This is a genomic window from Psychrilyobacter atlanticus DSM 19335 (assembly GCF_000426625.1).
Lineage (GTDB): Bacteria > Fusobacteriota > Fusobacteriia > Fusobacteriales > Fusobacteriaceae > Psychrilyobacter > Psychrilyobacter atlanticus.
Map to the genome: position 1 here is coordinate 460,397 of NZ_KE384548.1, position 57,671 is coordinate 518,067.

Sequence of the window (57,671 nt, forward strand, 5' to 3'; positions counted from 1 at the left end):
GCTTAGTTTTAGTTTTATTATATTCTTCAATTAACTCACTTTTTTCCATTTGATTTATATCACTTTTTTTCTTATAATTTTCAAGCTTTTTTAGCTTGATCAACTTATTTTCTTCATGAATTTTTAAAGATTTTTTCTCCCATTTGTTTAATGTGTCTTCTGCCTTTTGTAATATTTTTCCCGGGATATCAATAGGATCTCTTAATAACAAATTGGCTTTATCAATATCTCCTTCTGCAAGTGCTTGATTCATTTGTTTTTCTAAACTTAAATGACTAACTCTTTCATCTAAACCTGCTTTTTCCAAATAACTATTTGTTATGTCAGCAAAGAGTTTTCTGTCTTTAAGTAACTTCTCTTTTTTCTGCCAAGTTCTATCTTTTTTAGCACCTCCTTTTTCTGGACTTTTAGTGTTTGCACGTTTAAAAAAAATCTCTTTTTCTCTTTCTATACCATCAAATTTCCTTTCGCAAAACATCAAATGGACATGAACATTTCCCTCTCCTCGATTATTAGTTTTATTATGAATGGCGTAGGTATATGGATAATCTTTTCCTATTATTTTTTTTACAAATTCATCAACAATTTGCTTATTTTCTTCTAGAGCTAATTCATTAGGAAGTGAAATTTCATATTCTTTATATGGTCTTCTATTTACTTCATAAACATCCGCTGCATCCCAAAATTCTTTAGGATCTTTTTCTCCAAAACTAGGCATGTTTCCAGACTCTTTATATACTAATTCCTCCTTCTTTGTTCCCTTGGAATATTTCCCTTCTCTCAAAATATATTCGGCATGAGGTAATCCATGGCCAACTGATCCATTTTTAGCTTTTAATCTATAGATTGCCATGTGATTACCTCCTTAAATCTTTAAAAATTTATAAAAAAAAGTCTGTTAAAGAAAGCAATAATAATTGCTTTTTCTAACAGACTTTGAGCTCTTGCTCACTAACCTATTTTAAATTTTAGAAAATAAAATTTTGAGTTAATTTTTAACTCACAACTTTATTTTTTTATAACTTTTACACTATAAGTATATCTTTATTTTTGGCAAATGTCAAAAATAAAAATCCAGGCGAATGCCTTCTTCTGCAACGCAGAAGTTTCCATATTGACAGGGGTCAAGGGAGCTCCCTTGCACGGCATAACTTTAGTTATGCGTATGCGTGCACTCCTTAAAATCAGACTTTAGAAAAGTTTGATTTGCCCTTTGGAGTGATTTGAAAAAGATAGTCAGAATTGACTACCTTTTTGCCTTTGACTTTTGTTTTCTGTTGAGGCTTGCTTTATAAAAAATTATAAAAAAAGACAGTATATAACTGTCTTTTAAATTATTATTTTAATTCTAATTCTAATTTTTTAAATGTTGCCAATTTTGGTATTAAGAAATCAGAAGAACCCCAATGTATTGAGCAATTTAATTCTAAATCATTTTCTAATTTAATTTAATTTTTTAATTATATCATAAATCCTAAAAAATAATAATTCCAAGAGTGAGTTTTAATTTTATTTTGATCTGCTATAATTAGTTTTAATTTTCTAATGATTACGATTTTAATATTAGCGGAATCATAAAGAAAAAAAGAAATTATCTGAAAAAGATAATGATTTTAAATGAGTTACAAAATATACAAATTTTTAACTCAAATTATTTTACGGAGGAATATTATTAAGATGAAAAGAAAAATGGTAGCAGAATTTATTGGAACGTTTTGGTTAGTGTTAGGGGGATGCGGAAGTGCAGTTTTAGCTGCAAATATCCCTGGAGTAGGAATCGGATTTGCAGGAGTAGCATTAGCATTTGGTTTAACAGTGGTTACTATGGCATTTGCACTAGGACATATTTCAGGATGTCATCTCAATCCAGCAGTATCTATTGGTTTATGTGTAGGAGGGAGATTTGAAAAAAAAGAACTTATGCCTTATATTATATCTCAAGTTTTAGGTGGGATTGCAGGGGCTGGAATACTATATATTATTGCTAACGGTTTTACTGGATTTGATGCAACTCTGAGTGGATTCGCTTCAAATGGATTTGGAACTCATTCTCCTCTTGGATTTAATATGATGGCAGGTTTTGTAACAGAGGTTGTTATGACAATGATGTTTTTAATTATTATAATGGGATCTACAGACGAAAGAGCACCAAAAGGATTTGCACCTATTGCAATTGGATTAGGGTTGACTCTTATTCATTTAATTAGTATCCCTGTAACTAATACTTCTGTAAATCCTGCTAGGAGTACAGCAGTAGCTATTTATCAAGGTGGCTGGGCATTAAAACAATTATGGCTATTTTGGTTAGCACCAGTTATAGGAGCAATATTAGGAGCTTATATATATAGATATATAGGCGCTAAAAAAGATTAATAAAGGTGAATTTCTAGAATTATTTTATCAAAATATAAAGGTATGAAGATTGATGATTTGAGAAGAAGAAACCTAATCATTAAAAGATCTTAAAAATATCTATTTTTAGAGAGTGGCCTATAAAATATAGGCCACTCTTTTATTAATTTTAGGTTGGTTAATAATATCAAATTATAGTTTAAAAAATCTTAGGATTAGATCTGTTATTAAAAATAAATTAATAATCTGAGTTATAAAAAGGGGAATGAAATGAATAAAATACTATTAGGCATATTAATAACTGGAATTTTTTCAGCTTGCTCAAATTCAGAATTGAAAGCAACAGTTTTTACTCAAGGAGAAGAGTATAAATTATTAGAAAATGAAACAGAAGAATTAAAGATACAAATAGAAGAATTAAAAATAAGAACTGAAAAATTGATGAAATTCACAGATGAATAAAAATAGGAGGGATTAGATATGAAAAAAGGATTATTAGTAATTTTAATAGCCATATTAGGTGTAACAGCTACAGCAAATGATACTATACAAAATGTAATAAAGGTAAAACGAAAAGTAAGAAAAGTCAAAAATTATAAAGTGTTGGACACCAAAAAAACAAAAAAATTGAAACGAAAAGTGAAAAAAACAAAAAATAAAGTGGATGATTTAAAAGATCTTGATTTATCATTATCAGACAAAAATTTAAATACAGTCGATAACTTACTAGATGCTATGGAGAAGAAAAAAGATAAGGAAGATTAAAATAAAAAAAGGAGAGTCGAGTGTGAAGAAGAAGTTATTTTTATTCATAGTAATGTTGAACTTTATATCGTGTGCTAGGATGTCACCAGAGGAAAGGTATCAAAGTTTAATAGTTAGTAAAGAAAGTGGGAAATTGAAAGTAGTTGAAGAACATTTGGTTTACAAAAGATCTAAGAAAAATTATGTAGGTAGATATGTTGTCAATTATGATAATGGTAAGGTTAAAAGTAATGCTTATTATTTGGAGGGGAAAAAAGAAGGAAAAGAAGAAGAATTTTATGAAAATGGAAAAATGAAAAGTGAAAGAGATTTCATAAATGGAGAAAAGGAAGGGGAAGAGATTACCTACTTTTTAAACGGTGATATAAAGAGTAAAACAAATTATACTGCAAATAATAAAAATGGTAAAGAAATAATATTTAGCAAGGGCAAGGAGTCTTATATTATTACAAATTATCTATTAGGTAAAAAGAAAGGAAGTGAAAAGGAGTATAAAAAAGGGGTTCTGATAAGAGAAACAGAATTTATAAACTCTCTAAAAAATGGTAAAGAAATTTTTTACAAAAATGGAAATAAAATAGAAAAAAGAAATTATAAATCTGGAAAGTTACTTTCATATGAAAAGGTAGAATATTTAAATGATAATAAGAAAATAAGTTATTTTAAGGGGAATCAACTGGTAACTATAGAAATATATGAAAAATCCAGATTGATAAAAAAAATTCCATATAAATATAATATTAAAAACGGAAAAGGATATGAATTTAAAGGGAGCTATCCCTATGAAATCATATACTCAAATGGAGATATTTTAGAGAAAAAAGAGTTATTAAAAGAAGCTAATTACAATGAAAACATAAAGTTTTCTGGGGCACTTCCGGAAAGAAAATATGTTCTTATAACAAGTAATAAGGCTATCCCAAAGAAAGACGCATACAAAACTAGTGAACGTTTAAAAGAAAAGGTATTCTGGGGAGAGAAATATACCTATCTTGGTGAGACAAAAAAATTTTATAAAATTAGTTGTTATGGGAAAACTGCTTATATAACTAAAAAATACTCTATTTTAAGAAGATTTGATTTTAATAAGATGGTTAGTAAATTAAAAGAATTAAACAAATTTATAGAGACTTCACCTAAAAAATCTGACATAAGGATTATTAACCATTATATCAATCCTACATCAAAGAAAAATGACCAAGGAGAAAGGGATAGTTATGGAAGTAGAGGTGAACAGGCAGCAATAGCTTATTATATAGAAAATAAGGTAGAAAAATTTCGTTATATACATGATAGACAATACATTTTAATTACCGGAAAAGATGAAGAAAAAGGGACAATTTCTTTTAAACTTCCAGGAGATAATAAGGTTTATAAAACGCTAAAAAACGAGGTAACAAAAAAAAATTATGGGGATCCGATAAAGAAAGCAATAATCATAGATAAGAAAAACCAAAATCAGGGAGTCTTTGAAAAGGTAGATGGCATCTGGGAACTGGTTTCATATTCCTATATAAACTCTGGTAGAGATAATGGAGAGGACAGTTATAAAACCCCTTCAGGAGAGTATTCTATAGCCTATGGAGTTCCTTTTATTCTATTTCTTTCAAAAGAGGATGATGGCAATGACATCAAAGCAAATTTTGGTATACGATTTAGTGGAGGAGGGTATATTCATACTATTCCATATGCAAAGAAACAAGACAGCGAATTAAAAGTGGAATTAAAAACTATAATTGCAGAAGGAGAAAAAAAACTAGGAATATACCCTACAACACATAAGTGTGTTAGGAATCCACAAGATCATGGGAAGTTTCTTTATGAGTGGCTGGGAGCTAAAAAAATCAGAAATGGGAGGTATAGGATACCTGAAGAAAATAGTATAGTAATATCGTATTAATTTTGATTGTTACAGCAACTTACGGTGTTACAATACACTTACTAATATACCTTATTCTAGTTATAATTCTAGATATTCATTCTAAAAGGACTTTTCGATTTAATACATCGATTAGTCCTTTTCTTATCATGTTTAAATAAAAGAAATGATTGACGAATATATATGCGAACGCTATCCTATAAAAAACTTATAGCAGTTTTAAAAAATGGAAATTCATAATCCAAAAAAATGAAAATAAGCTCCCGTGAGAGTCTGTGTTATTTGAGACTACTATTTCAAAAGGACCTACCAAACTATCCCATCCAAGGCCTAATCCTACTCCAGAAGTAAAAATATTATTAGAAAGTGGTCTATAAAATATAGATCACTTTTTTATTAAATCTGATAGATTAATTAGTAATATTAAATTCATAGTTTAAAAAATCTGAGAATAGATATATTATTAAAATAAATTAATAATATGATTTGAAGGGAATAATGATAAAAAAAATTAATTGAAAGGAGAAAACTATGGACGATAAAGAAAGATTTTTATTTTATAATTTATTAACAAACGAAGAAAAAGAACTTTTAAAAATAAAAAATTATAAAAAAGGAGATACTTTAACCTATTTTGAAAAGATGCATAAATTTTATTTTATTTTAGATGGCGAAGTTAGGCTTTTTAAAAATCTGGATAAAATGCTATTAGTATCTGTTTCAGTATTATCGGAGGGATACTTAGTTGGAATTTTAAGGTTTCTAACAGAAGTTGGAATAACTGACGAGACAATAGTCTTAACAGACACTTTAAAAGTGATTGAGATTGACCTTGACATAATTAAAAGATTAAAAAATGAAAGTTTTGAATTCAATAATTATTTAATTGATTTAATTCTAAAACGTGGGCTAGAGACTATAGAATCTTTAAGAATAAAGACTTTTTCTGGGATAAAAGGATTAATTGCATATAATTTAATAAAGCATTCGAGAGGTGATTACTTATATATCGAACGTTATGATGAAATTATTAAATATTTAAATATTAGTCATAACGGTTTTTACAGTACGTTAAATAAGCTTGTTAAAGACAAATTAATAGAAAAATCAAAAAATAGTATAAAAATTTTAGATGCTCAAAAACTTAAAGGACTTTATTCAGACTTTTTAAATTAATAATAAAAATTTAATAATAAGAATGTAGATTAGTGTATTGTTAGGGATTGCCTAAAAAAGTCTCTAAGATCTGTAAGTAAAATATAAAAAAGCTTTCAAAATATTATATTCTGAAAGCTTTTTTATTTAATTAATTATGAGGTTTCTGAAAACTGAAAAGAATACCTCTATTCTGTGATGTTCTATTTTTCTTACACCCTCTACAAATTTTATTATAAGGGACTCCACAAGAGTCTATCTCTGTTTCAAATACTCTCTTACATTTTAAACATTTTGTTTTTTTCTTTATTTTATTTTCCATAAATATCTCCCTTCATAAATTATCAAAATATACACTAAATGATCTTTATTTGTATATTTATAGATTATAATAAAATTTATTTCAAATATAACGACTTGTAGTGATTGATTTTTTTCTTAAAATATGCAACGTAATTTTTATTAATTAGAAACTTGAAATTCTTAATTATACCATAAAATTGAAAAAAAATAAATTTCAATGGTTAGTTTTAATTTTTTATTAGTCTGTTATAATTGTTTTCTAATAGAAAATTAATTTATTTTAATTTTTCTAATGGGTACAATTTTAATGTTAAAACAATTATAAGGAGGGAAAATGAAAAAAATATCAATTTTATTAGCAGCTTTAGTTATTACTGGAGTTTCTTATGGGGCACAACTAGAACTAAAAGGTGGATTTGAACCTTGGAGAGAAGGAAATAATTCATCTTCAAGTTTTGATCAAGGTGGGAGTTTAGGAGCAGAACTATTATTTAATGCAGAAAATAGCCCATTTGATTATGGTATAGGAATGGAGTGGAAATCTGAATTTTCTGGAGGAGAAAATAATGTGTTAGCTGAAACAAAAAGTAATGCATTTCCTGTATATTTAACTGGTAAATACGGAATAGGAGAAGATTTATTTTATTTAGTAGGTAGAGCTGGATGGGCTATGTATGATACTTCTGAATCTATTGATGGGTTTTATGGAGCTGTAGGAGTTGGAAAACAATTTGCTCACATTACTGTAGAAGCACTTTATGAATCTATGGATTTAAGTGGAAGTTCTCATATGTATTCAGGTGATAGAGCTAACCTGGCATCAATCAAATTTGGTTATAAATTCGGTGAAAATAAGAGAGATGTAATCTCAAGAGAAAAAGAAGAGGCATTAAAAGCAGAGTATGAAAAACAACAAGCTGAGGAAGCTGCTAAAATAGCTGCAGAAAATAAAGCAAAGGAAGAAGCGGCTGCTTTAGAGACTGAAAATATTGCTAAAGAAAATGAAAGAACCGAAATCCTAAAAAAATATAATAACGTGATTGTTGCTGATGGTTATTCTATGGATAAAAACGAACCTATGAATGTGAATCAAGAATTTTTAGAAAATATCGCTAGTGATTTATCCGAAGAGTCTGGGACTCTTACAGTTAGGGCTTATACAGATAATACAGGATCAGAAGCAGCTAATTTAAGAATTTCTAAAAAAAGAGCAGACAAAGCTGCTGAAGCAATAAGAGAAGGAATCAATAATGAAAATATTGAAGTTATATCAGAAGGATTAGGAGAAACTAATTTTTTAACTGATAACTCTACTCTTGATAAAAGAAAAACTAATAGAAGAATAGAAGTTAATTTTATAGCTAAATAATATAGGAGGAATAATGAAAAAAATAATATTAATAGCTTTATCTATTTTAACATTAGTAAGTTGTAATTTAGATAAAGAAAAAAAATCAAGTATAAATATAACTGCAACTTACCGTGAAAGGATAGCGTTATTACCTGGAGCTAAAGTTATAGCAATACTAGAAGATGTTTCTAAAGCAGATGCACCTAGTATTGAAGTAGTAAAACAAGAGATACCGGCAGGGAATTTGCCTTATAAACTAACAATAGATTTTCCTAAAAAAGACATTATTGAGACACATAGATACAATGTAAGAGTTAAGATTATGAAAGACGAAAAGTTACTTTTTACATCAACAGATTCATATGATCCTTTTAAAGAAGATGAAAAGGTAATTATATTGAAAAAAATGAAGTAAAAATTTAAATTAAACCCATGGATGAAGATGCTAAATAAAAGTACCCATTCCATGGGTTTTTTATAAAAAAAACAAAATTATAACACATATATCATTAAAAAACAATCACTACAGGTAGAGATGTAAAATAGAAAATTTATTATAATTTAAAAGAAATCATATTATTAAAATTATATTATTATAGGGAGAGAATTAGTGCTTATGCCAAAAAATTATAACGAATTAAAAAAAAGAGGATTAAAAGGGACAGTGGCTATTGGTATTGTTGTAGCTACATTATTATTAATGCATTCATGTTTTTCTGATAAGGAAATAGAGAAAAAGGAAGGATTAACTAACATTGGAGATAAAAAAATAGAAAAATCAACTAATACTGATGAGAAAGAAGAACTAGTTTCTTCTAAGGAAGATGCAAATTCGAATATTAAAGACGGAGTTATTAAAGCTAGTAATTCTAAATCAGGGTCTTCAGTAACGGAAGAAGATTATTTTAAGCCAAACAAATTAAAGGAAAAAACACTTATAAAAACTCAAAATCAAAAAACAGAAGATACTCAAAAATTTAAAGTAAAAAAGAAAATAGAAACTAAAGGGGATTCAAGTGAGACTACTTCAAAAGAGAGTGTTAACAGTTTTGATGATACTAATCAAGGTAATGAGAGTTTAATAAAAGGGGAAAAAAAGCTAAAAGAAGAAGAGAATAAAGAAGAACATAGTTTATTAGTCTTTGGAAGCTTAGGTTTTGAGAAAATTAATCATAGCAGCAGTAAAGATACAGGATCTACAGATCCGATAGATCCAGATAAACCAGATAAACCAGATAAACCAGACAGACCAAACAGACCAGATATAGACGATTTATTACCAATAACACCAGAAGTACCAGTAACAGAAGTAATAATTTGGGAAAATGGGAATGAGATATATGGTAATAAATATACTTTGAAAAATAACTTAGAAATGATAGATAATATAGATGGGTTAAAAACAACCGGAGGAACTATTATTAATGAGGCTACAATTAATTCAAATGCTTTTGTTGGGGAAAATTATGCTATGAGAGCTGAAGATCATGCAGATGGTCGTCAAGGTATAGCAATTAATAAAGGGAATATCACAGGTGGTAGCAAGGGAATGATTGCTATAAATGGTGGAGAAATTATAAATGATGGAACAATTGACCTTACTTTTGATTCTAATGGAGGTATGGTTGCAGATGGTGCTGGGAGTTCAGCTATAAATAATGGAACTGTAAAGGGAACAATGGCATCACATCGATTTGCTTCTATGATAAATGAAGGGACTGCAGATACAATGAGAGCATTTTCTAATTCTACTGCTATAAATAATGGTGAGACAGGGCGTATGGATGCCTCATTTGAAGCTACTATGACAAATTATAACAAAGCTTCAGATATGTGGGCTTATAACGCTACTATCATTAATGAGGTTGGAGGAGTAATTAGTACTTCTGACTCTCTTATTTCTGACTCTCATGGAATGTATGCTAGAGAAGGTTCAACTGCTATAAATAAAGGTGAAATAAGAGTTGCACTATCTCCAGGGAAATATGGAATGTATGCTACAGGTGGCTCAACAATAATTAATGAAAAAGGTGGAACAATAATTAATGCAGCAGACGGTGGAATGAGAGCCAATGGTGCAGGTAGTATAGCTACAAATAAAGGCGAAATTCAAAGTGGTAATAGAGGAAGTGGAATGGGAGCCAATAGTGTTGCCGTTGCTATAAATGAAGAAACAGGAGTTATCACTGGTAGCGACAACCATAATGGAATGTATGCAGATGGAGCAAGGTCTTTAGTAAGAAATAAAGGAACTATTTCTAATAGTGGAACAACTAATATGTTATCTTACAGAGGTGGTCAGGCCATCAATGAAGAAACAGGAATCCTTTCAAATAGTAAAGAAGCAGGTATGGAAGCTGATGGAGGTAACGGTTCAACAGCAATTAATAAAGGAACTATAAAAGATTCTCAAATGAATGGAATGCGTGGTCATACTGGAACTCATGTAGAAAACACTTCAACTGGTAAGATCATTAATTCTAAAGAAACTGGAATATATGCAGCTGGAGTAGGATCAACTGGAATTAATTTCGGTATCATATCAGATTCAGGTATTAGGGGAATGTATACAGATAGTAAGGGAACTATAATAAATGAAAAAGGTGGAGAAATAATTAATTCTAAAAGTTCAGGGATGCATGTATATGGAGAAGGAGCATCTGGAATTAATAAGGGGACAATATCGGGTTCAGGAAGTAGTGGTATGTATGCAGATGGTGAAGGTGTAGTAATAAATGATACAAATGGAGAGATCAATAAATCTAAAGGATCAGGTATCCATATAAGTGGATTAAATTCAGTAGGAACTAATGATGGTAAGATATTAGATTCAGAGATTAGTGGGATGTTTGTAGAAAATAAAGGTACTATAATAAATACTGTAAATGGAAAGATTACTAACTCAAAGGGATCAGGTATGCATGTTGATGGACCAAAGTCACTAGGAACTAATAGTGGTAGTATATTAGGTTCAGGAATTAGTGGAATGTATGCAGAAAATGGAAGTACAGTAATAAATGAAAAAGATGGAAAGATCATTGGTTCAAAAGGATCAGGTATCCATGTAAGTGGTTTCGGTTCAACAGGGATTAATAGTGGTGAAATATTGGATTCCGAGATTAGTGGAATGCATGCCGAAAATCATGGCAGTATAGTAAACACTGTTGATGGAAAAATAATTAATTCTAAAGGTTCCGGAATGTATGTAAGTGGAACGGGAGCATCTGGAATTAATAGTGGTACAATATCGGGTTCAGAAGATTGGGGTATGTATACTGAAGGAAAAGATTCATCAGGAATAAATGATGGAGAAATAACAAGTGAAAAACAAGGAATGTATACAAGTGAAGGAACTATAACTAATAATGACTTAATAACGATAAATAGAAATGGTGTAGGAATGGAAATAGATGGTGGATCTGCTGTTAATAAAGGAACTATAACATCTATTAGTGGATCTAACATAGGTATTAGGGTTTATAATAATGGAACCGCTGTAAATGAAGGAACGATCTCTACTGATGGTGACTATGGAATGCATATAGTTAGAGGAACAGGAATAAATGAAAAAGGTGCAACAACCTCTAATACTGGTGACCATGGAATGTATATAGCTGATGCAGGAATAGGGACCAACAAAGGAACGATCTCTAATACTGGTAACAATGGAATGACTATATCTGGAGCAGGAAGTACAGGGATAAATGAAAAAGGTGCAACAATCTCTAATACTGGTGCCTATGGAATGAATATATCTGGAATAGGAATAGGGACCAACAAAGGAGCTATCTCTAATACTGGTAACTATGGAATGAATGTAGTTGAAGCAGGAAGTACAGGGATAAATGAAGTAGGTGCAACAATCTCTAATACTGGTAACTATGGAATGAATATATCTAGAGGAATAGGGACCAACAAAGGAACGATCTCTAACGATGGTGACGATGGAATGAGGATATATGCAACAAGTATAGGAATAAATGAAAAAGATGCAACAATCTCTAACAATGGTGACGATGGAATGAATATAATTTATGGAGGAACAGGGACCAACAAAGGAACGATCTCTAACGATGGTGACTATGGAATGTATATAGCTGAAGTAGGAAGTACAGGAATAAATGAAGTAGGTGCAACAATCTCTAATACTCGTGACTATGGAATGCTTATAGAGAAAGCAGGAGTAGGGATCAACAAAGGAACAATCTCTAATACCGGCAACAATGGAATGACTATATCTGGAAGTACAGGGATAAATGAAGAAGGTGCAATAATCTCTAATACTGGTGACTATGGAATGAAAATATCTGGAGGAACAGGAACCAACAAAGGAGCTATCTCTAACGATGGTGATTATGGAATCTATATAACTGGATCAGGTAGTACAGGAATAAATGAAGTAGGTGCAACAATCTCTAATGTTGGTGACTATGGAATAGAGATAACTTCTGGAGGAACAGGAACCAACAAAGGAATAATCTCTAACGATGGTGACTATGGAATGCATATAGTTAGAGCAACAGGAATAAATGAAGAAGGTGCAACAATCTCTAATACTGGTAGCTATAGGATGCACATAGAGAGAGGGGGAACAGGAATAAATAACGGGGATTTAGACGATGGATCTGATAACTATATTGTAATGCGAGCATCTAGTAGCGATAGTTTTGGTAAGAATACTGGAACTATTGATATAAATTATTCTAATAGTATTGCAATGAACGGAGTGTTAGGAGGTTCACTTTTAAACGAGGGAACAATTAACATAAATGGAGATAATGGTGTTGGAATGTATATTAATGGAGGTGGAACAGCTACAAATGAATCAGGAGGTATTATTAACCTAAATTCTACTAATGGAATTGGTATTTATGCTACCGGAAAAGGATCAAAAGTTGTAAATAATGGTGAGATTAATCTTTCAGGTAACTCAACAGATGGAGATAAAACCGATGATAAAGGGAACAGAAATATAGTTTTAGAAGATGGAGCAACGTTCCTTAATAGTGGAGTATTTAGATCCGATGGAAATATAAATTTTGATGAAATGGGTGACGGTAAATTTATTATGAGTAGTGGTGGAACAGTAGAAGCCGATAAAATAGAAGGAGATATCTATGCAAGTGGAGCATTAGCCATGGGCGGATATGATGATGTCTACAGTACATATAAGATGCTGGAAACTAATGAATTAGATGGAAACATAATTTCTAATTCGGCAATGTTTGATGCTCACTTTACTGATAATGCTGATGATAATGGTTTTTATGATGTTGTATTGGATAGGAAAGATTTTAATACAATTGTTAGTAACGAAGAAATAGGGGAAATATTAGAAGATAATTATGAAGATAATGGAAATGAATTAAAAGAAGATTACTATGATGCTCTAAAGCTAGTATCAACAGAAAAAGGTTTAGATAAAGCAGTCGAAGATAGTTATGGAATGTCTTACTACCCAACATTAGCTAAACAAACTTTTGAAATAGTAAATGATAGTAACCAGGTAATCGTTGATAATGTTATTAACAATGAAAGAGTAAGAAGGGTTGGAGAAACTATAGCTATAGCAGGAGTAAATACTACAAGATTAGAAAATGATTCCCATGATAATGCTTCAGGGTATGATACTGATTTGTACAGTGTTTATTTAGGAGCAGAAAAACAAATAAATAAAAACACACGTATCGGTGGAATTCTTACCATAGGTAAAGGAGATACAGATTTAAATGATATAAAAGGATCTAGAGAAGATTATTATTACCAAGGTAATGTATATTTTACTTATGAAAATGAAGATAGATTAAAATTTACATCAATGATATTTGGTGGGATGACTGATACATCTCTAGATAGAACCTTAGCATTTGGAAGTTTGTATGAAACAATGGAAGATGATATCAATAACTATTATGTAGGATTAAATAATGAATTAAGTAAAAAATATTATTTTGGTCAAAATTATATAAAACCTAAATTTGAGCTTAACTTTACATATATGATGCAAGATGATATTTCAGAATCAGGGGACCAAGGATTAGAGATTGATGGTGTAAATTCTGTATCTGTGGAGACAGGCTTAGGATTAGCATTAGGAAGAGATTTTTATATGGATAATGGAAGTAAGTTCAACATTGAAGGAAGTGTTACAGGATATGCTGAATTAGCAGACCCATATAAAGATTTAGATTCGACTTTTAATACTTTAAGTACAGATAAAGTTAAGATAGACGGATATAATAATGACGATTTTTATGGCGACATCATGATTGGTGGAAGTTATGAAACCAAAAATTCATTAAAATTATATACAAAAATAGGATATAGAATAGGTAATGATTCAGATGGACCTATAGGGAATATTGGATTTAATTATTTATTTTAAAAATTATTGATTAGAAGGAAATTCTGATAATTTCCTTCTAATTTTCTGTTTAGGAGACTTTAGATATGAAAAAAGAAAAGAATTATGGGAAAATACGGTCTAAAAAATATAAAAAAAATTCTATTATCGGAATATGGGATCTTTTAAAAGCTATTATTATCAGTTTTGCTCTAATAGTTGTTCTATTGATAATAAAAGATTATTAATACTGTAAGAAAGATATTTATAAAAAATAGTTTGTTTTAGGATGTTATTTTATACAGATAGAGACTTCAAATATAAGGAAGTATAACTATGGATCAATTATTTTATATAATAATGAAGAATCAAATGTACCTTATAGAAACTCAAACTCCTACTCATATAAAATTTTCTACAGTAGGAAAACCAAAATTATTTATAAGTAAGAAAAAGGCTGAAAAATAACGTGAAAAAACAGGTGGAATTATTGTTAAAATTAAAACAACAAACAATGGTATTAGTTAGGAGGAATATTATGGAAAAGAACCTTAAAAAGAAAGTAACTTGTTTAAAATGTAAGAAAAAATTTGAATCAGAGATAGATTTTTTAGGAATACCATATTATAAAATTTGTCCTTCATGTAAAAAAAATACTGGAAATTATGGGCGAGGAATAAGTAGCTATTCGTAAAATATCAATAGTGAAGTGTTAATAAAAAAGGAGAAATTATGAATATAAAATATAAAGTAGTTTTAATCTCTGGACTTTTATTTATTATGGGTTGTAAATCTGTAGAGAATAAAGTTATAGAGGGGGCAATTTACAGTAAGGATAAAAAAGTTTATAGTGTTTTTGATAATAAACCTGTAAATGGAGTATTAGAAAAGGAAGGATACTATGGGAAGAGAGAATATTCTACTTATAAAAAAGGAACTCTTTATAATTTAAAAAAAATAAGTAAAGAAAATGAGCTTCTTTATGAGGTATCTTTTGATGGAATGGGACTTTTTAATGGAAAAACATTTGAGGAGAAAGGGAAGAGCAGTGAGTACTCCCATGGAGTTTTAGACGGAGAAGTTATCTATGAAGATTATAGAGGTAATAAGATTATAGAAAGATATGCTGATGGTGTTCTAAACGGGGTACAAGAAAAAAAAGAAGGTAAAAAATTATTTTTTAATCAAGGTTTGAGAACTACAAAAGATATAGAATCACCAACTAAAAAGCAATCAAAAGTTATTGTATGGGGAGAGATCCCTAAAGAAAACTTTACTGGAGAATTATACGGAAAGCCTAAAACAGGTATTATAAATAATAATTATGCAGCTATGCAAATAGAAAATTATAAGAATGGGGTTTTACTATCTAGGAAGTACTATGATAAACAAGGAAAAAAGATGTATGAATTTCACTTTGTGGATGGAAATATAAAAAAAATAATAAAAAAAATAGAATATACCAAAGGGATTTTAAGGGAATTAAAAAATTATAATTCAGATGGAGTCTTAAATGGAAAATATATTTTAGGGAGTTATTATTCTACTAACACTGAAGTTAAAAATTATAAAAATGGAATCCCGCATGGAGAAGTAGAGATATTAATTGAAAAAGATGGGAAATTAGATAAAAAAATAGGCTTTTATGATAAAGGAATCTATACTGGATATAAAAATACACAATACTATAAGGATGGAATTGAAATTGATAAAGAATTAGCTAATACAGTTTCTTCTAACTTTATAATAACTAATATAAAAGATATCAAGAATAAAGAAAGTTTTAGTGGTTATACAAACCAAATAATTAATAATAACAATGCTGAAGATGGGAATATTTATTACTATGAAAACGGATTTCTTAAAGAAGAATATAAATATGAAAATAATTCTTTAATTCAATCAAAATATTATCTAAAGAATGGAAAATACATTCAAAAAACTTATAAAGATGGAATTATTCAAAAAATTTCAAATTATAATGCTGATGGTATTGAAGATGGAGCCTTTACAGCGTATGAACATGATAATAGCAAAACTGTTGGTTATATAGTAAATGGAGTAATAGACGGAAGAAGTGTTCATTATCATGGAACAAAAGTTTATTATGTCGATGTCTATTCTAAAGGGAAAGAATATCAAAGAACTATTTACTATGATTACGAGAAAAAACAAATTTTTCAGACACAAAAAGGTGTCAATACAGGCAGAGGATGGATCATAATAGGGATGGATAAAACCTATTATGAAGATGGAAACTTGAAAAAGGTAGTTAATTATGGAGATGGATTATCTTCAGAGAAAAAAGTAGAAGTTACTAAATTTTATTCTAATGGGAAGATAAAATCAAAAGGTACAATGGATTATTGTTTATATAAAAATATTGGTAAAAAAACTATATTCTATGAGAATGGAAAGAAAAAAATAGAAGAAAATTACAATGATAGAAACTATAATACTGGAACAAAAAAATATTATTTTCCCAGTGGAAAGATAGAAAAAATAGAAAGTTATAATGATAGAGGTTATAAAGATGGGACATTTAAAACTTACAATAAAGATGGGAAATTAATAGAAGAGTTACATTATAAAAATGGATATAAAAAATAATTTTGTATAATAAAAATAAAATTAGATTTTTTATAGTATAAAGATTGGAGGTTAGTTATCTTTTATTTTATCAATACAAAAAATCAAAAGATACATCTAAAACATTGTGAGTATTTATCAGAAAAAAAGAAATTCTTTTTAGGATCTCATAACAATTTAGAGTCTGTAGTAATTACTGCTATATCAGAAGGATATGTTAATGCAAAAATTTGTTCTCATTGTTGCATGTCAATAAATTGGGACTAGTAGTTTTAATTAAAAAATAGGGGGATTGAAATGCACTATATTGACTTTTATATCGATACCAAAACACGTAAAATTCATAAAGCAAGTTGTACAAAATCATCATATAAATCTAATATTTATTTAGGTATTTTTAGAAATTTTCATATAGCACTAATACATGCTGAGTCTAGAGGATATTTAGAGTTTTCTATTTGTGAGCATTGTAATGTTTCTTAAAGATGTTAACTTATTTAATAAAGGAGATTAAGAATGGGAAAAATAGTAATAATGTTATTAATAATAGTAATAATAGGGGGATATCTTTGTTTGTCGGTTTATAAAAATGATGAGAGATTCTTTAGTCTGCCCTATCAGAGAAGAACAGTAAATATTTTTGGAAGAAAAATAGCTAGATTATTTTATTTTGGGTTTGGATTTGTAATGATCATTTTTGCTTCATTTCTGATTTTTAAGATGTTAAATCAATAAAAGATGAATGTTTCTAGTATTCAAGTAACAGATAGTAGTGGTGAAATGAGGAAATCAAAATAACTGCTTTTAGTATACTAAAAAATTGACCAAACAATAAAAATATTAAATAGAAATTCCTAAGATCTAGATTTAAAAAACTGGATTTTTTAAAAACTGCTTTAAATATGAGCCTTATGAATTATCGTTTATATGGAACTATTTTTTAAATTTTTATAAAAAATTTAAAACTTTTTCTTCACTTTCTACGACTAATTAGTATAAGTAAATGAAAATAATATTTTTCGTTTCTTTCTTTCCTTAATAGTTAAAATAAAACCCTCCTGACTGTGTGACTATTACAGTTAGGAGGGTTTTATTTTGTTGTTTTAATTATTATGCATCTTGCTTTGTATCTGTGATTACAATCTCTCTTAAAGATACTGATTGAGGTAATTCATAAGCATATTTAATGGTCTTTGCAACATCATTTGCCGTTATATTTATAGCTCCTACTGCTTCTTTCCAAGCTTCATATCCGTTAATAATATCTTTATCTGTAGTATGTCCTAATAATTCTGTTGCTACTGCTCCTGGACAAATAGATAACACTCTTACGTTATGAGAGGACATCTCTTGTCTCGCTACTTCTGTAAGGCCTGTTACTCCATATTTTGTTGCACAATAAGCAGCATGACCACCAAATGGCTTTAATCCTGCTATTGAGGATAAATTGATTATTGTACCAAATTCTCTTTCTTTCATATCATTCATTACTATCTGCATTCCGTTCATTACACCCATTACATTTACATTTAACATAGTTTGCCATTCATTGGCATCTTGAGTTGCTAGATCCCCTAAGAGCATCATTCCAGCATTATTTATTATTAAATCCGTTTTTCCATATTTCGATTCTGCTTCTCTTATTGCATTTTCAAATTCAATTTTGTCAGTTACATCTACTTTTCTACACATTGTGTTTGGTAAGTTAAGGGCTTTCATTTTTTCCACTCTTCTTGCTAACAGTAGTGTAGGATATCCATCTTTTGAAAATTCTTTTGCTAACTCCATCCCAAATCCACTACTTGCTCCTGTTATTACTACTAATTTTTTCATTTTATTTCCTCCTAAAGTTTTATTATGAAATTAGTATATATGTTAAACCATGGTTTAATGCAAATTTTTTTCGTTTTTATTCTTGAATCATATTTTTCTTTCAGTTTCACATGAATTTCACACTATTGTTTTATTCTTTAGTTAAATCAAATAAATGGAGTGTGAAAATTGTGATAAAAAGAGAACTGAATATAAATAAAGAATTTTATGATATTAGTAAGTATATTGGGATAGTCAATCCGAATGAGGATATTTATGAAAGTTATTCTTTAAAAGAAAAATTAATAGTTTTAACTCTAAAAAGATTAATAGTTATTGAAGAAGGTATAGTTGATATAGAATTAAATTTTTCCTCTATTACTGGTTATGATTTTTTGTGTAGTAATATCGATCCAAATAACTTATGTGTAAAACTTAAAACAGATGAAAAAATAATCATTCTTAATTTTAAAGAAAAAAAGAAATACTTTCGTTTTATAACCAACTTGATGATAGGACTTAAAAATCAAAAGCACTTAAATTAATTTGCTTGTAATTGGGCTCTAAAGAGTCTTAGTTGACACCAGAATTCTTTTGGTTGTAAAACAAAAAATAAATACATCGGGAAGATCCCTTGAAAAGGAGACAAATAAAATAGAATTTAAAGAAGAAAAATTAATAGACTACATTATAACAGAATACACACTCGAAGAAATTAATGAAGCTAAAAAAAAAGCTATGAAAGATGAAGAGAGAAGAGCATTTGTTTTGATGCATAGAGGAAATGCTTTAATAGGTTATTTAATATGTCATGGATATCTATGAGTATTTTTGTAAAAAATATGGGTATTTATAAAAAAATCCCCCTGAGTTTATTTCTCAGAGGGGCTTTTTTATTTTTCATTATCTTTCCAGAATAGATATTAACCTCTCCCTTCTCTCTAGTACTGTATAATTTTCGTTTTATTCATTGCTTCTAAAAATTGCTTTTTCAAACCCACTATATCATTTTTTTCGACTTAAAAAAAAGTTAAAAAAAAATGCAACTTTTTTTTTAAAATTGACTCTATGTTAGTGTAGAAGAAAAAAATAAAATTTTAAAATAAAGGAGTGAGAAATTATGTGGAAGTTTTTAACAGATACTATTTGGGCTAAATTAATTGAAGGGATATTAGGATTATCGTTGGAAAGCAGAGTAGGAGAGGTTGCTTGGTATTTTTTACATGCAGCTAGTACTATCTTAATATTATTAGGGTTAGGGATATTTATTATATCTATATTAAGGACTTTTATATCAACGGAAAAAATTAAAAAGTTTATTGAATCGCACAAAGGTATAAAATCAAATGTCATGGCATCAGTACTTGGAGTAATTACACCGTTTTGTTCGTGCTCTAGTGTTCCTATCTTTATAGGATTTATAGAAGCAGGTATACCAACTGGAGTAGTATTTTCATTCTTAATAACTTCACCAATAGTAAATGAAGCAGCATTTTTAATATTGATGACTATCTTTGGATGGAAGGTCGCTACTATATATGCAATATCAGGAATAGTTATAGGTGTCTTAGGTGGTATGCTGATAGGTAAATTAAAGATGGAAAAGTATATCGAAGGTTATATCTATAAGATGCACTTAGAAGGTAAAAAAGAAAAAATATATAGGGGTAGAGAAAGGCTTACTTATGCATGGAAAGAAACTAAAGATGTAGTAATAAAATTAATTCCTTATATGATAGTAGGTATAGGCATAGGAGCATTTATCCATGGATGGGTACCAACAGATTTATTATCAAAGTATGGGGGAAAAGATAATTTCTTTGCAGTGCCAATCGCAACATTAGTTGCAATCCCTCTATATACAGATGCAGCAGGAATTATTCCGGTAGCAGAAGCGTTAATAACAAAGGGAGTAGGAATAGGAACAACTATGGCATTTATGATGGCAGCAGTAGCATTATCACTTCCAGAGATGTTACTTTTAAAAAAAGTAATAAAATTACCATTAATAGCAACATTTGTAGGAATAGTAGGAACAGGAATCATAGCTGTGGGATATTTATTTAACTATATTGCTTAAAGTATAATGTTAAATTTTTAAAATAAAGGAGGAAAATATGGGATTATTAGGAAAACTTTTAAAAAAAGAGGAAAAGAGTAAAGGTGGATGTTGTTCATTTAATTTAGAGGATGAGATAGCTAAGGTTGATTCTAAAGACATAAAAAAAGAGAAAGAAAGCTCGTGCTGTGATTTTGATTTAGATGCAGAAATTAATAAAGCAAAGAATCAAAAGAAAAATTCTTGTTGTGGGTAAAAGATTTTAATGAGATTAAAAAAAGTAGTGATCCTTAAACAGATCACTACTTTTTCAGTTTTTATTTTTTAGTTATAATGCTATTATGTATTTATTAATAGCTGTAGTAACATATCTATATAGTATAAAATATAGATTCTTTAAAAGATATTTTTTAGTTGATATTATAGATTACAAAGGAGAGATTATACAAATGGAGAAAAAATTATTAGAAACATGGGAAGAACTTAATAACCATTTATTATTTTTTATAAGAAAAAGAATTAAAAATAAAGAAGATGCGGAAGATATCCTCCAGGATGTCTATATTAAACTACATAAAAATATTGATAGTTTAAATGATGAAAAAAAATAATTTCTTGGATATATCAGATAACAAGAAATACCATAAATGAGTGTTATAGGAAGTGTTATAGAATTAAACAAGTGGGGTTTGAAGACTGCCATATAGAGATGACTCAAGAGGAAGAGGAAAATTTAAATGACGAAATATTAGTGAGTATGAAAAAATTTATAGAAGAACTCCCGGAAGATTCAAAAAAATTAATTGAATTATATGAGTTTGAAGATATGAGCCATAAAGAGATTAGTAAAAAATTAGAGATCAAAGAAAATACATCTAAATCCAGATTAAAAAGAGCAAAAGAAAAGTTGAAAAATCAATTGGATGAATGCTGTCTTTTTCAAATAGACAAATTTGGAAACGTTTTGGATTATACAAAAAAATAAAAAGAGATATAAAATGACGGTGGAAACTCAATACTTTTTTTAGAATATTGAAACTTTTTTAGCTAAACGGTGTAGATAGTAGGAATAGCCCTGTAACTGCTATACTTTATATGAAAAAAGGACTCTTTTAGAGTCCAATTTCTTGAGAACTTTTCAAAACTATATAAAACATTTTTTCACGTTAGGGAATGCTTTATAAGATTCGCTTAAAAGAACTTAGCTAATTTTTTTACATTTAATTTTTTAATGAGATTAATAATACAAGTAGTAATAATGTTGAAAATTATATAAGATTAAATAAAATAAATTTTAGTATTAACTCCACAAAATACTATCATTATTAATTTATTCTAATTACTTGCAAACAATTGGCCTTACAGTAAAATAAAAAAATTAGCTTGTGTTTGATTTCAATTATATCTTTTTACATATTTCACCTCCTTGTGTTATATTTATGTACTAGCACGATAAAAAATACGACATTAATAACTAAGACCTCTACTAGGGTGACTAGAAAGTGGTTTTACATTAATATTTGCTCTATATTCTGTTTCTGCCCACATTATTCTTTGAGCAACTTCAGCTTCAGGATTTAATTTTATATCTTTTAAAATTAGATCTTTAAATTTATCATATCCAGCTCTATCTATTAGATGACCTCCATGTAAATATTGAGGTTTATTTTCTAATATATTTGCCGAGAATTTTTGCCAATTTTTAATAACACCGATAACAACTTCTTCTGTTACCCAATTTAAAAATATTTTTCCCATTCTAGGATATTGTTTACCAGTTCTTCCACCAATAGTTACTCTAAATAGTTTTTCTTCTGGTCTTACCCATGCTGATGTAGGACATGCTTCTACACATTCACCACATCCAACACAACAACAGTTATCTTTAACTGCTTTATGGTTTTCACCAGATAAAACTCTCGTTGCATGAGATTTACATACTTTGACACATCTTCCGCATCCAATACACCTTTCTTTGTTGAATATAGGTTTTGTTACACCAATAATTCCAAAGTCATTAAAATGTCCTTTAGCACAATCATTTGGACATCCTGATAACGCCATTTTAATATGGTAATGACTAGGAAATATTTCTTTTTCTAATTTTTTTGATAAATTTTGTGTATTATAATTTGCTTTAATACAATGAGCTCCGCCTATACAAGCCATAATATTTCTAGCTCCAATAGTTGGATATCCAGCAGAATTTACTTCCATATCGATATTACATGCGTCAACTTCAACAGCTTTAATATATTCATCTAGATATTCATTTACATTTTCTATATCTTTATATTTGATACCAGGAATATTTAAAGTTTGTCTCATCCCTGGGTGAAAAGATCCATTACCCCAAGTCAATGCAATATGTTGAACAGAACTTAAATATTTTGCATCTATAAGCCCTCCCGGGACTCTCATTTGTAACATAAATTCACCTGGAATTTTTGATTGTCTAAAACAATTTAATTTTAATTTAGTAATATCTATATCATGATTCATATTTATTTGACCTCCTTAATCGATTAAGTATTTACCTTTAGTATAGTTAAATACTGGTCCATCTAAACAGACGTATGTTTCATCAACTCTACAATGACCACACTTTCCAACTGCACAAGACATTTTTCTTTCAAATGAAAGCCAAATTTGCTCTTCAGGAACCCCCATTTTAACAAATTCTTTTGCACTAAATTCCATCATTTTTGGAGGTCCTACTATTACTATTTCAACATTAGATAGATCAGATAGATCTAATTTTGAAAAATGTTCTGTAACTAATCCACTAGAAAGACCTAAAGAACAGTTTCCATCTTTACACATTTCATCAACTGTAGTTATGATATTTGATTTTTTTTCCCAACTAGAAATATCATCTTCAAATAAAATACATTCTTCATTTTTAAAACCTAAGATAACTTCCATATTTTTAACAGATTCAAAGTTGTTATTTACTGCATTAATCATAGATCTTACTGGTCCACATCCAGACCCACCAGCTACAACAATTAGATTTTTATTTCTATAGTTTTCATCAAATGGAAATCCATTTCCATATGGACCTCTCATAAATATTTCATCACCAGGTTTTAATTCAAATAAAACATTAGTAACTAGTCCAACTTTTCTAATTAAAAATTCAATCCATCCTTCCTCAGCATTAAATTCTGTGATAGAAATAGGAGCTTCTCCTATTTTAGGGATTGAAATTTGTATAAATTGTCCATAATTAATCTTTTCTATTTCATCAAATTCTACTCTAAACAGCCATTCTATTGCTGTTAATTTTTTTACTATTAATATCTTGTATGGTTTAGGTTCTAGTATATTATCCATTGATATCCTCCTCATTTAATTTATCTACTTCAACACTTAATTTATTTACAAGTGTAGAAAAAGATATGAATGCTGGGCAATGGTCACTACATCTACCACAACCTACGCACATATGTTCCCCTCCAAATCTTTTAGCATGATCATGAATTTTATGCATAGTTTTAAATCTTAATCTTTCACCAGCACTAGGTCTAAACGAATGACCACCAGCCATATCAGTATATCCATCAATATGACACGAAGCATTGATTCGTCTTCTTTCACCAGCATTACTATCTGGAGTATACGACATATCGTACGAAGTATAGCAAGTACATGTAGAGCAGGCTATAGTACAGCTACCACACTTAATACATCTTTTATCATACTCTTTCCATAGATCTAAATCTTTAACTTTAGCTTGAACATCTTTATTAGAAATCATTGGAATTTTTACCGATATTAAGTTCTCTTCTACTACAGGAACATGGTAAGTGATTTGACTTCCGTCAAAAATTTCTGTTAATGATGGATCTTTGATATCTACTTTAATTTCTTCTCCAAGTTGTATTCCAAATATATATTCATCATCATTTACAATGTTACTTTTCATAGAAGCACAGAAGCATGTATCCCATCCTTTAGAAGGGCACTCCATTAAAGCAAAACTTATATTTTCTCTTATTCCTGCATAAAATGAATCTACAAATCCTCCATTTTTTAAATAAATATCATCAAATCTTTTGATAGCATTTATGTCGCAAGCTCTTACAAACATAAGTATAGGTTTTTTAGCTATTTTTTTAGCTCTGTATTCATTATCTGTAAAATAAAATAAAGTTTCAGTGATAGGACTCAATACTTCTTTAGCAGCATAGTTAGATTTTTCGTTAAAAACAATTTCATCACTAGAATTTATAACATCATATTTGATGATATCGGTATCGCAAAACCTCCCCTGTTTTGGGGACCTTTTAGGTGCGTATATAGTATAGATTTCCTTTAGCTTATCAAATGAATTTGAAAAGCTTTTTTTAGTTAATTTTAAACTCATATCTTCCTCCTCACATTTAATTTTTCTACATCTTTAATTAATAACTTTAAAATTTATATAGCTCTTGAATATTCTTGTTTTTCTGTACCAATTTTAGATAAAACAAGTTGCCAAGTATTTAATTTTCTTGATCTAAATGCTCCAGCACAAGATAATAGGTAATATTTCCACATCCTATAAAACTTATCACCATATTTTTCTTCTAAGTTTTTCCAAGAATTTTCAAAATTTTCATACCATTTTACTAGAGTTTTATCGTAGTCTGGACCAATATTATGGAAGTCTTCTATATTGAAAATATTCTCCATAGAACTACCTAATTGAGCTACAGAAGGGATAACACCATTTGGGAAAATATATTTTCTAATCCAAGGGTCACAACTTTTAACAGTTTCAACTCCTCCTATTGTATGAAGTAAGAATAATCCATCATCTTTTAAGAAGCTAGTTGAACATTCAAAAAATTCTTTATAGTTTAGTGGTCCTACATGCTCTATCATTCCAATTGATACAACTCTATCGTATTTTTCTGTAGGAACATATTCTCTATAGTCTGTTAACACAAAATTAACATCTAATCCTTTACATTTCTCAATTCCTAACTTAACTTGTTCTTTTGATAAAGTTAAACCATCACAAACAACTCCATAGTGCTCAGCTGCATATTTCATAAATGAACCCCATCCACAACCAATATCTAATACTCTCATTCCTTTTTTTAGCCCCATTTTTTTACAAACAAGGTCTAATTTTTGTTCTTGAGCTACATCTAAAGAATCACTATCTTTAAAGTAAGCACATGTATAAGTCATATATTTATCTAACATAGGTTCAAAGATGTCATTTCCAATATCATAATGAAAAGGGACGTCTTTTTTTGTCCTTAATATACTTTGTGGATTTATTAAAGTTTTAAGTTTTTCTTTTCCTAATAATAATTTTTCTTTTCCTGTTATTTTCTTATCTAAATCTGCTTTTAAAACTCTATTTATCATTTCATCTAGTTGATTACAATCCCAAAGATGATCCATATATCCTTCTCCAAATCCAAGTGATCCAGATTCTAATATTTTAGTGAAAACTGTTTCATCATTTATTTTTATATCCCATGGTCTATCACCATTTAATTTAATGTCTGCTTTATATAATAATTCCTCAAATAATTTATATTTTGGACTCTTCATATTTATTCCTCCTTAAGTTTTATATGAAATAATTATATGTTATTTAAGTCTTTTTTAAAAATATAACTTTCTGATCATAACGATAGGTTTTTAGCTATAAATTGCTTATTAGTATTACAAAAATGTTATGTTGACACAAACTAAATATTACGCTATTATAATATGTGTTGATGTAATGAAGGTCGAAAAAAATTACGATATGATCCTTTTATATTGGTTACTACTAACTATCTTTCATTAAGCTAGATAGAGGGAATCCCTTTAATAATAAGGTTTTATACAAAAAAATATCGTAATACGGATAACAACAATTTGAAGTATAATATTAAGAAAAAAAAGACTTCATAGAAGAGCTTTCTTTGATAGGACTTCATGAGCCTAATAGTTTTTGTATGGATATAGTCATATCTACTTAAAATGAAGGAGAAGAGTGGTTAGAGGCAGTCCTAGAGCATCTGAGAGGGAATATAGACTTCGCTGTGGATTATATTAGTAACAATATTCCTAAAATAAAAGTAGAGAAGCCTGAAGCTACTTATTTACTTTGGCTTAATTTAAACGAATATGAACTTAATGAAAATAAATTAAAAGAAAAGTTAGTAGAAGAAGGTGGGTTAGGCCTTACAATGGGTGGAGCTTTTATGGGTGATGGATTCGTAAGAATGAATATAGCTTGTCCTAGATATATGTTAGAGGATGGATTAGAAAGGCTTAAAAAAGCTTTTGGATAAAGATGAGTAGTAGTACGTATTAAATTGAAAATATCCCACTTTACTTAAAGTGGGATATTTTTTATATTCTAAATTTTTTATTTACTATCTAAAATATATTTTACTATTTTGACAGTAACTATGAAAATTATAATCCCTGAAATAACTAACACACTTCTACCTAAACTAATTAAAATAGAAGCATTGTAAACCTTTTAACGGCTCCTATGGATATATTAAATAAGTTTTTATTCTATTTATAGATTTGTTTAATGGATAAATTTTATTTTCACTTTTCTTCTAAGTATTTAGGAGTTCTTATTCCAAAAATAAGCTTCATATTAGTCAAAATTTCAACCATCTCATTTCTATATGTTTCATATTGAAAAATCTCTTTTTCATTGAAATTTTTTATAGTATTATCATAAATTTTTTCTACGCCTTCTTTTACTACCATTTCACCTAATTTTGTTAAATATAATGGTTTTTTTAAAAGTCCACCTGTCATCTCTGACTTCTTTTCTAGATACCCCATTTTTTCTAATTTACTTACTATCTGATTAATTCTAGATTTAGTTAATGTTGTAAACTTTAAAAAATTATACTGTATTTCTCCTGGATTTTTTTCTAAATAACGTAACAAGTAATACTCATTTTGATTTACATTATAATTTTCTACTACATTACATAATAGTTCTTTTCCAGCCATTGAAAGAATATTTGCTACTGTCAAAACATCTATAATGATTTCTTTATTTTCCAATTGTAATCACCTCATTTTTTTTTATATAAAAAGCTTAATTGCTTTAAAATTTTTTATTAATAGTATGTACATAAAAAAAAGATTTTTAGGGATCTTTTTTTCAACAATTTTTAAAAGTATCTAACAAGTAGATAAACATTAGCTATAACTAAAGTTTGAATAGCTATAACGACTCCAAATTTCAAGAATTTACCGAAGCTTATCTTACATCCTGCTTTATTAGCTGAGTTTATAGCTACTACATTGGTTGCTGATGCTAAGATAGTGATGTTTCCTCCCAAAAGAGATCCCATAGATAGTGCCCACCAAAGTGACATAGTATTTTCTCCTACAAAAGTAGGTAACATGAAATGAATGATCTTAGAAACCATAGCTGCATTGGCTACATTTCCTATAACAGATGTAAACAAGGCTGAAATCCAAAGTATCATGGTAGCAGCATAGTGTAAATGACCATCAGCTAATTCTAAAACTTTATCTCCTACAAGGTCTACAACTCCTGTAGCTTCTATCCCTTGAATTAACATAAATAATCCCATAAAGAAGAATAGTGTATCCCATTCTACATGTTTGAAAACTTCTACAGGTTCACTTTTCGTGATTAAGATTAATGCTATTGCACCAGTAAGAGCCATTATTGCTAAACCTTTGTCGATAAAGTTATTCATTAAAAATCCAAAGATAACAAGAGCAAATATAGTTGCTGATTCTCTTAATAATTTAATATCTTTTAATGATCTAGAAGCATCTAGTTCCATTACTCTAGCTTTTAGATCTCTTGATACTTTCATCTTTCGACCATACATAAAATAAACAGTGATAATAAGTACTACCAATGAAATAATAGCAACTGGAGCTGTGTTAGCTAAGAAAGCATTAAAACCAATCTTACCTTCTACTCCTATGATAAGTTGAGTAGGATCACCGATTAGTGTAGCTAATCCTCCTATATTTGCTGACATTATGAGGGTCATAATATATACAAATGGATCTATTTTTAGCTGGTTTGCTAATAAGATAGATACTGGAGCCATTAATAAGATAGTAGTTACATTATCTAAAAACGCTGAACATAAAGCTGTAATTACTGCAAGAAGGATAAGTAATAGAAAAGGTTCTCCCTTTACTAACTGTGCTACCTTTATTGCTAAGTATTGAAATACTCCTGTTTCTGAGATGAAATGAACTATTATCATCATCCCTACAAGTAAGAGAATTATCTCTAGTCTTGAACCGATAGCATTAAGTGCTTGGTGTTCGTTTATAATTCCTACAAGGGCCATAGAAAGACCACCTAAAAGAGTAGCTATTGGACCTGGAACTTTCTCTGTTATTATTAAATAAAATGTCGCTATAAATATAATTAAACCTATTATTAACTGCATCTTTACTTTCCTCCTAAACTTATATGTGTAAAACTTTTTTGATTATATGTGATCTTAATATTGTTCCGTAATATTTACCATTTTCAACTACATATATTCTGGTAAAGCCTTTATTTTCCATAAGGAAACATATTTCCATTATAGGCGTTTTTCTGTCTACAATTGTTGTTGTTTTCCTATAAATATCTTTAATTCTAGTTATCTTTTCATTCTTTAAGTATTCCTCAAAAGGTTCTCCTACAGTTAAGAAATCTAAATCATCCATCACCAAAGTATACTTAGGCATTCCAAATAAGATTAACTCTCTTTCTGTCATTTCTCCTAAAAAAGTTCCATCAGTATCTACAACTGGAAATCCTGATTTTTCTTCTCTGATAAGTCTTCTTGCGATATTATCTAAGGTATCGTTAGGGCTCACAGGTTTTATTGTAGGATCCATAACATCTTCAGCGATGATCTTATTTTCAATCTTTACATCGATATGACTTAATAGATCATATACCTCAGATCCTGTCTTAGCATTTTTCAATTTTTCTAAGAGAACTTTGTCCTTAACAGCTATTTTAGTGATAGAAGACATGATCTTTAAGATAACTTTACTTTTTAGAGTTTCGGCTGTAATCATAAAGAAGATCTTAACCTGATCTTTATTTCTCATATCTGCCATCTCGCATTCAATAGGTTCCTTCACGATACCTATTGAGATGAGGATATCGTCATATCCATCCACTCTGGCATGAGGGATAGCAATACTACTTCCCATTGCAGTAGAGACCTCGGCTTCCCTGGCAAAAATAGATTTTCTTATGAGATCCACAGATTCATTGAATATTTCGTCATTTTTAGCAGTGTTATTGATCATTTGACCGATGATATCTTCCTTGGAACATCCCTCTAAATTTAAGTAGATACACTTAGGATTTAGATAACTTGATAATTTCATATTAACCTCCAAATATATTTCTTTTCAAATATATAATTTTTTTTATATTTTAAATAAGTTTTAATAAGCTTATAAATAACTACTGTTTATTTGATCTCATATCTTTAGAATGATAATCCATACATAAGCTCTATTAATGCAACGGCTGCAACTACTTGTACAACTCCAATGATTAATCCATATGTTAGAGCTTTAGGTCCTTGACTAAATAAAGTACTAAATTTAACTCTCATTCCTATTCCTGCAAGTGCTATGATCTCAAATTTAGAACTTATAGAATGGAATATGTTTGAAAGATCTCCATTGAATACTCCTAAAGTTTTTAGCGTTGTAAAAATAAAAAATCCAGTGATATACCAAGGTATGTTTAATTTTTTAAATCCTCTTTTTTTAGTTTCTTCTAAAGTAGTTTCATTTACTTCAACTTCTACTTCAATTTCTACTTCTTTCTCAATCTTAGCTAACTTACTATCTTTTGCAACTTTTTTACCTAAATAACTTACTAATACTACTATGAAGATAATTCTTATTATCTTAAAGATTGTAGCTAACTGTAATACTTCATTATTAACTAATTGACCTGCACCAATAACTTGACCTACCGATTGAAGAATACCTCCTATAAGAGCAGAAGTCATAACTGTGTCTCCATGAAATATTACTCTAGAGGTAAATGGAAGTAAAAACATTAATACCGTTCCAACTAAGTTTACTATTGTAATAGATATTCCAAGATCATTTTGTTCAGGTTTAACAACTGGAGAAACTGCTCCGATTGCCGATGATCCACATACTGCGTTTCCACTACCCATTAGGTATGTAAATTTCTTCTTAAATTTCATTTTTTTTCCAATCCATATAGAAGCTGCTACAGTTATCATCATCTGAATGATAATAAAACTCACACCTTTAACTCCAACACTGAAAACACTATAGATATTTAATGTTCCTCCTAAAAGAACTATAGAATAAGATAATAGGTTTGATTCTGAAAAAACAGATCCAGCAGCAAATTTATCACTTTTAACTAACGTGTTTCCAAGAATAATTCCAAGTATAATTGCAAAACTGGCTCCTCCTAATTTAGGAAATATACCACCTAAAACTGTTCCAATATATGCAATAACAGAACAAACAATAAATCCCGGTATAATTTTTTTAATATTCATAATCTTTCACTCCTTTTATTAATATAGCTTTATTTTAAGCTGATTTTAATGATAAGTAAAATACTAATAATTGATCTTTATCATAGGTTATAACCTATGATTGTAAAAAAAATAAACATAATTAGGATAAAAGTACAGACGCTTCGTAAGTTCTCATAGTGATTATTTGACTAACAAAATCACAAAGGTATCTTCTCCTATGAGACTAAAAGAGGTAGTGTTTATTTTAAATCTGGAAGAGATTGGAAGAAGGTAGCCACCGGATCTATTGTCTACGGCTATATAATTTATGAATTATTCTAAGAAAAATAAAAATTGAGGTGATTATAATGGAATATATAGCAAATTTAAGAGTGGATCTAAAAGAAATAAAAATAATCAGGGCATTGATAGAGGTTGAGATAAATAATTAGTTTTTAAAACAATTATTAAAGAAAATACAACTTGGAGAGATCAATATTTTAGAAGACTCATTAGAAATTTGATATTTTGATAAAAAAAGGAAGTAGTAACCTTTTTAGTTAATACTTCCTTTTTATTTCTTTAATTATCAGAAAAATGATTTTGTAACATTTTATTCTGTTGTGTTTATTTATATTATTGAAGTTATTTTAAACTTTTGTAATACTTCAAAAGTAATTTAATAATAACCACTTTTTACCCATTTTTTATTTTCATCATTAGCATTATAGAATGATAATAATTCTCTGTGAGCATTAATGTAGGCCTCTTTTTTAGAATTAGCTATACATAAAGAGCTCACATAAGGTGCTGCTTGTTCACTACCCTGATAGTGATGAGAACATGAATGATGATATCTTCCATATTCATCTTTTTCAATTTTCACCCCTATTCTTTGAGTATCAATATATACAATAAACTCTTCAATAAATTTATAACTTTGTACAGTTTCTTTGTCACTAAATATTTCTAAAAATTCTTTCATTACTTCCCCCTTTCCTTATTTTTTAATAAATCCATTTTTTTCCAATAATTCATAAAGATTTTTATGCGTCATATGATTAATATTTCCTAATAGACATTCTTTTTCTATAAATTCTTTGACTTCAGAACAATAAAAAAACTCCCAATCACTTTTAGACATTTTTATATCTCCTTTTATATATATTTTTGCAATAATAAGAGTTTAGCTTAAGTTTTAGTTTATTCAAAATTTAGTTTTTTTTAATTTTTATAAGGTGTAATTAAAAGAGAGTTTCGGAGCTTCTAAGGAGCATTTATTAATTCAATAATTCATGCTAACTTTGAGGTAGAACAGCCAATTAAAGTAATTAAATATCCTAATTACTTTCAATTTGAAAATCTGGGGACCTTGATAATTTCCAAGGGAGACTTTTTCGAAGGAGAACATTCTGATCTAAGAAATCATATTATTCAAGAAATTTTTAGATACTTAAATTTATGCGAAAGAGATGGCAACGTGATTCCTAAGATCTTAAAAACTGTAAAAGATTATTCATATAAGCATCCAGACATTAAGGAAGATAAAGATCCATTAAGGATAATACTTGAAAATTTAAATTACTATAAGTTAAAAGGTTATATATATTCGACTAAAAAAGAATGTGGAGATAGTTTCTCTGAAAAAATATAGATATTATAGAGCGGTGGGAATCAATTTTATTTGACGAGGAGTTGGTCGGTTATTACTTTGCAGAGATCATTGATTTTCAGAGGATACCTCATATTTTTAGAGATTATTTTGATTATGAGACCTATGAAATATTAGAGAGTCTATCTTATTTCATAGAGATAGCCCCATAGGGGGCTATTTTTTAGTTTTTATTATTCCCCTTGCTCTGTATTTTTCAAGCTCAGGAAGTATATATTTTTCAAATAATTCAGGTACATAAAGTTTTAAAAAATTTACTCTACCTAAAACTTGATCCATAGTTGCTTCAAATTTTTTCCAAGTGTGCCCATCAGAAGTCAAGTTTTGCATAAACCCTTGGTATCTATCACAGACATTAGCATATTTTGCTTCACTTGTTTCGCAATCTTCAAATTCTAACCATAGATCTAAAAATTCTTTTCTTTGATCTTCCGGTAAAATAGAAAATAATTGTTTTGCTGCTTGAGTTTCTTCTTTTCTCTTATCTGGTCTTTCTACACCATAAACAGGAGTATCTCCAGCATATATTTCTATTAAATCATGGATTAATATCATTTTTAGTGATTTTTCTAAATCTACTTTTTCTATAAAATATTCTTTCAATGTTAGAGCTACCATAGCCATATGCCAACTATGCTCTGCATCATTCTCTCTTCTTTTATTAAGAGCTAGAGATTCTCTAAAAATATCTTTTACCTTGTCAATTTCATGTAAAAAATCCATTTGCTGTTTTATTCGCTTCATTTATATTCCTCCTATATCTTTATTTTTCTTATTGTACCACATATAGTCTACATATTTTCATTAAGTAGTATCAATTGACTATCCCCCTCTAAAGCGGTAGCGTTCGAAGAGGATACTCATATGGGGGATTAAGCTCGTTCGCTCTCCCTCGGAGTATGGCAGAGATAAATAGTCTCAGACCCCTCTTTAAAAGAAAATCTTAAATTGTAATGAAATTTTAATATTATAATGAAATATTCAACATTAAAATGAATTAATTTGGAGTTTAATCTCAAACTTGATACAATTAGTTCAGTATATTTTAAATTAAAAACTAAATAATTATGAAAAAGGCAAAACAGAAGAAATTCTGTGACGCAAAACTAGAGGGTCTACGTTTATATTAGATATGACAGCCAGTTACCAAAACTTTTTTCGAGAGTCACTATCTGTAGAATGCAGTGTAGTCTCTTTTTTATTTGATTTTTATTTGATATAAAATTATTTTAATAAATTAAGGAGGTTTTATGAAAAAATTTATATGGATATTTTTATTCGTTTTTTCCATCTCAGCTTTTGGTAAAAAGTTAATTACTGTTCCGCTGACTTCAGAAGAAAAAGAATGGATTAAATCTATAAAAAAAGATAAGATTAAAATCTATTTGGACAGCGATTTGGGAATATTGAATTATTCAGTTAAGGGAAAATACGATGGTATTTATCTTGAACTCATTAAAATTTTAGAAAATAGTACAGGAATGGAGTTTGAAATAATAAAAAAAGATGAAAACGAGTTTGAAGCGGAAATAAATTCAGGAACCCTTGATATAGTAATGGGAGTAGAGGATTATAAAAGGAACCGCGGTGATTATTATTATTTAGAAAAACCGATTACATTAAATGGAGTTTTTCTGACCAGAAAAGATTACCCCATTACTGACTCCAATACAGATTTATCTGGAAAAATTGTAGTTTATTTACATAATGACCAGATTGTAAATAAAGTTATAAACAAATATGGGAACAGGGTAGTGGTTGTTCAAAAACCTAATTTTAAGGAAGCGGTCCAGAGTCTTCTTTCTAGAGAAGCAGATATATATGTTGATGACCTTGAAGATACTTTAAAATACCTTCTAAAAAATAATGTTCCTGAGATTAAAATCAACTATTCATCTTCCTCCTTGGAAACAGACTATTATATCGGTGGTCTTTATAAGTATAAACCTTTGATAGATATAATAGGCAGGATATCTGATACCTTTGATTTGACCAATAAAGCTGTCTATAAAGAAGTCTTAGATTATACAAAGGATCATCTTGAAATATCCAAAGAGATAGAAAATTACCTGAAAAAAAATAAAACTTTAAAAGTCCTTCTTCCAAAAAATATAAATGCTTATCCAATATATTACAGAGATAGTTCGGGAAAACATAACGGATTTCTTTTGAACTATTTTTATGAGATTGAACAAATTTTTGGGATTAAAATGTTATTTGAAGAATCTGATTCCATGGAAGGATTTCATATCAACCCATACGTTGCAGCCATAAATGGGAAAGATATAAATAATAATAATGATTTTCTTACCACAGATCCTTATCTACACTTTCAATTTCATATTTTCAACAGGGAAGAACGCGGCTATATATCCAACCTTGAATCTTTAAAAAAATACAAGATAGCAGCGAGGAAAGGAAGTTTAGAAGAAACTTATCTTCTAAAGAAAGGATTAGAAAAAAATCTTGTTTTATTTGATACAGATAGAGATGTTATAGAGTCTTTAGACCAGGGAGCTGTCGATGTTATAATAGGCAGAGTACGAAAAGTTCATTATTTACTGAAAAAATATAATATACAGAGTATAAAAACTACTGGAATTATTTCAGACAAAATAAGCCTTAAATTTGGTATCCCTAAAGACAATGAAGTTCTTTATTTTTTAATAAATTCATATACAAAGGATTTTTTCTCCAGTATAGAATCCAGAAAAAATAATTTTTTAGAAAGAAAAATTAAAGTTATAAAAGATTTTAAAATTTCAATAATTATAACTTTAATTTCAGCATTAGGATTTTTGGCAGTGTATATTCATTTAAAAAAATTTAAGGCACTCTATTCAAAATTAACCAATATAACTCTGGGAATGGTAGAAGCACTGGAAAACGCCAACACATATAATGACGAAGATACCGGAGATCATGTAAAGAGGATAAGCAGGTATTCTGAATTTATAGCATATGAAATGAAACTATCTAATAAATTTATAAAGGAGATAGGTCTTTATGCCTCCCTGCATGATATAGGTAAGATAGGTATATCCGATGCCATTCTAAAGAAACCTGGAAAATTAACAGAAGAAGAATTTGAAACTATGAAAACACATGCAGAGATAGGGTATAATATGATAAAGGATTTAGAGGTAAGTGAAGTGGCTCTAAATATTATAAGGTACCACCATGAAAAATGGGATGGGAACGGCTATGGAAAGGGACTCAAGGGAACCGAAATTCCTCTTGAAGCCAGAATAGTAGCTCTGGCAGATGTCTACGATGCATTGAGGCAGAAAAGAGTATATAAGAAATCATTTACCCATGAAAAATCAGTAGAAATAATAAGTTCTGAAAGTGGAAAACATTTTGATCCCTATATAGTCAGAATTTTTCTAAGAAATCATAATCACTTTAAAGATATTTTCGACAATGAAAAGTAGTTAAAATTATTTTATAAAGGAAGAGACCTCTTAAAATTTTTAAGAGGCTCTTTTTAGTTATTCAATATTTTTTTAATCTACAGATTCTACGAAGTCTTTAATTTCACTTGTAGATATCTTTTCTAATGTATCTTCAAGGATTTTCATCAATAAATTATCTTCTATTTCATATTAATTTATCATCTTTCTAAGTTTTAAAACAGTGACCTAGTAATTCATTTTTTTCTATACTTTTAATGGCTTTTATTATAGAAGTGTAATTTATAAAAATAAAATTATGGAAAAAAATAAAAATTACCCTTAGTTTTTCATTATTCATGACCTTTTAATTTGTTTTTAGTTCTAATTTGATTTCTTATGCAGTTAAATGAAACGTGTTTGTTTTGAAATTCAAAAATGGATTAATTTTTTTTAATTTTTTCTGAAAGTAAATCGTGTTATAATAACATCCGTTATGAAATGTGCCATACATTTTTTTTAAAATTAAAATATGTTTAGCATATGACCAAATATTTTTTTTGAAATATTTGATAAAAAAGAAAATAGCAAACCTTGGGAAACCTTGGGACGCAAAGCTATAGGGTCTACGTCTATATTAGATATGGCTGCCAGTTGCCTTTAATTTAAGCACTTTAGTTAATTTTTTAATTTTAATGCATAACTTATTAAGGTTATGCATTTTTTTTTTTTTGCATTTTTTTGATTTAAATGGAGGGAACCATGAAAAGAATAATAGGAGTAATAATTTTAAATTTAGTTTTTCTTACTTATAGTTATGCTGGTTTTTCTGTAATAAAACCATCCTTTGGGATTACTTTGAACAGAGCCAAAACCCAGGAACAGCTTATAATGAACACAGGAAATAAAAATTTAAGAGTAAAAATATACGCAGAAAAACCAGCAAACCTTAAAGATGAGGAATTATATATGGGTGATTGGGTAAAGGTTTATCCTAGATATGTCACCATACCGGCAAATGGAAGAAAAAGGGTAAGGTTTATAGTGAAGCCACCAAAGGACCGTCATATCGCTGATGGTGAATACAGATGTGTATTGTACTATGAAGAAATCAAGCAAATAGGTGATGAAGGATTCAGTCTTAGAGTTGGTACACCAATCTATGGAAGAACAGGGAATCTCATCTATGCAGCAGAATATGAAAAATTGAAAGTAAAAAAAACTCAAAAGGGGTATAAGCTGAATGGGGTGGTTAAAAACACCGGAAACACTTCCTTTGCATTGAGAGCTGAGATAAAATTTTATGATAAAAAAAATAAACTGCTGAAAAAAATAGATAAAAAAGCAGCCTCTCTATTTAGAGGAACTACAAAAAATATCGGAATTGAATTGGAAGAGATAAAGAAAACTTCGAAAATTACGGTACTATTTTATGAGAAAAATAAAAAATATAAATTTGAAAAAATATACAAGCTGTAAAACGACAAAAAATATAGATGTCAAAAAATTTTACAAAAAAAAAGGAAAAAAGGAGATTAATTATTATGAAGAAAAGAATTTTACTAGTAACAGGGATACTTGCATTATCATCAATTACCTTTGGAGCACCTTCAACACCTACAAGTACTACAGGTCACGTAGATACTGGAACTTTTAATTTAAGTGCACAAATTATAACTAACTTGGACGTTGACATTTCAGGAGATATGGCGTTTGGAGATGTTGTAATTCCTGATTCAGGAACTAATACAAGAACTATTGGAACAGATTCAACTGGTATCACAGTTGGTTTCAATGCTGCTGATAAAGATGAAACTGTATCAGTTGTACTTAGTGGAACAGGGGTAGAAGGGTCAAAATATACTAAAGAAGCTGATAAAGTTTATGTTGATTTTGTTACTTCAACTGGGACATGGGCTGGAATACCAACAACAACACCTTTATACATAGGTGGGACAATTACAGTTGGCGCTGGAGCGACTAGTTCAGATGTAGATATTAGTGAAAATGTAACTGTAACTGTAACTTATGACTCAATTGTTTAATATATAATAGAAAATCTATTTAGAGTTTTGAGAAAATATAACTATTTAAAGTATGGTTTTATGCCATACTTTATTTTTTTGACGAAATATAGCTAAAATTTTTAAGGGGTGAATCATTTGAAAAAAATAATTTTAGTATTGATATTTATCATATGTGAGTCAATAACCTTTAGTACAGCAAATTTGGATGTTGATATAAGCGGGGGACTTGACTTTGACTATATAGTAATCCCTGACAGTGGGAGCAATAACTCGACTATTCTAGCAGATAGAAATGGAGTAATAGTTTCATTTGTATCCTCTAAACCAACAGATACTGTATCTGTATCTTTTAGCGGCGGAGATATCAGAAAGAATAAACTTTTCCTAGATAGTGAAAATATAACTATTGAATTTATTAGTTCTACAGGGAAGTGGAATGAAATACCCACAGATTTACCTTTTTATATAGGAGGAATGATTAGTATTAAAGATACTGCTACAGGCAACAATGAAATAGATGAAAATATAATTATAACGGTAACTAGCGAAAGTATAAACTGATTTTTTTAGTACAGAGTTTAAAAAAATATCAAATAAATTATCGAAGTGGAGCAGGAGTATGAAAATTAAAAAATATCTATTTATCTTATTATTTTTATTTAATATACTTACTTTTGCAGATGGAATACCTCAAAACTTTGAAGAAGGCTATATGCTGATAGATGTTAAGAATAAATTAAAAGACCCTTTCTTTGGTGTTTTTTTAAACTATGAAACAGAAAAAGTATATATAGGCCTAAGAAATTTTTTAGATTTTATAGAACTTTCAGGGATAGAAATAGATAAGAAAGAAAAAGTTGTTTCTGGAAAACTAAAAGCAGAATTTTTTAGAAATAAAAGAGAAAAATCTGTTTACTGGAAGTTTGATGACGATAGAAGTTTCATAAAAAATAATGAATTATATATAGAGGTGGGGAGTCTACCTGAAATACTACCCATAACAAATGTGAAATGGGATCTAGATGATTACAGGTTAACAATCTATCCAAATTTTTATTTGAGCATAGAGCTTAGGGAAAAGGCAAAGAAAAGAAGAAATAAAATAAGAAAGAAAAAAAGAGAAAAGAAGAAGAAAGAGGATATAGAAAAAAAATTACTGTCACTGGGGATGGTAAAATTAAAATATAATGCCGATGATATTTTAAAATGGTTTGATCAAGAAAAGGAAGAACATAAGGAGGATTATGGTAAGCTGGATATAGACTATAGAACTCCGTTGCTATATGGAGATTTTGCTGCTTCATTTAAGGCTTATCCAGAATATGAGCTAAATTATTGGAGGATGAATTATCCAGATGTGTTTGAAGGTAAAACTATTGAGATAGGAGACACCTATCTCCAAGGAAATAACCTTTTTGATGCTTCCAGTCAGATAAGCGGGATAGTAATAAAAGAGAGTAAATATAAAACTTATTATGATAGAGGAAAAAATAATATCAGTGGATTCGTTCCAAATGGAATAACAGTTGAACTCTATCAAAATAAAATTTTAATAGACTACCAAGAAGCTGAAGATAACAGTTATGAATTTGAAAATATAGAACTGATATCTTACTCAGATACTTTTATCTTGAAGTTTTATGATCAAAGAGGGCTCCTTGTGGAAGAAAGGAAAATAAAGATACTTTCGGGAAAAGAATTTTTAAATGAGGGAAGTTATGATTATAATCTATATCTTGGTGAAACCAAACAAAGTGAAAAACATCTGGCTTTAGATATCTCCTATGGAATTTTAGATAACCTAAGTTATAAACTTGGAGGATGGAGTTTAAACCATGAAAGTGAGAAAAAAAAGAAGTATAACGTTCTTGAAAATAACTTCTATTGGAGAACACAGAGTATAAAACATCCCCTGAAAATGAAATTTCAATGGGACTATGATTTAGACAGCGATAAAAGACAGGATACCTACCTGGGAGACCTAATGTTAAAATTAGGTAGTTTTGATTTAGATCTGCGTTTTGAGCATTATTCTAAAAGATTTTCAGAAGAAAAAAATTTAGATAAAAAATATGAAGCAAATTTAAGAGGAAGGTACAAAAAGCTAAACTATACCATAGGAATGGATATAGAGGAATATCTAGAGAAAAAAATAGAGTATAAAGTAGATCTATCATATAGAGTTGCTAAACCATTACGTTTCTCTATTAAAAATAAATATGAAGAAAAAAATTCAAAATATGGGATGGATTTAAATATAAATTATTCAGGATCTAAAACTTTAAATCTTATATTGGGAACTTCCCATGATTGGGAGAATGGAAAAATTATAGAAGAAAACTATAAATTAAAAGTGAATAAAAGGAGAAAACGAGGGCAAAGATTATCCTACGGAGCAGGTATTGATTATAATCCAAAAACTGAGGAGATTAGATATTCTATTGACTTCACTTATTATTTCACTGATGATGTAAGTACACTTTTTAATTATGAGAGTTCTAGAGACAATATTAAGATGAATTTTTATGGAGAAAAAGTAGTGAATCTTGAAAAACCTTTTGCAAAAACTAAAACTGGTAATCCTGAAACATCATGGATAGAAGGCTTAGTATTTCTAGATTCCAATGGAAATAGAAAAAAAGATAAAGATGAAGAATGTTTTAAAGATGTAGAGATATTTATAGGAAATAAGAGTAAAGGATTAACAGAAAATAATGGTAAATTTTATATAGATGGTATACAGCCTTATAAGATACAACAATTAGATATATCTTATGAAAATTTAGACCCTATGCTTTCAATGGCTGAAGGTTCAGGTAAATTTATAGCATTACCTGCAAGTGGAAAAGAAATACATATTCCACTTACACCAATTTCCAGTATAGCTGGAGATATATTTATAGAAAATGGAAATTTTTCAGAAGATGAGAAAGAAGATATATTAAAAAAAATTGAGATACACCTAGTTCATAAAGGAAAAATAATAAAAAGCTTTAAATCTGAAATGGATGGATTTTTTATGTTTGAAGATGTCCAACCTGGAGAATATGTTTTGAAAATAGAATATAAAGGTGAAAAAGAAATTAATTTCAAAGATAATGAACTTCCAGTAATTGTGAAATCTGGAGATTTTTATGATGGGTTTGTTTTTGGAATAGGAAAGTTGTAGAGAAATAAGGTTATTTGGTTAAAATAAAAAAATAAGTACTAAATAGAGGTGATAAATATGGAATATACAGCAGATTTAAAAATGGATCTAAAGGAAGTAAAAATAATTAGGGCATTGTTAGAGGTTGAGATCAAGAATAATAAACTTCAAATTGATTCCCTCAATGTTCTTGAATATAATAAGCTATTGAAAAAATTATTGAAGAAAATACAACTTGGAGAGATCAATATTTTGGAGGATTCATTAAGGTAACATCATTAAAATATAGGATAAATATTTCTTATAAAGTATAAAAAAAAAGGAGGGGTATAATGGAATCAAAAATAAATAAAGAAAATAATAAAAATGGCAAATTTATTACCTACTATGAAAACGGTAAGATAAAAGAAATAGAAAATTACAAAAATAATAAACTAGATGGTGAGTGGTTTTTTTACTATGAAAATGGACAACTCAGAGCTAAAGTACACTATAAAAATGGATTAGAAGTTGGAGAAACTACCCTCTATTTTGAAACAGGAGAAATAGAGGAAAAAACAAATTTTAAAGATGGTGATGAACATGGTGAAGCGATTGACTATTATAAAAATGGGAACATTAAATATAAAGGAAATTTTAAAAATGGATTAAAAAATGGTGGAAATATTTCCTATTATGAGAATGGACAACTCAAAAATAAATGGAATTATAAAGATGGAAAAGTTATTGATTAAAAACAAAAGTTCCTTAATAAGTAATTGGAACATTCATATTAAATATCCAAAGAAGGGCAAGTAGGTAAATTAAATCTATTTGTCCTTTTTTATTGTGCAACTATGGTTTTCAAGACTGTAATCAATTTCATATTAGGAATCTAACATGATTAAAATTTAAAATCGCTTAGAAACGAAATTAGAGAGTCCTAGAACCTACCAAAGATCAGTAGGAGACTATAAAAGTTTCAGTTTCTATGAAATTAAAAAAAGGAACAATCTATTTCAAATCCGGGAAAAAATGGAGAAAGGCAGCAGCAGGATCTACTGTCTATGGATGTATAATTTATAGAGATTACATTGAACTAACGGAATTTGAAAAATCCTATGAATATGAAAGAAGGAGTGTTGAATTAACACTCCTTCTTTCAACTAACCACAGACTTTACAAGCATAATATGTGTTACCTATTTGTGCAGTAGCTTTTTTTACAGGACTTGCGATATTCTGAGCTTCTAGCTCAAAATAATTAGAATGAGGTCTATTTCTACACCCTAGATGATGAACTTGATATTTATCGTCATCTTTTTCTTTATTTGCAATTTTATTTTTTTAAAATTTTCAATACAAGTCGAGTAATATAATTAATCTTTTTTTAGATTATTATATATTTTATTTGTTTCTTTTAATAAAGTTTCTATATCTGAATAAAATTTTTCTATGTTTATATCGACATCTTTATTAAATAAATCATTATAATAATTTTTACCTGCGTTTACTAATTTATAATATATTTTTTCACCTTTTTCTGTTAAATATAAATTATAATATCTTTTATCATTTTGATTTTTTTCTTTTATTACGATATCTTTTTTAATTAATATATTTACAAATCTTGTTACGACAGATTTATCCATATAAATTCTTTTGCTTATTTCATTTAAAGATATTCCCTCATTATTAAAAATTTCAACTATAATAGGATAATTACCAGATGATATATCTAATTCTTTTAAATAATGATTTAATATAGAAGATTGTTTTCTATAAAGTAATGCAATATCTTTTACTATTTTTCTTTTTATATTCACTTTTCCAACTCCCCTAAATTTTTTGTAATTCTTTTATATTATTTAATTTTAATTCTTTTATTTTTTTAGCGGACATAACAATGACAATTATATCTAAAAAGATAAATGAAAATATCATAATAGATGATATCATTACAGCTCTTAAATGAGCCTTATACAGTATAGCACCGCTAGTATTTAAATATAAAGTTAATGGTATTATAGTTGCATTTATTAAAGTTACTTTTTCATATCTTTTTTTTACATCCCCATATACTACATCTTTAACCAGATACATATAAAAAGCAGTTAAAAAAATTATTAACAATATAAAATTTCCTACTTTAGCAAACAAAATAAAACTAAATATACTTGCCATTGTACATGCTAAAGAATGGATTTTTATATTCTTTTTTGCTCTAATTATCATTCTACTATAATTAAAATCTCTATATAATCCAGCTAATGTAATATAAGCAAAAAATGCAAATCTCCATTCAAATAACATAGAAAGATTTAAAAATAATAGAAATATTAGAGCATGTAAATATATATGATTTTTAGGTACACTAATTTTTGTATATGGTTTACTTATTACATCTTCAGCTTCAGAAGGAAATATTTTATATATAATAAATATTAATATAAAAATTATACCTAATTGGACCATGTTCTGTAAAAAAGATTCATCATAATGAAGTTCTATATAACTACCTTTTATAGTAAATAGTAAATAATAAAATAAAAAATAATATATATGTACTGTTTTATAATTAAAAGCAAACAAATTTAATACTCCACAAAATATTATATAAGAAAAAAGATTAGCTACAATAGGTGAACCATATAAAAATTCAGCTACAAATAAACCAATTATACCACCTATAGCCATGTACAACATTTTCGATATTATATCTTTAGGATCATACTTTTTCATTCCTAATATTAAAGATGTTGGAAATATACCTATTATAACAGTACTACTAAATAAATTATGTAAAATATGAGCTAAAACAATACCAGATACAGTACTACAAACCAATCTACAATAATAATTTTTATTTTCTTTTTCTAATGTCATAATTTTACCTCTAATAAATATAGTTTATAAAACTTGATATTTTTAACCATAAAATAGAAATAAATGATAATATTTTATGATTTTTATTTAATATTACAACTGCTGATTTTGATCCACTGCTTATATTAGCATTATCTGGAATTTTTTCATCTAATATCAATTTTACTCTTACTCTTCCACTTGGCCTTATCCATCGTGTATTTTCATCTATTTTATATAGATCCTTAGAATTAGTATATCCAGAATCTAATATTGATGTTGTTCGTTCTATATGACCTTTAAATAACTTATCTGGGATAGCATCAAAAATGATAAGTGCTTTTTGTTTAAATTCCATATTTATTAAACTTTTTTCCATATAATCGACGTACACATTAAAATTATTTTTATTATAAATATATCCATATGTAGAATTATTAGATATCATTTTGCCAATTGAAAACTGATGCATTGATATAATTCCATTTATTGGTGATCTTATTACAGTATCAGTTAAATCTTTATTAGCTCTTACTATTTTACTTTTAAGAGCTAATAAAACATTATTTTTATCTTTTGAATTATCTCCTCTTTCTTTTTCTAATCCTATGATATACTCTTTTGATATTTTAACTTCTTCAATAGCATTATTATAATCTACTTCATATTTTTCAAATTCTGATTTTGATATTAATTTTTCAAAATATAATTGTTTAAACCTATAATAATCTAATTTTATCTTTTTTAAAATAGTTTTATTTTGATTTAATTGTCTTTTTGCCTGTAATATTTTTGAATTTGAAACCTCTATATTGTCTAAAGCTTTACGATATTGAGCATTTAAATCATTTATATTTTCTATATATTTTATACTATCTATTTCAAATATTGGATCTCCTTTTTTTACAAATTCATTATCTTTTACATATATTTTTGTGACTTTACCACTTAAATTTGATGAAATTGGTGTTAAATTATATTCTATAAAAGATCTTCCAGAATAAGGTGTATAGTAAGATAATAAAGATGATATTATAAATATAAATATCATTAATAATACTAAGATTATATAACCTTTTTTCATTTCTTTTAAAATTTTTAACATTTTATCACTCCTAAATAATTTATTTTCTGTAATTCTATACTAAAACAGTTTACTAGTCAACTAATTTTGTTTGAAGTTAAATAATTATTATGTGATAAATATATCCAAAAAATAAAAAAAGCTGAAGAACTAATCCAGCTTTTCTTGTAGAATCATAGAATTCATTTTCAGTTAAATCTTTTTTTAAAATTAAAAATAATAAAATATTCTTGACTTTTATTTTAAAACGTTATAGAATTCAGTTGTCCAATGATTGGATGACCAATGGAAGTTTGATGTTGTACAAAATTTTAAGTGTTAATGAATTAAGGAGGAAAAATTATGGAATCAAATACAATAAGTTTAAAAAATAATAAAAAAGTTCTTACGTTACATTCAACATTAGTCATTTTAGGAATTATTTTTGTTTCTTTTAACCTGAGAGCGCCGATTACTTCAATTGGGCCAATTATAAGTTTAATTAAAGGAGAATATCTTTTAAATAACAGTATGGCGGGATTTATTACCACATTACCATTAGTAGCTTTTGCTGTATTTTCACCATTTGTTTCTAAGATCAGTCATAAATTTGGTCATGGATTAACAATGTTTGGAGGACTACTTTTGATAGTTGCAGGAGAATTAATTCGATCATATACAGGTTGTTTCGGGTTATTTTTAGGAACTGCTCTTATGGGAATCGGAATTGCAATAGGGAATGTACTATTACCTAGTGTTATAAAACATAAATTTTCAAATAATGTAGGAATAATAACAAGTGTTTATACTACAAGTATGTGTATTTTTGCGGCTATTGGAGCTGGTGTAAGTGTCCCTTTAACAACTACTTTTGGGTTAACCTGGAGAAACAGTTTAGGAATATGGATAATATTAACATTGATAACAGCAGTAGTATGGCTTCCTCAATTAAGGAAAACAGAAGGTTTTAGTAATAATGACGATTTAGCTACTCAAGCTCAATTGAAAGGTAAGTCTATATGGAAATCACCATTAGCTTGGTGGGTTACATTGTTTATGGGAACGCAGTCACTATTATTTTATTCCCTTGTTGCATGGTTACCTTCAATAATTGAATCAAAAGGAATGAGTGGTGAATTTGCAGGATCAATGGCATTATTATTTCAATTAGTAGGTCTACCTGCAACTCTTATAATACCAATTATTGCAGATAAATTTAAACATCAAAAATTAATTGCGAGTATTATTTCAGCAATATATCTAATTGGAATGGTTTTACTTTTATTTGCAGGAAGTGAAGTTTCAATCATTGTTTCATTGGTATTTGTAGGTTTAGGTATGGGAGGATCGATCAGTCTTTCTATTGTATTTATATCACTTCGTACTCCTCATGCAAAAAAGGCAGCAGAGCTTTCAGGAATGGCTCAGTCAGCAGGGTATCTCCTTGCAGCATTAGGACCACTATTAATAGGATTTTTATTTGACCTTACTAAATCATGGGAGATTCCCATTATTATATTTATATTAGCTGTTTTACTTTTAATATATTTTGGAATACAAGCAGGAAGAGACGAAGTTACTCATCATTAAAATTGTTATAAAAGGAGTAATTGTATATGAAAAATTTTGGATTAATTTTGGAAGGCGGTGGAACTAGAGGGGTTTATACTGCAGGAGTTTTAGATGCTTTTTTGGAATATAACATAGAAATTCCATATGTAATCGGGGTATCTATCGGTGCATATAATGGAGCAGCTTATATTGCTAAACAAAAAAAAAGAAATTATAAAGTTTATACAGAGTATGTAAATGATGACAGATTCATTAATTTTAAAAGGTTGATTAGAGGAAAATATATAATGAATGCTAAATTTGTTTTTGATTTTGTTAATAGAGATAAATATCCTTTTAACTATGAAAAATTTTTTAAAAGCAAAAAAAATTTTATAAGTGTGAGTACAGATTGTCTAACAGGTCAACCAGTCTATTTTGAAAAAAATAAATATCATCCAAGTGAAGTTGACGATATTATAAGATCCTCTTGTTCATTACCATTTCTTACAGAAACTGTGAAATATAAAGATCATATTTTTTTGGATGGTGGAATCTCTGATTCTATTCCAATTAGAAAAGCTATTGCAGACGGAAATAAAAAAATAATAGTTATTCTTACCCATCCAAAAGGGTTTGAAGAAAGGCAGGGATGGTATCACAAGATTTCTTCTATTTGGTATCGGAAATATCCTAATTTGACTAAAACTATAAAAAATAGGTACAAACACTATAATGAATCATTACAAATTTTAGAGCTGTTAGAAAAAGTAGGAAGAGCTTATGTTATAAGGCCTAGAGAAATGAGTTCTTCTATAATTGAGCATGATTTAAAAAAATTAGATAAGTATTATAAAACAGGATGGATTCAAGTAAAAGAAGAGATAAAAAGTATAAAAGAATTTTTAAATAATTAAATTAATTAAATATAAGATGGAGGTTATTATGAAAAGTTCAAAGTACAAAATATTCGAAAAATTATTAGAGATAGCAGATATTAAATTAGATGGAGACAGACCCTGGGATATTAAAATTAAAGATGAAGAAACTTTTGATAGAGTGATAGCAGGTGGTTCACTTGGGTTTGGAGAAGCATACATGGATAATTTATGGGAATGTGAATCTATTGATGAGATGATAAATCGTGTATTAAGAGCTCAAATTGATAAAAAATTGTCAGGAAAACAAAAACTTCAGTTAGGGGGACAAAAATTAAAACAATTAATCAATCCTCAGAGTATTTTAAGAGTTAAAAAAGATGTCCCTTTTCATTATGATTTAGGAAATGATATATTTGAATCTATGTTAGACAAGTATATGACATATACTTGTGCTTATTTTAAAGACACTGAAAATTTAGATGAAGCTCAAGAAAAAAAATTAGATTTGGTTTGTAAAAAAATGGGACTTAAACCAGGAATGAGAGTATTGGATATTGGTTGTGGTTGGGGGTCATTTATGAAATATGCAGCTGAGCACTATGGAGTAATATGTGATGGACTCACTTTATCTAAAGAGCAAAAAAAATTAGGAGAAGTAAAATGTAAAGGTTTAACCGTTAATTTTATTTTACAGGATTATAGAGAATTTGATCCAATTGGAAAATATGATAGAGTTGTTTCTATTGGTATGATCGAGCATGTAGGTCCATTAAATTATAAAGAATTTTTTGAATGTGCTGACAATTTCTTAAAAAACGATGGATTATTCCTATTGCATACAATAGGAGGTATTGAATCTCATGCATCTAATCAAGGAGATCCTTGGATTAAAAAATATATATTTCCAAATGGAATAATACCTTCAATTTCTCAATTAGGTCAAGCGATGGAGAAAAAATTTAATTTAGAAGATTTACATAATATAGGTGAAAATTACGATAAAACATTAGTTGAGTGGAATAAAAATTTCGAAGCCAGATGGGATAATTTAAAAGATAAATATGGTGACAAATTTTATAGAATGTGGAGATATTATTTATTAAGTTGTGCAGGAGCATTTAGATCTAGAGATTTAAATACTTGGCAATTAGTACTTTCTAAAATTGGGAGAGAAACACCAGAATTTTCTAGGGTAGTATAGAATCAATACTTTATTCTCCTTTTATTTTATTCTATATATAAAATCCTACAATGATTGGACTATTATGGAAAAAATTATATTAGGACAAATTGTGTAAATAAGAAATGTCGTTAACTTTTGCTGCCAAAACAAATTTTAAATGAAACAGAAAATATCATTAAAAACGGAACATTTCAAATATGGGTTAAAATTTCATCTTAACCAGATTGGGTAAAAATGTTTAGTATCATTAAAAATATAGTTCGTGAGACAATTCAATCACTTATTAAAGCAGATGTAGAATTCTATATAGTTATCGCTGAAGCTTCTCATTATGTTGATTTATATTAAATTTAATAAAGTTAGTATTAATAGGTATTAAAGGAGGTTTATGTTAAATTTAGAAATGATAGAGTATCTGTTGAGAAATAAAGAAAAAATAGTAATGTGTCCAAATTGTGGTAAGGTAGATAGAATTAAAAATATGATAAAGAATCATTTTGATAATTGTAAGCAACAACCAATACCAAGTATTTATAAGTCTAAAACATATGTTTACGAAAGAAAAATGAAGTTATTAGATAAAAAAATTATGTGTGAAACTTGTAAAAGTAAAGATGATATTTATATTATTAATATAAATGGAAAACTTAAAGATAATTCACCATCTAATCTAAAATGTTTATGTGAAAGTTGCAATTTGAATTTAAGGAAAAAGAAAAAAGAACATTTAAATATAGTTGAATGTCCTCATTGTGGCAAAAAAGGCAATAAACCAATTATGACGAGATGGCATTTTGATAATTGTAAATCAAAGTTAAAAAATAAAGCAGCTCTAAAAAATCTATAAATAAAATATAAAGAAGTGGTTTCATTAGTTTTTTTACTAATTAAACTTTAAACTTGCTTATCTATTCATGATTAATAACAACAAAAGATTACCAGAATCTTATTACAAGCAAATTAATTTAAGTGCCTTTGACTTTTTAGTCTTATCATTAAGTTGGTAAAACGAAAATACTTCTTCTTAAATATTTTAGCTATTTTGACACTTAGTTTAACAACAAGATGTCAACGGACATTAATTAAAGGAATTTAATATGTTTTTATGTTATCAGAGAAAATTAATAAAAGGTGATTAAAAATGAAAAGAAAAGGGAAGTGTATAAAATGATGCAATTTGATCTAAGAAAAGAAATAAATCATTTAAATTATAAAGGAGTAAGCTTTATGATAATTCGATGTCATAATAGTATTGTAATTAAATGTAATAAAGATAACAGTAAAAATATAATAATGTTTGATAGTGATATGACCGCTACAAAAAAAAGAGAACGCATCAAAGAAACTATAATGGAGTGGTTCTAATTAATAAATAGGAGTGGTTGAATATGAGGGTTTTAAAAGAAGTAGCAAATAAAAAAGAATTTATTAAATATGTAAAAGAATATAGCCGCAATCCATTTTTATTTGCAAAATTTAATTTTAAAGAAGAATTTGATGTAGTCAATGTAATATTAAATGAATTAAGTTGCCCTTTAAGTTTGTGTCCTGATGTAAAAAAAGATAAAAATGGAAATGAAATATGGATAGATTATATATTTATAGACTGTATTTTAGGAAATTATTCCGATTATAATAATAAATTATTAAAAATCAAAAAAAAATTTAACAAATATACAGCTAACTAATATTAGGAAATTATTAAAAAAAATATTTCCAAATGGAATAATACCTTCAATTTCTCAATTAGGACAAGGTATGGAGAAAAAATTTAATTTAGAAGAAATAATTGGCAATTAGTGTTTTCTAAAATTGGAAGAGAAAATCCAAATTTTTCTAGAATAGTCTGATATTAATATTTTATTGACTTTTATTTTTTTTTATTATAGAATTGTCCAATGATTGGGTCATTAAAAAATAAATTATATTAGGAGGATTTATGAAAATAAAAAAACCCGTTAAAATTTCACTGCCAAAACAAATTTCAAATGAAATAGAAAATGCCATTAAAAATGGGACATTAAAAATAGGAGATAAAATTCCATCTGAACCAGATTTGGTAAAAACCTTTGGTGTTAGTAGAAATACGATTCGTGAGGCAATTCAATCACTTATTCAAGCAGGTGTTTTAGAATCACGTCAAGGAAATGGGACCTATGTAATGTCATTGGGAAGGTTTGAAGCAAACATTTTAAATAGATTAAATAATTCAAATATACGTGAAGTAAATGAAGTTCGTTTTTCTCTAGAAACAGAGATTGTTAAGTTTGCAGCACAGAGAAGGACAGAAGATGATTTGATAAAATTAAGGGAAACTTTAAAAAATAGACACTCCGTTAAAGAATCAATAAAAGAAAATAGTAAAGCAGATGTAGAATTTCATATGGCTATTGCTGAAGCTTGTCATAATACAATATTTATTGATCTCTATAGGTCAATATCGCAATTTATTTCTAATTCTATAGAACAAAGGGGAGAATTTAAAGAACTCAATGAGGAATTTGATAAATTACATATAGAATTATTTGAAGCAATAGAATTAAAGGATTCAAAAAAAGCTGAAGAAATTATTACTAAAATTTTAACTATATAAATTACATAAAAAGTTTTATAAGGCCTTAGATAGGGCGTAATAGCCTTGAAATACTAAATAAAATAAAAAAGCATACAAAATCTGATATCATAGGAATTGATTAAGAAATTTATGATGAGGTTTTGTATGCATAAAGATAATATCATTAATTTATTAAAATTAGAAGAACTATACCTGAATTCTCTAGAGCAGTAATGAGTAAGAAATCAACTATGAATAGTTAAGTCTTAATTTCTAAAAAAAATTTTTTATTAAAATTTCATACCACAAAGAGAATAGTAATACCTCTTTCCTTCGTCTCCCTAAAATGCTTACTATAATTGAATTGATTTCTTTCAAAATAAGAACTCAAAGGCTAATTAAACTAATTAATAGGTAGTCAAAGCTATAAAAAAATTAAAACTCTGCAGTATTAGTGTATTTTGTACTTAACAATCTAAAAATATTTATAGGATATTTAAAATAAATAAGAAAGGAGGGTGTGATAAGAACCCTATATACTTATCATACAAGGTAAAAATGGAATTTAAAATACATAAAATTATTAATTTTATATTAGGAGTAATCATGTTGAGTATAGGTATTATTCTTATCGTTAAAGCTAACTTAGGGATGTCGGTATTAACATCTCTAGCCTATGTTTTTAGTCAAAGATTTCAAAGTATAACTTTTGGTCAGTGGACTTACCTAACTCAATTGATAGTAGTTATAGTTACTGTTTTTATAATGAAAAAATTAAAGATGAGATATATATTCTCTTTTGGCGTAGCTGTTATATTTGGTGAAGCTATTGATTTATCAAATTTTTTATTAAGAAATATGACACTAACAACATTCCCTCAAGAAGTAGCGGTATATGTTTTAGGTTCTCTAATCTGTGCTAAAGGAATAATATTTTTTGCTAAAAGTGAGCTACCTGTTTTACCCTTTGATAATGTTGTTAAAGAACTTTCAATATCAAAACAAATCAAACTAGGAAATGTAAAACTGGGGTTTGACTGTATAATGTTCATTCTTTCTTTAGTATTTTCTTTTACATTTTTTAGAGAACTCAGAGGAATATACTGGGGTACTCTAGTCTCAGCTCTTTTGATGGGTCCTATGATTCGTTTGATCATGCCAGTAAGGGATAAGTATATTAAAGATGTAGGATTGGAAAGTGTTAAATTTCATGCGATGTTAGAGATGGATCTTTTAAAAAAATTAAACCAAAAAAAAGTGTAGCTTGGATATAAAGATTAAAAAGGTTTTGTGAAAAATAATAAACTTTTAATTATAAATTGGACTATTTCTCAAGGACTTCTTAACGACACTAAGAAAAAAATAACTTGAATTCATAAAAGATGATTTCTGTATTATACAGGAGTCATTTTTTTTATGTCTGATTTTGTTGATTCGTTGGTGTTAGTATAGAAATTGGACAATCGTATTTTCGTTTGATATGATAAAATCGAATAGAAAAGAGGAGGTCTAGTATGGCAAATGAGCGATTTAGTGATGAGGTAAAAGAAACCATAGTTAGATTGTATAACAATGGTAACGGTAAGGAGATAAAAGACTTAGCAATTGAATATGATGTGCCACAATCAACAGTTAGATACTGGGTAGTAGGTAAGAAAAAAAAGAGCTGAAAAGAATAAATTGAAAAATGAATCTCATTCAGAGTTAGAACAGATAAAAAAAGAAATGAAAAAATTAAAAGAAGAGAATGATATCTTAAAAAAGGCTATAACCATATTCGCCAAAAACTAAGTAATGAACAATGTCAAACTATGATCACTGAATTATCTAGAGTTCATCCAATAAGTAAGTTGACAAAGTAACGAGAATATACAAATTATGAAGAAGCAAATAAAATTAATAATTATAAATATAAAAAATCTTTAAAGGTACTATATGTTGAAATTAGAGATGAATTAGAAAAAAAGGTATAAAAGTTAATAGAATGTCTAAAATGCCTAGAAATGAACTTATGGATGTTGTAAAGAAACATAATATTAAAATAAATGATCTTATATAAAAAGTAAGTATAAAATTATATGTTGTAAAGGTGAAATATAAATAAAATTATAAAGATAGATTTATGATATTTTACTAACCTTTTGAAAATAAACCCAATAAAATCAACCTTAAAAGGACACCTAAACTTTAGTGTCCTTTTATTTAACACTTTTTCGATTTTTGTTTGCGATAATCTTTTAAATTTGTCCGTGTTTTTCCTATTTTCTTCAAGTTTTTCATTCCTAGCATAATATTTAACCCAGAAGATATGATATAATTAAGTAATAGAAAAGTTTCATATTAAAGAGGTGAGAACAATAAGAGAGATTTTAAATAAAATTAAAAAATTAGAAGGTATAGAGTTGAAAGAATATTTGATAAATATAGAGGAGAATTATCAAATCGAACTGAAAAAATCTAAAAATAGCTTCCCAAAGGAAGCGTTAGAAAGTTATTCAGCCTTTGCCAATACAGATGGCGGACTCCTAATTTTAGGTATAGAGGAAACTTCTACAGGACTAAATATTTCAGGAGTAAAAAGCCCGGATAAGGTAAAAAAAGAAATGTTTGATATTTTGAATAATTCTCAAAAAGTTAGCAAAAATATTATCACAGATCAAAATATCGTTGAAAAAATCATAGACGATAAAGTTGTAATCATCATAGATGTCCCCAAAGCTTATTATAAAGATAAGCCAGTTTACTTAAACAACAATCCCAAGACTACTTTCAAAAGGAACTATGAGGGAGATTACAGGTGTACAGAACAAGAGATGATTATAATGATCCAGGATTCCAGTAATGAATCTTTGGATAACAGTTTACTGGAGAATTTTACCATTGATGATTTAGATCCAGAAGCAATAAGATCTTACAGACAAAGGTTTTCCCTCCTAAAATCGGAACATCCATTTACAGGGCTGAGTGACCAGGATTTTTTAATTAAACTAAAAGTTCTTAGGAAAAACAGAAGAACCAATACCTTGGAATTAACTTTAGGTGGCTTATTGGTTTTTGGAAAATCAGAGGCTATAAAAGAGAGGTTGCCGCATTTCCACGTAGAATACATAGACAAAAGTGATTTAAGTCATGAAAGGTGGAGCGACCGACTTGTATATGATGGTACTTGGGAAGATAATCTATATAATTTTTTCTATTTGGCAATAAATAGAATCTATAATAATTTGGAAAAAAACTTTAAAATTTTAGAAGATAACATTACCAGGGAAGAATTAAGTGAAGTTCATATAGCTCTAAGAGAAGCATTTATTAATTCAATAATTCACGCTAACTTTGAGTTAGAACAGCCAATTAAAGTAACTAAATATCCTAACTACTTTCAATTTGAAAATCCAGGGACCTTGAGAATTTCCAAGGAAGACTTTTTCGAAGGAGAACATTCTGACCCAAGAAATCATATTATTCAAGAAATTTTTAGACACTTAAATTTATGTGAAAGAGCCGGCAGCGGGATTCCTAAGATCTTAAAAGCTGTAAAAGATTATTCATATAAGCATCCAGACATTGAGGAAGATAAAGATAAATTTACTTTTAAATTCTGGAATATAGAAAAAATTGAGGATGGTAAAAAACAAATTGAATCTTTAGATGACCTAAATAAGATAGAAAAAGATCTTCTGATATATTTACTTACCAATAAAACTATCAGCAATAAAGATGTTCAAGAGAACTTTCACCTAACTAAAAATCAAACGACTAAACTTTTTAATAAACTAGTAGAAAAAAAATATATAAAAAAACTAGGAATAGGAAGAGGAACTTTTTATAAGATAGCAATAGACTTTTAACCTTGAATTAGGAGTAATAAAGTTTCTAAAAATTAATAATTTATTGAATTATAGGAGCGTAAATAATTTTTTAGGAGCGAAAAGGAGCTTTTCAGGACCAATGAAATCCTTGAAAAATAAAGAGTTTTAGAACTATAGGAGCGAAAAGAATCTTTTTAGGAGCGTAAATTTTATTTTAGGATCAAAAAAGATTTAAATAATGATATCCCCCTGGATTTGTTCCTGGGGGTCTTTTTTTAAAATCCTTCCCCACCCCTCCTAGATAGAATCTCCTATTCATCCCATTTTGCCTTTATATCCTGCCTTTTTTTATAGTTATAGACTTCTATTTAAAAAATTGACTTCTTAAAAATTTAAAGTTAAGATTAATTTAAAATAAAAATAAAGGAGAGTGAAAATGAAATTTGAAAGGATCTTAGGAATTTTATTTTATATCTTGAATAGAGACCGTGTAAGTGCTAATACATTAGCAAAATATTTTGGTGTATCTAGGAGAACTATTCTTCGAGATGTAGATACTCTCAGTTTAGCAGGAATTCCGATATATTCTGAAATTGGCTCAAAAGGAGGATACTCAATTAATCGAGAATATAAATTGAATGGAAAAATAATTAATAAAACCAATTCACAGTATATTTTGCTTGCGTTAGAAAGTTTAAAAAGTATCTATGGTGAAAAAGAAGTTCATGAAACTTATGAAAAAGTAAAACATATTTTTTCTAATTATGATGAAAACAAACCCTTAGAACTTGATTTTTCAGTAGTTAATGAAAATATAGATGTTATAGAAAGTATTTCTATATTAAAAAATGCAATTAAAAATAAATCTTCAGTTTCCTTTGACTATACTAATATAAAAAATGAATGTAAAAAAATAAAAATTGATCCATTGCATGTTTTTTATAAATGGTATGGTTGGTATGTTTTTGGTTATAATTATTACAATAAAAAATTTCGTATGTATAAGATAATTAGAATGAAAAACTCAAAACAAAATAATGATAATTGGATTCAATCGTATAATATTAAAGAGTTAATGGAAGAGCATGAAAAAAATCGAAACAACAATAATATTGTAATAAAACTAAGGTATAGAAGAGAAGTCCAAACTCTGGTTGAAGAATATTTAAAAGGAATAATTGTTAATGAAACTGAAAATGAAATAACAAGCGAAGTTGCGATAAAAGAAGATGATTTTATACTATTTTCCATTATTTTAGGATTTGGGAATAAAATTAAAATAATTTCTCCAGCTTCATTTTCTGCAAAAATAAAATTCCATTTAGAAAAAACATTAGAAAATATTTCTAGAAACAGTGACATATAGTTGTCACTATTCTAGTGATATAATTGTTTTATGTTATTAAGGAGGTATATTATGAAAAAAATAGTTTATGTTTATATTTTAGATGGGATGGCGGATTGGGAATTAGGATATATAATGTCAGCGATTAATATGAAATCAATACCCAATAAAGGAAATAAAAAATATTGTATTAAGACTGTTGGGAGTAATAAGGAACCAATTCATACTTTAGGAGGATTGACAATCCTTCCCGATTCTTCTGTGGATGAAATAAAAAAAAGTGAAATGGCGGCTCTTCTTCTTCCTGGTTCAGATAAGTGGGATGAACCTAAACACAAAATTATTTTAGAAAAAATAAAAATGTATATGGATAAAGAAATTCTAGTAGCTGCTATATGTGGAGCTACGCTTGCTTTAGCGAATCTAGGGATATTGAATACACATTTGCATACAAGTAATTCTATAGAATATCTAAATTATTTTTCAGAGATATATACAGGAGAAGATTTATATCAAAATGATCTTTCTTTTGTAGATAAAAATCTAATTACGGCAAATTCCGCAGGTGGATTATTATGGGCAAAACAAATTATGCAATATCTAAAAATTTTGCCAAATGAGATGATAGAAGCATGGTTTAATTATTATTCTACAGGAGATCCCAAATATTATATGGAACTATTATCACTATCAACTGAAGTCTAGATATTTATTCCTAAATTAGATATTAAATGAGAAAATAATAAGTTTTCACCTTTTACTTGGAGTCTTTCCAGATATTCTCCTTTCATCTGTAAAGTACGACCCATATAGGGCAGCACTTTGTTGATTCAATAAGTACAAGATTGGGGGAACCTCGACCATCTCTGCCACCCATAGACCCCCTGGATAGAAGAACACAAAGTTCATTCCCTGAAGAGGTGATCCTCGGAGTATGACAGGGATAAGCGGTCTAGGATATCCCCTATTTAATTAATTCTAAAAAACTTTTACCATTTTCTGGCATTTCAACTCCAAAATATTCTGCTACAGTAGCTCCAATATCTGATAGAGTGTCTCTATGACCTATATACTTTCCTTTTATTTTTGTTCTATAAATCAATATAGGGAC

Annotated in this window: 59 protein-coding genes and 2 riboswitches (2 of these 61 running past the window's edge); of the genes, 41 read left to right on the forward strand and 18 right to left on the reverse strand. The window is 28.1% G+C overall.

All coding sequences use genetic code 11. The annotated features are described in order from the left end of the window. Positions 1-853 carry the 5' portion of a MobA/MobL family protein gene (locus tag K337_RS0113990; protein ID WP_028857154.1) on the reverse strand. It extends 1,652 nt beyond the left edge of the window, so 853 of the gene's 2,505 nt are visible here — the first part of the coding sequence; it begins with the start codon at positions 851-853; its stop codon lies off the left edge, out of view. Positions 854-1,677: 824 nt separating this feature from the next. Here K337_RS0113990 and aqpZ point away from each other — a divergent pair. The 5 genes from aqpZ (at position 1,678) to K337_RS0114015 (ending at position 6,172) form a co-directional block, all read left to right on the forward strand. Further along, positions 1,678-2,373: an aquaporin Z gene (gene aqpZ, locus K337_RS0113995; protein ID WP_028857155.1), complete on the forward strand. Its 696-nt coding sequence runs from the start codon at positions 1,678-1,680 to the stop codon at positions 2,371-2,373. Between the two features lie 249 nt (positions 2,374-2,622). Continuing rightward, complete coding sequence (locus K337_RS0114000; protein ID WP_028857156.1) at positions 2,623-2,814, forward strand: hypothetical protein; 192 nt, start codon at positions 2,623-2,625, stop codon at positions 2,812-2,814. Between the two features lie 18 nt (positions 2,815-2,832). Beyond that, a complete protein-coding gene (locus K337_RS0114005; RefSeq protein WP_028857157.1) occupies positions 2,833-3,117 on the forward strand; it encodes a hypothetical protein in 285 nt (94 codons plus the stop codon). A 22-nt stretch (positions 3,118-3,139) separates the two neighbouring features. Beyond that, complete coding sequence (locus tag K337_RS0114010) at positions 3,140-5,017, forward strand: L,D-transpeptidase family protein (protein WP_028857158.1); 1,878 nt, start codon at positions 3,140-3,142, stop codon at positions 5,015-5,017. A gap of 510 nt (positions 5,018-5,527) precedes the next feature. Continuing rightward, on the forward strand, positions 5,528-6,172 hold the full coding sequence (locus K337_RS0114015) for a Crp/Fnr family transcriptional regulator (RefSeq protein ID WP_028857159.1): 645 nt from the start codon (positions 5,528-5,530) through the stop codon (positions 6,170-6,172). Positions 6,173-6,302: 130 nt separating this feature from the next. On the opposite strand, the gene K337_RS19955 is transcribed toward K337_RS0114015, so the two are convergent. Continuing rightward, on the reverse strand, positions 6,303-6,473 hold the full coding sequence (locus K337_RS19955; protein WP_156877388.1) for a hypothetical protein: 171 nt from the start codon (positions 6,471-6,473) through the stop codon (positions 6,303-6,305). 315 nt (positions 6,474-6,788) lie between these two features. Between K337_RS19955 and K337_RS0114025 the strand changes: the two genes are divergently transcribed. The 8 genes from K337_RS0114025 to K337_RS0114065 all read left to right on the forward strand — a co-directional run bounded on the left by K337_RS0114025 (position 6,789) and on the right by K337_RS0114065 (position 17,472). Then, positions 6,789-7,823 (forward strand): OmpA family protein, encoded by a 1,035-nt coding sequence (locus tag K337_RS0114025; protein ID WP_028857160.1) that lies wholly within the window; start codon positions 6,789-6,791, stop codon positions 7,821-7,823. Positions 7,824-7,836: 13 nt separating this feature from the next. After that, positions 7,837-8,220 (forward strand): YbaY family lipoprotein, encoded by a 384-nt coding sequence (locus K337_RS0114030; RefSeq protein ID WP_028857161.1) that lies wholly within the window; start codon positions 7,837-7,839, stop codon positions 8,218-8,220. 201 nt (positions 8,221-8,421) lie between these two features. Then, positions 8,422-14,190, forward strand: coding sequence for an autotransporter outer membrane beta-barrel domain-containing protein (locus tag K337_RS0114035; RefSeq protein ID WP_156877389.1), 5,769 nt, complete (start codon positions 8,422-8,424; stop codon positions 14,188-14,190). Positions 14,191-14,255: 65 nt separating this feature from the next. Then, complete coding sequence (locus K337_RS19960) at positions 14,256-14,396, forward strand: hypothetical protein (RefSeq protein ID WP_156877390.1); 141 nt, start codon at positions 14,256-14,258, stop codon at positions 14,394-14,396. Positions 14,397-14,484: 88 nt separating this feature from the next. Further along, on the forward strand, positions 14,485-14,616 hold the full coding sequence (locus K337_RS20405; RefSeq protein WP_281168338.1) for a hypothetical protein: 132 nt from the start codon (positions 14,485-14,487) through the stop codon (positions 14,614-14,616). Between the two features lie 70 nt (positions 14,617-14,686). Beyond that, complete coding sequence (locus tag K337_RS19965) at positions 14,687-14,842, forward strand: hypothetical protein (RefSeq protein WP_156877391.1); 156 nt, start codon at positions 14,687-14,689, stop codon at positions 14,840-14,842. A 38-nt stretch (positions 14,843-14,880) separates the two neighbouring features. Further along, positions 14,881-16,758, forward strand: coding sequence for a toxin-antitoxin system YwqK family antitoxin (locus K337_RS0114055; RefSeq protein WP_028857163.1), 1,878 nt, complete (start codon positions 14,881-14,883; stop codon positions 16,756-16,758). 495 nt (positions 16,759-17,253) lie between these two features. Next, positions 17,254-17,472, forward strand: a complete 219-nt coding sequence (locus tag K337_RS0114065; RefSeq protein ID WP_028857165.1) for a hypothetical protein — start codon at positions 17,254-17,256, stop codon at positions 17,470-17,472. A 375-nt stretch (positions 17,473-17,847) separates the two neighbouring features. Here K337_RS0114065 and K337_RS0114070 read toward each other — a convergent pair whose 3' ends face one another. Next, positions 17,848-18,570 carry an SDR family oxidoreductase gene (locus K337_RS0114070; RefSeq protein WP_028857166.1) on the reverse strand — a complete coding sequence of 241 codons (723 nt, stop codon included), beginning with the start codon at positions 18,568-18,570 and terminating at the stop codon, positions 17,848-17,850. 170 nt (positions 18,571-18,740) lie between these two features. Between K337_RS0114070 and K337_RS0114075 the strand changes: the two genes are divergently transcribed. From K337_RS0114075 to K337_RS19355, 6 genes are all read left to right on the forward strand, one after another. Beyond that, a complete protein-coding gene (locus K337_RS0114075) occupies positions 18,741-19,094 on the forward strand; it encodes a hypothetical protein (RefSeq protein ID WP_028857167.1) in 354 nt (117 codons plus the stop codon). Between the two features lie 49 nt (positions 19,095-19,143). Next, on the forward strand, positions 19,144-19,374 hold the full coding sequence (locus tag K337_RS0114080; protein ID WP_028857168.1) for a hypothetical protein: 231 nt from the start codon (positions 19,144-19,146) through the stop codon (positions 19,372-19,374). 295 nt (positions 19,375-19,669) lie between these two features. After that, entirely contained in the window at positions 19,670-20,629 is a 960-nt protein-coding gene (locus tag K337_RS0114085) for a permease (RefSeq protein WP_028857169.1), read from the forward strand. A gap of 37 nt (positions 20,630-20,666) precedes the next feature. After that, the gene (locus tag K337_RS0114090) at positions 20,667-20,864 is read left to right on the forward strand and encodes a hypothetical protein (RefSeq protein ID WP_028857170.1); all 198 of its coding nucleotides are present in this window, start codon (positions 20,667-20,669) and stop codon (positions 20,862-20,864) included. Positions 20,865-21,057: 193 nt separating this feature from the next. Beyond that, positions 21,058-21,219: a sigma factor gene (locus K337_RS20115; protein WP_169712892.1), complete on the forward strand. Its 162-nt coding sequence runs from the start codon at positions 21,058-21,060 to the stop codon at positions 21,217-21,219. Between the two features lie 32 nt (positions 21,220-21,251). After that, positions 21,252-21,593, forward strand: coding sequence for a sigma-70 family RNA polymerase sigma factor (locus tag K337_RS19355; RefSeq protein ID WP_245584916.1), 342 nt, complete (start codon positions 21,252-21,254; stop codon positions 21,591-21,593). 482 nt (positions 21,594-22,075) lie between these two features. On the opposite strand, the gene asrC is transcribed toward K337_RS19355, so the two are convergent. The 4 genes from asrC to cfa (K337_RS0114115) are packed head-to-tail and all read right to left on the reverse strand — an operon-like array spanning position 22,076 to position 26,161. Continuing rightward, on the reverse strand, positions 22,076-23,110 hold the full coding sequence (gene asrC / locus K337_RS0114100) for a sulfite reductase subunit C (protein WP_028857171.1): 1,035 nt from the start codon (positions 23,108-23,110) through the stop codon (positions 22,076-22,078). 15 nt (positions 23,111-23,125) lie between these two features. After that, a complete protein-coding gene (asrB, locus tag K337_RS0114105; protein WP_028857172.1) occupies positions 23,126-23,944 on the reverse strand; it encodes an anaerobic sulfite reductase subunit AsrB in 819 nt (272 codons plus the stop codon). Continuing rightward, positions 23,937-24,977 (reverse strand): anaerobic sulfite reductase subunit AsrA, encoded by a 1,041-nt coding sequence (gene asrA / locus K337_RS0114110; RefSeq protein WP_028857173.1) that lies wholly within the window; start codon positions 24,975-24,977, stop codon positions 23,937-23,939. Before asrA ends, asrB begins: the two co-directional genes overlap by 8 nt. Before the next feature lie 53 nt (positions 24,978-25,030). Then, a complete protein-coding gene (gene cfa, locus K337_RS0114115; protein WP_028857174.1) occupies positions 25,031-26,161 on the reverse strand; it encodes a cyclopropane fatty acyl phospholipid synthase in 1,131 nt (376 codons plus the stop codon). Positions 26,162-26,640: 479 nt separating this feature from the next. Between cfa (K337_RS0114115) and K337_RS0114120 the strand changes: the two genes are divergently transcribed. Further along, the gene (locus K337_RS0114120; protein WP_028857175.1) at positions 26,641-26,892 is read left to right on the forward strand and encodes a beta C-S lyase family protein; all 252 of its coding nucleotides are present in this window, start codon (positions 26,641-26,643) and stop codon (positions 26,890-26,892) included. Between the two features lie 268 nt (positions 26,893-27,160). Here K337_RS0114120 and K337_RS0114125 read toward each other — a convergent pair whose 3' ends face one another. The 6 genes from K337_RS0114125 to K337_RS19970 form a co-directional block, all read right to left on the reverse strand. Then, the gene (locus K337_RS0114125; RefSeq protein WP_028857176.1) at positions 27,161-27,634 is read right to left on the reverse strand and encodes a MarR family transcriptional regulator; all 474 of its coding nucleotides are present in this window, start codon (positions 27,632-27,634) and stop codon (positions 27,161-27,163) included. A gap of 110 nt (positions 27,635-27,744) precedes the next feature. Further along, positions 27,745-29,019 carry an ArsB/NhaD family transporter gene (locus tag K337_RS0114130; protein WP_028857177.1) on the reverse strand — a complete coding sequence of 425 codons (1,275 nt, stop codon included), beginning with the start codon at positions 29,017-29,019 and terminating at the stop codon, positions 27,745-27,747. A 19-nt stretch (positions 29,020-29,038) separates the two neighbouring features. After that, a complete protein-coding gene (locus K337_RS0114135; protein WP_028857178.1) occupies positions 29,039-29,962 on the reverse strand; it encodes a PTS sugar transporter subunit IIA in 924 nt (307 codons plus the stop codon). A gap of 104 nt (positions 29,963-30,066) precedes the next feature. Next, positions 30,067-31,131, reverse strand: a complete 1,065-nt coding sequence (locus K337_RS0114140; protein ID WP_028857179.1) for a YeiH family protein — start codon at positions 31,129-31,131, stop codon at positions 30,067-30,069. Positions 31,132-31,771: 640 nt separating this feature from the next. Next, positions 31,772-32,077 carry a hypothetical protein gene (locus tag K337_RS0114150; protein ID WP_028857180.1) on the reverse strand — a complete coding sequence of 102 codons (306 nt, stop codon included), beginning with the start codon at positions 32,075-32,077 and terminating at the stop codon, positions 31,772-31,774. A 15-nt stretch (positions 32,078-32,092) separates the two neighbouring features. Then, on the reverse strand, positions 32,093-32,236 hold the full coding sequence (locus tag K337_RS19970; RefSeq protein WP_156877392.1) for a hypothetical protein: 144 nt from the start codon (positions 32,234-32,236) through the stop codon (positions 32,093-32,095). A 186-nt stretch (positions 32,237-32,422) separates the two neighbouring features. Here K337_RS19970 and K337_RS0114160 point away from each other — a divergent pair, with 186 nt between their 5' ends. Next, on the forward strand, positions 32,423-32,746 hold the full coding sequence (locus K337_RS0114160) for an ATP-binding protein (RefSeq protein ID WP_281168353.1): 324 nt from the start codon (positions 32,423-32,425) through the stop codon (positions 32,744-32,746). A gap of 174 nt (positions 32,747-32,920) precedes the next feature. On the opposite strand, the gene K337_RS0114165 is transcribed toward K337_RS0114160, so the two are convergent. Then, positions 32,921-33,508, reverse strand: coding sequence for an HD domain-containing protein (locus tag K337_RS0114165; protein WP_028857182.1), 588 nt, complete (start codon positions 33,506-33,508; stop codon positions 32,921-32,923). Positions 33,509-33,829: 321 nt separating this feature from the next. Further along, positions 33,830-33,915: riboswitch (cyclic di-GMP riboswitch) on the forward strand. Positions 33,916-34,014: 99 nt separating this feature from the next. Here K337_RS0114165 and K337_RS0114170 point away from each other — a divergent pair. The 8 genes from K337_RS0114170 to K337_RS0114205 all read left to right on the forward strand — a co-directional run bounded on the left by K337_RS0114170 (position 34,015) and on the right by K337_RS0114205 (position 42,526). After that, the gene (locus K337_RS0114170; RefSeq protein ID WP_028857183.1) at positions 34,015-36,198 is read left to right on the forward strand and encodes an HD domain-containing phosphohydrolase; all 2,184 of its coding nucleotides are present in this window, start codon (positions 34,015-34,017) and stop codon (positions 36,196-36,198) included. A gap of 534 nt (positions 36,199-36,732) precedes the next feature. Then, a riboswitch (cyclic di-GMP riboswitch) is annotated at positions 36,733-36,818 on the forward strand. Positions 36,819-36,918: 100 nt separating this feature from the next. Then, on the forward strand, positions 36,919-37,635 hold the full coding sequence (locus K337_RS0114175) for a fimbrial biogenesis chaperone (protein ID WP_028857184.1): 717 nt from the start codon (positions 36,919-36,921) through the stop codon (positions 37,633-37,635). A 65-nt stretch (positions 37,636-37,700) separates the two neighbouring features. Continuing rightward, entirely contained in the window at positions 37,701-38,201 is a 501-nt protein-coding gene (locus tag K337_RS0114180) for a hypothetical protein (protein ID WP_028857185.1), read from the forward strand. A 117-nt stretch (positions 38,202-38,318) separates the two neighbouring features. Then, on the forward strand, positions 38,319-38,744 hold the full coding sequence (locus tag K337_RS0114185) for a hypothetical protein (RefSeq protein ID WP_028857186.1): 426 nt from the start codon (positions 38,319-38,321) through the stop codon (positions 38,742-38,744). Positions 38,745-38,802: 58 nt separating this feature from the next. Beyond that, on the forward strand, positions 38,803-41,352 hold the full coding sequence (locus K337_RS0114190) for a hypothetical protein (RefSeq protein WP_028857187.1): 2,550 nt from the start codon (positions 38,803-38,805) through the stop codon (positions 41,350-41,352). Between the two features lie 57 nt (positions 41,353-41,409). Continuing rightward, positions 41,410-41,604: a hypothetical protein gene (locus tag K337_RS0114195; protein WP_028857188.1), complete on the forward strand. Its 195-nt coding sequence runs from the start codon at positions 41,410-41,412 to the stop codon at positions 41,602-41,604. A gap of 59 nt (positions 41,605-41,663) precedes the next feature. Beyond that, positions 41,664-42,065, forward strand: coding sequence for a toxin-antitoxin system YwqK family antitoxin (locus tag K337_RS18615; RefSeq protein WP_051251802.1), 402 nt, complete (start codon positions 41,664-41,666; stop codon positions 42,063-42,065). A 236-nt stretch (positions 42,066-42,301) separates the two neighbouring features. Further along, positions 42,302-42,526: a hypothetical protein gene (locus tag K337_RS0114205; RefSeq protein ID WP_028857189.1), complete on the forward strand. Its 225-nt coding sequence runs from the start codon at positions 42,302-42,304 to the stop codon at positions 42,524-42,526. Positions 42,527-42,688: 162 nt separating this feature from the next. Here the strand turns inward: K337_RS0114205 and K337_RS18620 are convergent, their stop codons facing one another. The 3 genes from K337_RS18620 to K337_RS0114220 are packed head-to-tail and all read right to left on the reverse strand — an operon-like array spanning position 42,689 to position 45,279. Then, entirely contained in the window at positions 42,689-43,135 is a 447-nt protein-coding gene (locus tag K337_RS18620; protein WP_051251803.1) for a MarR family winged helix-turn-helix transcriptional regulator, read from the reverse strand. A 13-nt stretch (positions 43,136-43,148) separates the two neighbouring features. Continuing rightward, positions 43,149-44,195, reverse strand: a complete 1,047-nt coding sequence (locus K337_RS0114215) for a hypothetical protein (RefSeq protein ID WP_028857190.1) — start codon at positions 44,193-44,195, stop codon at positions 43,149-43,151. A 10-nt stretch (positions 44,196-44,205) separates the two neighbouring features. Further along, positions 44,206-45,279, reverse strand: coding sequence for an HlyD family secretion protein (locus K337_RS0114220; protein ID WP_028857191.1), 1,074 nt, complete (start codon positions 45,277-45,279; stop codon positions 44,206-44,208). Positions 45,280-45,600: 321 nt separating this feature from the next. Between K337_RS0114220 and K337_RS0114225 the strand changes: the two genes are divergently transcribed. From K337_RS0114225 to K337_RS0114285, 12 genes are all read left to right on the forward strand, one after another. Next, a complete protein-coding gene (locus K337_RS0114225) occupies positions 45,601-46,827 on the forward strand; it encodes a CynX/NimT family MFS transporter (protein WP_037029953.1) in 1,227 nt (408 codons plus the stop codon). A 26-nt stretch (positions 46,828-46,853) separates the two neighbouring features. After that, the gene (locus K337_RS0114230) at positions 46,854-47,705 is read left to right on the forward strand and encodes a patatin-like phospholipase family protein (protein ID WP_028857193.1); all 852 of its coding nucleotides are present in this window, start codon (positions 46,854-46,856) and stop codon (positions 47,703-47,705) included. A gap of 28 nt (positions 47,706-47,733) precedes the next feature. Next, complete coding sequence (cfa, locus tag K337_RS0114235; RefSeq protein ID WP_028857194.1) at positions 47,734-48,870, forward strand: cyclopropane fatty acyl phospholipid synthase; 1,137 nt, start codon at positions 47,734-47,736, stop codon at positions 48,868-48,870. A gap of 370 nt (positions 48,871-49,240) precedes the next feature. Beyond that, positions 49,241-49,699: a hypothetical protein gene (locus tag K337_RS0114240; RefSeq protein ID WP_028857195.1), complete on the forward strand. Its 459-nt coding sequence runs from the start codon at positions 49,241-49,243 to the stop codon at positions 49,697-49,699. Positions 49,700-50,079: 380 nt separating this feature from the next. Next, positions 50,080-50,217: a hypothetical protein gene (locus K337_RS0114245; protein ID WP_156877393.1), complete on the forward strand. Its 138-nt coding sequence runs from the start codon at positions 50,080-50,082 to the stop codon at positions 50,215-50,217. A 23-nt stretch (positions 50,218-50,240) separates the two neighbouring features. Beyond that, positions 50,241-50,540 carry a hypothetical protein gene (locus K337_RS0114250; protein WP_028857197.1) on the forward strand — a complete coding sequence of 100 codons (300 nt, stop codon included), beginning with the start codon at positions 50,241-50,243 and terminating at the stop codon, positions 50,538-50,540. Positions 50,541-50,791: 251 nt separating this feature from the next. Next, positions 50,792-51,445, forward strand: coding sequence for a FadR/GntR family transcriptional regulator (locus K337_RS0114255; protein WP_028857198.1), 654 nt, complete (start codon positions 50,792-50,794; stop codon positions 51,443-51,445). Between the two features lie 519 nt (positions 51,446-51,964). Beyond that, the gene (locus tag K337_RS0114260; protein WP_156877394.1) at positions 51,965-52,669 is read left to right on the forward strand and encodes a YczE/YyaS/YitT family protein; all 705 of its coding nucleotides are present in this window, start codon (positions 51,965-51,967) and stop codon (positions 52,667-52,669) included. Positions 52,670-52,920: 251 nt separating this feature from the next. Then, positions 52,921-53,076 (forward strand): transposase, encoded by a 156-nt coding sequence (locus K337_RS19655; protein ID WP_084140908.1) that lies wholly within the window; start codon positions 52,921-52,923, stop codon positions 53,074-53,076. Positions 53,077-53,754: 678 nt separating this feature from the next. Next, positions 53,755-55,254 carry an ATP-binding protein gene (locus K337_RS18630; protein WP_084140909.1) on the forward strand — a complete coding sequence of 500 codons (1,500 nt, stop codon included), beginning with the start codon at positions 53,755-53,757 and terminating at the stop codon, positions 55,252-55,254. A 397-nt stretch (positions 55,255-55,651) separates the two neighbouring features. Continuing rightward, positions 55,652-56,581 carry a helix-turn-helix transcriptional regulator gene (locus tag K337_RS0114280; protein WP_028857200.1) on the forward strand — a complete coding sequence of 310 codons (930 nt, stop codon included), beginning with the start codon at positions 55,652-55,654 and terminating at the stop codon, positions 56,579-56,581. A 51-nt stretch (positions 56,582-56,632) separates the two neighbouring features. Then, positions 56,633-57,265, forward strand: coding sequence for a DJ-1/PfpI family protein (locus K337_RS0114285; RefSeq protein ID WP_028857201.1), 633 nt, complete (start codon positions 56,633-56,635; stop codon positions 57,263-57,265). A gap of 259 nt (positions 57,266-57,524) precedes the next feature. Here K337_RS0114285 and K337_RS0114295 read toward each other — a convergent pair whose 3' ends face one another. Continuing rightward, positions 57,525-57,671 carry the 3' end of a phosphopentomutase gene (locus K337_RS0114295; RefSeq protein WP_028857202.1) on the reverse strand. 1,062 nt of this gene lie beyond the right edge of the window, so 147 of the gene's 1,209 nt are visible here — the last part of the coding sequence; the start codon falls outside the window, past its right edge; the stop codon is at positions 57,525-57,527.

What these genes read in the sequence shown, in the direction of transcription:
- aqpZ (WP_028857155.1), top strand. Translation starts at nt 1,678, where the DNA reads ATGAAAAGAAAAATGGTAGCAGAATTTATTGGAACGTTTTGGTTAGTG.
- K337_RS0114000 (WP_028857156.1), top strand. Translation starts at nt 2,623, where the DNA reads ATGAATAAAATACTATTAGGCATATTAATAACTGGAATTTTTTCAGCT.
- K337_RS0114005 (WP_028857157.1), top strand. Translation starts at nt 2,833, where the DNA reads ATGAAAAAAGGATTATTAGTAATTTTAATAGCCATATTAGGTGTAACA.
- K337_RS0114015 (WP_028857159.1), top strand. Translation starts at nt 5,528, where the DNA reads ATGGACGATAAAGAAAGATTTTTATTTTATAATTTATTAACAAACGAA.
- K337_RS19955 (WP_156877388.1), bottom strand. Translation starts at nt 6,473, where the DNA reads ATGGAAAATAAAATAAAGAAAAAAACAAAATGTTTAAAATGTAAGAGA.
- K337_RS0114025 (WP_028857160.1), top strand. Translation starts at nt 6,789, where the DNA reads ATGAAAAAAATATCAATTTTATTAGCAGCTTTAGTTATTACTGGAGTT.
- K337_RS0114030 (WP_028857161.1), top strand. Translation starts at nt 7,837, where the DNA reads ATGAAAAAAATAATATTAATAGCTTTATCTATTTTAACATTAGTAAGT.
- K337_RS0114035 (WP_156877389.1), top strand. Translation starts at nt 8,422, where the DNA reads ATGCCAAAAAATTATAACGAATTAAAAAAAAGAGGATTAAAAGGGACA.
- K337_RS19960 (WP_156877390.1), top strand. Translation starts at nt 14,256, where the DNA reads ATGAAAAAAGAAAAGAATTATGGGAAAATACGGTCTAAAAAATATAAA.
- K337_RS20405 (WP_281168338.1), top strand. Translation starts at nt 14,485, where the DNA reads ATGGATCAATTATTTTATATAATAATGAAGAATCAAATGTACCTTATA.
- K337_RS19965 (WP_156877391.1), top strand. Translation starts at nt 14,687, where the DNA reads ATGGAAAAGAACCTTAAAAAGAAAGTAACTTGTTTAAAATGTAAGAAA.
- K337_RS0114055 (WP_028857163.1), top strand. Translation starts at nt 14,881, where the DNA reads ATGAATATAAAATATAAAGTAGTTTTAATCTCTGGACTTTTATTTATT.
- K337_RS0114065 (WP_028857165.1), top strand. Translation starts at nt 17,254, where the DNA reads ATGGGAAAAATAGTAATAATGTTATTAATAATAGTAATAATAGGGGGA.
- K337_RS0114070 (WP_028857166.1), bottom strand. Translation starts at nt 18,570, where the DNA reads ATGAAAAAATTAGTAGTAATAACAGGAGCAAGTAGTGGATTTGGGATG.
- K337_RS0114085 (WP_028857169.1), top strand. Translation starts at nt 19,670, where the DNA reads ATGTGGAAGTTTTTAACAGATACTATTTGGGCTAAATTAATTGAAGGG.
- K337_RS0114090 (WP_028857170.1), top strand. Translation starts at nt 20,667, where the DNA reads ATGGGATTATTAGGAAAACTTTTAAAAAAAGAGGAAAAGAGTAAAGGT.
- K337_RS20115 (WP_169712892.1), top strand. Translation starts at nt 21,058, where the DNA reads ATGGAGAAAAAATTATTAGAAACATGGGAAGAACTTAATAACCATTTA.
- asrC (WP_028857171.1), bottom strand. Translation starts at nt 23,110, where the DNA reads ATGAATCATGATATAGATATTACTAAATTAAAATTAAATTGTTTTAGA.
- asrB (WP_028857172.1), bottom strand. Translation starts at nt 23,944, where the DNA reads ATGGATAATATACTAGAACCTAAACCATACAAGATATTAATAGTAAAA.
- asrA (WP_028857173.1), bottom strand. Translation starts at nt 24,977, where the DNA reads ATGAGTTTAAAATTAACTAAAAAAAGCTTTTCAAATTCATTTGATAAG.
- cfa (WP_028857174.1), bottom strand. Translation starts at nt 26,161, where the DNA reads ATGAAGAGTCCAAAATATAAATTATTTGAGGAATTATTATATAAAGCA.
- K337_RS0114130 (WP_028857177.1), bottom strand. Translation starts at nt 29,019, where the DNA reads ATGCAGTTAATAATAGGTTTAATTATATTTATAGCGACATTTTATTTA.
- K337_RS0114135 (WP_028857178.1), bottom strand. Translation starts at nt 29,962, where the DNA reads ATGAAATTATCAAGTTATCTAAATCCTAAGTGTATCTACTTAAATTTA.
- K337_RS0114140 (WP_028857179.1), bottom strand. Translation starts at nt 31,131, where the DNA reads ATGAATATTAAAAAAATTATACCGGGATTTATTGTTTGTTCTGTTATT.
- K337_RS0114150 (WP_028857180.1), bottom strand. Translation starts at nt 32,077, where the DNA reads ATGAAAGAATTTTTAGAAATATTTAGTGACAAAGAAACTGTACAAAGT.
- K337_RS19970 (WP_156877392.1), bottom strand. Translation starts at nt 32,236, where the DNA reads ATGTCTAAAAGTGATTGGGAGTTTTTTTATTGTTCTGAAGTCAAAGAA.
- K337_RS0114165 (WP_028857182.1), bottom strand. Translation starts at nt 33,508, where the DNA reads ATGAAGCGAATAAAACAGCAAATGGATTTTTTACATGAAATTGACAAG.
- K337_RS0114170 (WP_028857183.1), top strand. Translation starts at nt 34,015, where the DNA reads ATGAAAAAATTTATATGGATATTTTTATTCGTTTTTTCCATCTCAGCT.
- K337_RS0114175 (WP_028857184.1), top strand. Translation starts at nt 36,919, where the DNA reads ATGAAAAGAATAATAGGAGTAATAATTTTAAATTTAGTTTTTCTTACT.
- K337_RS0114180 (WP_028857185.1), top strand. Translation starts at nt 37,701, where the DNA reads ATGAAGAAAAGAATTTTACTAGTAACAGGGATACTTGCATTATCATCA.
- K337_RS0114190 (WP_028857187.1), top strand. Translation starts at nt 38,803, where the DNA reads ATGAAAATTAAAAAATATCTATTTATCTTATTATTTTTATTTAATATA.
- K337_RS0114195 (WP_028857188.1), top strand. Translation starts at nt 41,410, where the DNA reads ATGGAATATACAGCAGATTTAAAAATGGATCTAAAGGAAGTAAAAATA.
- K337_RS18615 (WP_051251802.1), top strand. Translation starts at nt 41,664, where the DNA reads ATGGAATCAAAAATAAATAAAGAAAATAATAAAAATGGCAAATTTATT.
- K337_RS0114205 (WP_028857189.1), top strand. Translation starts at nt 42,302, where the DNA reads ATGAAATTAAAAAAAGGAACAATCTATTTCAAATCCGGGAAAAAATGG.
- K337_RS0114215 (WP_028857190.1), bottom strand. Translation starts at nt 44,195, where the DNA reads ATGACATTAGAAAAAGAAAATAAAAATTATTATTGTAGATTGGTTTGT.
- K337_RS0114220 (WP_028857191.1), bottom strand. Translation starts at nt 45,279, where the DNA reads ATGTTAAAAATTTTAAAAGAAATGAAAAAAGGTTATATAATCTTAGTA.
- K337_RS0114225 (WP_037029953.1), top strand. Translation starts at nt 45,601, where the DNA reads ATGGAATCAAATACAATAAGTTTAAAAAATAATAAAAAAGTTCTTACG.
- K337_RS0114230 (WP_028857193.1), top strand. Translation starts at nt 46,854, where the DNA reads ATGAAAAATTTTGGATTAATTTTGGAAGGCGGTGGAACTAGAGGGGTT.
- cfa (WP_028857194.1), top strand. Translation starts at nt 47,734, where the DNA reads ATGAAAAGTTCAAAGTACAAAATATTCGAAAAATTATTAGAGATAGCA.
- K337_RS0114240 (WP_028857195.1), top strand. Translation starts at nt 49,241, where the DNA reads ATGTTAAATTTAGAAATGATAGAGTATCTGTTGAGAAATAAAGAAAAA.
- K337_RS0114245 (WP_156877393.1), top strand. Translation starts at nt 50,080, where the DNA reads ATGATAATTCGATGTCATAATAGTATTGTAATTAAATGTAATAAAGAT.
- K337_RS0114250 (WP_028857197.1), top strand. Translation starts at nt 50,241, where the DNA reads ATGAGGGTTTTAAAAGAAGTAGCAAATAAAAAAGAATTTATTAAATAT.
- K337_RS0114255 (WP_028857198.1), top strand. Translation starts at nt 50,792, where the DNA reads ATGAAAATAAAAAAACCCGTTAAAATTTCACTGCCAAAACAAATTTCA.
- K337_RS0114260 (WP_156877394.1), top strand. Translation starts at nt 51,965, where the DNA reads ATGGAATTTAAAATACATAAAATTATTAATTTTATATTAGGAGTAATC.
- K337_RS19655 (WP_084140908.1), top strand. Translation starts at nt 52,921, where the DNA reads ATGGCAAATGAGCGATTTAGTGATGAGGTAAAAGAAACCATAGTTAGA.
- K337_RS0114280 (WP_028857200.1), top strand. Translation starts at nt 55,652, where the DNA reads ATGAAATTTGAAAGGATCTTAGGAATTTTATTTTATATCTTGAATAGA.
- K337_RS0114285 (WP_028857201.1), top strand. Translation starts at nt 56,633, where the DNA reads ATGAAAAAAATAGTTTATGTTTATATTTTAGATGGGATGGCGGATTGG.